Below are 57671 nucleotides of genomic sequence, written 5' to 3'. Positions count from 1 at the left end.
AAAGTCGCTTTGACAATTATCTTCAATTCCTCAGCGAAATCCAAAATCAGCGCGAAACCTATACCAAGGTAAGTAAGAAATTCAAATAGAAAGTTGGTTCTGTATGTCACATTATAAGATTGCACCGTCTATTTTGGCGGCAGATTATGCAAATTTTGAAAAAGAGCTCAAGCGTCTAGAAAAGACAGGTGTGGAGTATGTGCACATTGATGTCATGGACGGTCATTTCGTGCCAAATATCAGCTTTGGGGCGGATGTGGTTGCGGCTATGCGTCCTCATAGCAAGCTGGTTTTCGATTGCCATTTCATGGTGTCCAATCCTGAAAATCATATTGAGACCTTTGCCCGTGCGGGTGCAGATATTTTAACCATTCATGCAGAAGCAACGGTTCACCTGCATGGGACCTTGCAGAAAATCCGTGCCGCTGGTATGAAGGTGGGGGTGGTCATCAATCCAGGTACACCACTTGTAACCATTGAGCCTGTGCTCAACTTGGTGGATCAGGTTCTGCTTATGACGGTCAACCCAGGTTTTGGTGGACAAGCCTACATTCCAGAAGTGGCTGAGAAGATTGAGGCCTTGGTCAAACTTCGTGAAGCCAAGGGCTTGACCTTTGACATCGAAGTGGACGGCGGGATTGACGATAAGACCATTCATTCAGCCAAAAATGCGGGTGCCAATGTCTTTGTGGCTGGTTCCTATCTCTTCAAAGGAGACTTGGATGCCAACGTTGCCAAATTGAGAGCGGCCCTCCATGATTAAGATTGCTGTCATTGCAGGCGGTTCCTTTGACTGCCTTCCTGAGCCTGCCGACCTCTATGTGGGGGTAGATGCAGGCTCTCTTCGTCTTCTGGACCATTCCTTGCCTCTTGACTGGGCCATCGGTGATTTTGACTCGGTGACACCTGAAGAGTTGGGGCGGATAAAGGGTCAAGCAGAGCGGTTTCTGCAAGCTCCTGCTGAAAAAGATGATACAGATTTGGAGCTTGCCTTAAAGGAAATCTTCAAGGCATATCCGCAGGCCCAGGTTCGCATATACGGTGCCTTGGGAGGCCGCATGGACCACATGATGGCTAATCTCTTTCTGGCTGCAGAGCCGGACTTGGCAATTTATATGGAGCAGATTGAATTGGTGGACAGTCAGAACATCGTCCGTTTTCGACCTGCAGGTCAGCACCGTTTGTCACCGATTGCTGGTATGAAGTACATTTCCTTTATGCCGTCGGACCAGAGCCGCCTGACCATTCGTCATGCCAAGTACCCGCTGGATGCCAGCAATTATTTTTTCAAAAAATGTTATTCCTCTAACGAATTTATAGATAGAGACATAGACATTCAACTGGATAAGGGCTACGTGGTCCTTATCTACAGTAAGGATAAGGATTAGATGGATATTGTATTACTTATTTTGCTGATACTGGTCTTGATTGCCTTGGTTTTTCTTTATGGAAAATGGCAGAGCTTGGCCCTGCTTTTGCAAGATCAGGCAGAAGACACCGCAGACAACTTGTCTGATCAGCTCAGCTATCAACTAGAAAATGCAACCCTCAAACAGCAGCAAGCCATTCATCAGGAAGTGGAAAGACTCCGCACGGAGCTTTACCAACAGCTAACCGACATCCGTCAAGAGCTGAATAAGAGCCACTTGGAAACGCGAGATGCCACTGACCGTCGTTTGCAGGCCATTCAGGAGTCCAATGAAAAACGCCTGGAAGAAATGCGGCAGACGGTCGAGGAAAAGCTGGAGAAAACCCTGCAAACCCGCCTACAAGCCTCCTTTGAAACGGTGTCCAAGCAGTTGGAGTCAGTCAATCGTGGTCTGGGCGAAATGCAGACGGTGGCGCGTGATGTGGGTAGTCTTAACAAGGTGCTGTCTGGGACCAAAACCCGTGGCATCATGGGTGAATTGCAGCTGGGACAGATTATCGAGGATATTTTGACACCTAGCCAATATGAGCGAGAGTTTGCCACGGTTTCAGGCTCTAGTGAGCGCGTGGAGTATGCGGTCAAGCTACCAGGACGGACGGAAGGCGACTATATCTACTTGCCAATCGATTCCAAGTTTCCGCTGGCGGATTACTACCGCTTGGAAGATGCTTACGAAAGTGGGGACAAGGACCAGATTGACCTCCATCGGAAAAATCTCTTGGCGGCTATCAAGCGTTTTGCCAAGGGCATTCAGAGCAAGTACCTCAATCCGCCTGAAACGACTAATTTTGGTGTGCTCTTTCTGCCAACCGAAGGGCTGTATTCAGAAGTGGTTCGCAATCCCATTTTCTTTGATGACCTACGCCGGCAGGAAAATATCGTGGTAGCAGGACCGACCACCCTTTCTGCCCTGCTCAATTCTCTCTCCGTCGGCTTTAAAACCCTCAATATTCAACGGTCGGCCGATGATATTTCCAAGGTCTTGGGCAATGTCAAGCTGGAATTTGGCAAGTTTTCTGACCTCTTGCTTAAGGCTCAGAAACAACTCAATCAGGCCAGCAGCAATATTGACAAACTCCTAACCACTCGCACCAACGCTATCGAGCGTAGTCTTCGCACCATTGACCTGTACGAAGATGACCAAACCAAGGGACTGCTTGGCTTGTCCCCATTAGATGAGGAAGATAATGAAAATTAACCAAATGAAAAAAGATGAATTCTTCGAAGGATTCTATCTCATCAAGACCGCAGATGTCCGTCAAACACGGGCTGGAAAAGACTACCTAGCCCTGACCTTCCAGGATGATACTGGTGAGATTGAAGGCAAGGTATGGGATGCCCAGCCAGGGAAAATCAAGGATTTTACTGCTGGGACAGTTGTTCACATGCAGGGACGCCGCGAAGTTTACAATAATACACCCCAAGTCAATCAATTGGTCCTCCGTTTGCCAAAGGCTGGCGAACCCAATGACCCTGCTGATTTCAAGGAAAAGCCACCGGTGGATGTCAAGGACACCAAGGACTACCTAAGCCAGATGATTTTCCGCATCGAAAATGCCACTTGGCAGAGGATTGTCCGTGCTCTTTACAGCAAGTACGACAAGGAATTTTATTCCTATCCAGCTGCCAAGACCAACCACCATGCTTTCTATTCAGGCTTGTCCTTCCATACAGCGACCATGGTCCGCTTGGCTGATAAAATTGGTGACATCTATCCCCAGCTCAATAAGAGTTTGCTCTTTGCAGGGATCATGCTGCATGACCTAGCCAAGGTGATTGAACTGACAGGACCTGATAACACAGGCTACACTGTTCGTGGCAATCTGATTGGGCACATTTCCCTGATTGATGAAGAGATTACCAAGGTCTTGGTGGAATTGAGCATCGATGACAGTCTGGAGGAAGTGACTGTTCTGCGCCACGTTATCCTCAGCCACCACGGTCTCTTAGAGTATGGTAGCCCAGTCCGTCCGCAGATTATGGAGGCGGAAATCCTCCACATGATTGACAACATCGATGCGGAAATGATGATGATGCTATCGGCCTTGGACAAGGTCGGCCCAGGCGAGATGACCAACCGAATCTTTGCCATGGACAACCGAGCCTTCTATAAGCCCAATATCGACTAATGGTAGTTAAGATTTTATCTCGACAGCCCCTCACCAAAGGCTGGTCCACGGACCGAAAGTACAAGGTCCAGCTAGAAGATGGTCGCTTTGGTCTGTTGAGAATAGCAGAGCGACCAGCCTATGAGGCTAAGCGATTAGAGTTTCGATTGGTCCAAAGCTTGTTTGGGAAAGACTTGCCTGTGGCAGAGCCACTAAGTTTTTGGGCGGATGACTTGTCAGTCTACACCCTCTATGAATGGGTAGAAGGTCAGGACATGAATGAAGTGGCTTCCGATCTGTCTGATTCTGTCTTGTATGATTTGGGCTGTCAGTCAGGGCAGTTTTTGCGAACCTTGCATGCCCTACCGATTGACCAAAGTCAACGGGACTGGAGCAGTTTTTATCAGGCTAAGATTGACAGTAAAATCAAGGCCTACCAGGTAGCCAGTCATTCCTATCCAAATGGTCAAGCCATGATAGACTTTGTTCAGGCTAATCGTCACTTGCTTGAAGGGCGATCGATTGCCTACCATCATGGAGATTTTCATACAGGGAATTTTCTACTGGGAAGAGATGGAAAACTAAAAATCTTAGACTTTGATCGCTACGACATAGGAGACCCTTGGGAAGAATTCAACCGTTTGATTTTCACGGCAGATTTATCTCCAGTCTTTGCGTGTGGTCAGGTAGATGCCTATTTTGACGGAGCTATTCCAGAGGAATTTTGGAGACTTATGGCTCTTTATGTAACAGTAAATAGTCTAGGCGCTCTTTCTTGGGCAGAACAAGTAGATTCCGAACAAATTCCATTGATGAAGTTGCAAGCGCAGAAGATTTCTGAATGGTATGAATATTTTAATCATCATCTTCCAAAGTGGTATATGTAAGCGATAAACAAAATACGAAAAAGACGGACTTTTTAATCAAAAAAGTTCGCTTTTTGTAGTTTGTTGTGATATAATAGAAAAAAGTGAAAGAGGATGATTTTATGAAATTAAGAAGAAGTGAGCGTATGGTTGTCATTTCCAATTACCTCATCAACCACCCTTATGAATTAACTAGTTTGAATACCTTTGCGGAAAAGTATGAATCTGCCAAGTCATCTATCTCAGAGGATATTGCCATCATTAAAAAGGCTTTTGAGGAAAGCTCTATCGGGCATATTGAAACCATTACTGGTGCCAGTGGAGGAGTTGTTTTTACTCCATCCATCTCTAAGGCAGAGTCTGTCGAAATTGCACAGGCCCTTCGTGATCAGATGGCTGAAAGTAATCGTATCTTGCCAGGCGGTTATATCTATTCATCTGATTTGCTGTCTACACCGCATATTTTGAAAAATGTTGGTCGTATCATTGCAGATGCTTTCAAAGATGAAAAGATTGATGCGGTCATGACAGTTGCGACTAAGGGTGTCCCTTTGGCCAATGCTGTTGCCAATGTCCTTAATGTACCGTTTGTTATTGTGCGCCGTGATTTGAAAATCACAGAAGGTTCAACCGTTTCTGTCAACTATGTGTCAGGATCTAGCGACCGTATCGAAAAGATGTTTCTGTCCAAGCGTAGTTTGAAGGCAGGAAGCCGTGTCTTGATCGTCGATGACTTCTTGAAAAATGGTGGCACCATCAATGGTATGATTAGCCTTTTGTCTGAGTTTGACTCAACCTTGGTAGGCGTGGCTGTCTTTGCGGAAAACCAAAAAGGGGACCGTAGCGTAGCTAACTACAAGTCTTTGCTCGCTGTGACCGACATCAATGTCAAGGAAAACCGAGTCGATGTAGAGTTGGGAAATATTTTTGAATAACATTTACCAACCTGCGCTCAAAGAGAGCTAAACTAGTCTCTATTTAGATTATTCGTGCATAAAAAAAGCTGAATTTTCAGCTCAGATTGGAGGAAGGTTTGTTTCGGACATCTTCCTTCAATCTTTTTTTGTTCTGTAGTCAAAATAGTATAAAATTTTTACAATTATGTTTTGACCCGGCTGAATGATTACTTTTCTATAAATAAAGTTGCATATATGGTTGTATTTTTGGCTTTTTTATTATATAATGGATTAGTAATTATAAGACAAAAGGAGAAAGATATGTCACGTATTAAATTAACCCCAGATGAGCTCCGTACTTCTGCGATTCGCTATACAGAAGGTTCAGATAACATTGATGCTATTTTATCATCTTTGTCAAATGAGCAATCTGTTATTCGTGAAAACTGGGAAGGTACAGCTTTTGACAGTTTTGATGCTCAATTTGAAGCGCTTAAGCCAAAAATTGTTGAATTTTCTGAGTTGCTTCGAGATATCAATGCCCAATTGAATAAAGTTGCTGACATTATCGAGCAAACAGATGCAGACATTGCAGCGCAAATCAATGGCTAAGGGTTGACGAAGTTCAAATGCTAGGAAGGCGCCAGCCTTCCTATTTTTTATCGAAATGAAGGAGATATGAAAAATGGATAAACAGCGCATTTTGAAGTATGGGAGAAATGCTTTGCTGGTCTTACTTTTGCTTCTATCTATCATTGGATTAAATATTGCCGTTCAGAACAACACGAGTATTTCCAAGAAAGAGCAAGAAGCAGGGCGACAAAATATTAAGCTGGATGTTGCCTTGGTCAATGAAGATAATACTGTAACCCTAAATGGTACGGAATATAATCTTGGCGCTAGTTATGCAAAAAATATCGAAAAAAATACTGCCCATAACTGGTCAACTGTCAGTCGTGGTACGGCTGACAAGGGCCTAAAAGAAGGTCATTACCAATTGTTGGTGACCATCCCAAGCGATTTTTCAACAAAAATCTTGGATATCAACAATACCAATGTTGATAAAGCGACAATCACATATAAGATTAATGCAAATGGTAATTTGCAGGTAGAGAATGAAGCTGTTAAGGTGGCAAAAGGGATTATTGCAGACCTACAGAGTCAGCTGATTGATATGTATATGGCCAGCATTCTCGGGAATCTTTATCAGGCACAACGAAATGTTCAGACCTTGTCAGATACAAAGGTGAGCAATATTGCTGTTTTTAGGAACAATCTCTATCAAACAGCTGTTGATTTTAAGACACTTTTTCCGAATTTGACTTCGACGGCTGATTCAACATTGGCAGCTAATAATCTTTTGAAAGAAGCGCTTTCTGGCAATGTGACGGCATATGATAGCCTAAATACTGCTCAGACGGGACTAAAAGATAATTTAGCTACCTTGATTGAACAACGAAATCAGGGAAAACTATCACAGGAAGAATTTTCAGCTTCGCTTTTAGCAATGAATAGCTCTGTACTCAGCGCTGAAACGGATCAGTTGTTTGCAACGATTAAAACGACCCAAGAGGTGCTCTCGGGGCAGTTGGGGGCAGCAGCGATAGACGAGACGGGTGAAGCTAGTGGCTATGTTGGTTTGGTTGAAAAGTTGGATCAAGCCATTGCCGATTTACAGGTGGCAATTGAAGCTGAGAGTACGAAATTAGCAGAGCATGAGGCTGCGATTTCTGACTTTGCTGAAACACATTTAACCACTTACTATGGTGATAGTCTGAAAACAATCCACATTGGAGCGGTTTTGGGTAAGAGTACAGAGTTGCCGGTTTCTCTAGCATCCTATCAAACGAGCTTAGACCAGTTGATTTTGAATCAATTGGCAGATTTACCAAGCTTGACTCCTGCAGATCTGACTGCTGATTTAAACAAATTGGATCCAAAGGCAGCGAGTCAGATTCAATTTGACGCAGCATTTGCGCAAGCGCATTTTGGTGAACACTTTGTAGCTTCTAATGATTTGAAAGAATTACAGGCTCTTGCTAAAGAGTTAGAACCGCATCTTCAAGCTGCTGCAGATTTTAAAATTCCTACTCCAACAACTCGTGCCACTCTTTCTTTAGAAATTCCTAGCGGGTTTGATTTGGTATCTTGGGAATTGAATGGCAACCGCTATACCAATCCTAGTGAAGTTGTTGCTTTGCAAAAGGATAATACAGTAACCGTCACTCTCCAATATGAAAAGAGTCAGACGACCACGGTTTCAACAACGGTAGTAACGGATTCAACTTCAACTTCATCAACGACGGGTTCGAGCTCATCGGAAGAGAATACTGCATCGACTACGTCACCGTCCACTGGTACACCCGTCACGACAACTGAGATGGCGCAGGGGAGTGTCAAAGTAAGTGTTAATAATCTGGAAGTCACAACAGCAGGATTTGATTGGGAAAACTTCTTAAAAGAACAGGAAGCTTATCGTAAAGCAGAGGTTGCTTATGCTGCAAAAGTTAGTGAAATCATTTCCAAGTATAATCAAGCTAATCGTTTATTAGATCAATATTATCCTGTTAATACTGTAACTGGTGAACGTAGCAGTTTGACGGATAGTTTCTTCAACCAAGACGCGAAATCCCTGTTGACTTCTTTAGTCACGAGCTCCATTACAGCTAATTTACAATCCTATTCTGAAGCGCGTGCACAAGATCAAGCTTTGAAGGAAAGATTGGCTGAGTTAGAAGGACGCAAACAAGAATTAAAAGATCAACTCCAATATATCAGCACGACAAATAGTGATTTGGCTCAACAGATAGCGAATCAGCTGGCATTTTTGGAGGATGTCAAGGCACGAGCTCAGTCTATTGCAGATGGTCAAGAGCAACAAACTGCTCTTCAAGGAACGCATGATACAGAACTTGCGGCGCTCGCTACTGAATTGGATGCTTCCCTTTCTATTACAGGTGAGGTAAAATCCCTTTCAGAACAGAACGTTGAGGAGGCGACTAATGTCAATACCGTCTTCACTACATTTACTAATGATGTACAGGCTGCTCAAGAAAGCGGAGAGAATCTATCTTCTGAAGCAACTGCCCTGATGGAGAGGTTTGAATCAGAATTGGCTGAAAATGGCGACTTTGTAAAAACCTTTACTTCTGTCTTAAGCAATACCTATGACAATGGTGTTCCAAATGAAGTGATTTTGGATTTCTTGTCCGCACCATTGACAGAATCGTCTTCATCTGTAAAAGCAACAGTCAACACCTACAGACCTTTCACCTGGATTTTACTCTTGGAGATGGTGACCCTGTTTGCAGCTTATGTTTTTGGTACTCATCGTGTGATTAAGGCTGTGAAAGATAAGTTTAAAGTGAGCCGTCTCGAGGATACAGATTTAGTAACAGTGACTGTGCTCAGCGTTCTATCACTTCTGGTCGGTGGATTGATCGGGGTTGTATCAAGTCAACAGTTGCAGATTGATAGCGAGTTGATCCCGACTTGGGTGCTGATGATTACCTTGTTTAGCCTATTACTAGCACAAGGTCAGTATCTATTGATAAAAAATGCCAAAGGACTTGGCATGGGGATTAGCTTCTTCATGGTTATCAGCTTTATTTACCTATCCAATGCCATTGGTACAACTGCTAGTTTGACAGGTCTGCCTGCAACACTGAAAGCCATCAACCCTCTTTCTGTTTTAGAAAATAGTTTATCTGGTTACTTTGATGGTGAAGCTGCCAGTCTGACAGTGATTGCTACGGCGCTCGTATTGGGGCTTGGTTTTGCTGGCTTGAGTGCTTTTGTTGATGTGGAAAAATTCCTAAATAAAAAAGAGGATTAAATGAAAAAGATAGCACTTGTTCTTAGTTGCCTGGTTCTCTTTCTTCCGGTTGGGATAGAAGCGTCCGAACTTGGAGACAATAGTCTTCAAATTGATAGTTCACGCATTGAAGTAGAAAAAGAAAAGAAAATAGGTAGTCAGGATTTACTGGTCCAATCTTTGTTTTTGGCACCAGATCAAGCAGAATTGACTGCCAAAAAAGAAGCTGATCAAGTCTTATTAGAGCATCAGCTAAATAGCCTATTCCAAACTGGTGAGAAACCAAGCACGGATATTTTGCAAGTGGGGACCTTGTTTGATACTCGGACCCATAAGGTGATGACAACCAAGGTAGATAGTGGGACAGAGGGAGCTCCAGCAGGGCTTCTCTCTGGCCTGTTTTTTGCTTCTATTGTAGTTGGCATTCTATTGCTTGCAAGTTTAGCAACCTATTTGATGGGTAAGGATGAAGTAGGCCAGGAATAATCTTCTAGTGGTCTATTGGAGGAGATGAGATGGAGACGCATATCAATGTTACCTTACATGATGGAGGACGAATCAGGGACTTACGGATTCCGACTCACATTGAGGTTAGGAGATTAATCAAGGAGTTGGATAGCATCTTCGAAAAAGAGAATGCTAGAAAAAAATACCAACTCCATGTTGTTAATAAGGGGTTCATTTTGGACGAAGGGAAAGTATTAGCCGATTATCCTGTGACAACGGGAGATATTGTAGAGGTTTTGGAGGTTTAGGGTGAAAGAAGAAACATTTGTCTTTGGTGGACAGGAATTTGTCTTTTTAAAGGGTGATAAAGAGTGGCACCTTGATGTAAAACGGTCTGATGTGGCAACGCAAGAGCTATCTGACCTGCTCTTGTTGGATCTGCACCACCCTCAATTTTTACAACAGGAAATGACGGTGGATGAAGATACTGTTCATTTCACCTATCATCTGGATGCATTTGGGCAAACCTTTGAGGACATGAAGGAGAAAGAGGTCTCTGAAAAACTACGACTTTCTCTCAATGTTTTAGAATTGAAGCAGGCTTTGAAATTGCCAATCACCTTTTTCGTGCATCCGTCATCTGTCTTTATTACTAAGGATGGTCGGGTCAAACTAGCCTATCGGGCTATTCCGGAGAAGATGGTGCCTCAGACCTTGGATGCTACGGATTTGTTGAAGCAATTAAAATCTTATATCCTTGCTTTATTTACAGAGCATGATTTTATGGACCTTTACAATGGTGCGCTGGATGTGGTTCCTGTACCGGAGTTCTTAGATACCATTCGCAAGGCAGAGGATATGGATAGTTTGGAAGGACTTTTGCAGGGCTATTTTCAGGATAAGTTGGAGGAGGAGAAGGCGACTTTGACAAGGGTTTCTCGCTCCAAGCACCGTCTCTATCGCTATGCGACCATCTGGCTTTCTGCCCTGGCAGGATTATTGGTCTTGCCGCTGATTTATCTAGTTTTCATGCACAATCCTTTCAAGGAAAAAATGCTGGATGCGGATACGGCCTTCATCAAGGTGGACTATCCTGGGGTGATTAGTGAGTTGGAGCGGGTAGAGGTTTCTAATCTTCCCTACACTCAAAAATACACTCTTGCCTATGCCTACATCCAAGGGTTTGATTTGAGTAATGAACAACGTTCTGTTATCTTAAATAATGTGACGCTCAAATCAGATGAGCAATATTTGGACTACTGGATTGAAATTGGTCGTGGTAATAGCCAAGAAGCTTTGGATTTGGCCAAGCGTTTGGATGATTCGGATTTGATTTTGTATGCTCTTTACCAGCAAATGGAACAGGTTCGTGAAAATACGACTTTGTCGGGGGAAGAGCGGGAAACAACCTTGGATGAGTTGAAAGCGGAGTATCAAAAGTATTGGGATACCCGAACTACGATTTTGAATGAAGATGGGTCACAGGTGAAAACAGGTACAAGTTCGACGTCTAGTTCAACCTCTTCTACAGAATCATCATCAACGAGTCCATCGAGCTCGAGCGGGGAGTAAGCTATGGCAGAGACAGTAGTTTTTTATAAAGATGGTTTTCGCTATGTGGCGGATGTGTCTGCTGGGAAAAAGATTCTTTTTCAAGGCACAGAAAAGGCGCAGGTTTTTGTCTCCTCACTGGATGCTCCCTTGACGATTTGGTTAGATGAAGCACAAGTTTGCTATGACTATGATGGAGTGGAAGGAAAGCTTGTATCTGGTATGTCTTTGGCGGGGGGCGTGGTCTATCTTCTTCCGTCGGAACAGGTAATCCTAGACCCTCTGGATAAGCAGGAATTAACGATCGGCCAGCATGCGGGAAATAGTTTTGTCCTTGCAGGGTCAAGTTGTCATGTCTTGCTCAAACGCAGTGACCAGTCATGGATGCTTTATCGTTTGGCGGGCTCCATCTATATCAATAACCTTTTGATGGAGAAGGGGGAAATGGAGCTGGCTCTTGGAGATGAGCTTGCTTTTGAGGATACTTTCTTCAAATTTTATGCAGATGAGGTCCTGGTTGCGGGTCCTGTAGAGGCTAGTGATGAGTTGGCTCGTAAGTCTGCATCGCGCTATGCTTTTTATGAGGATTATCCAGACTACCATCGTTCTCCACGGATTATCTATCGGAGTTCAGAAGACAGGGTGGCTATCAATGCGCCTTCGAATGCACCATCAAAACCGTCTGACAGTTTGTTGAAATTAATCTTGCCTCCTCTTATGATGGTGGGGATTACATTGGTTATCATGATTTTCCAACCTCGTGGTCTCTACGTGCTTGCGACTATCGCCATGTCGATTGTGACGTTGGGGATGTCCATTGCTGGCTATATAAAGGGGAGAAAGGATTATCAGAAAGAGCTGAGAGACCGAGAGGGGCTCTATCATGACTATCTGGCTGATAAGGCCAAGGAGTTGGCTGGTCTGACCAAGTCGCAGAAAGATGGTCAGCTCTACCATTATCCTGCTATTGAGACCTTGGTGGATCTGGCAGATAGCTACCACCATCGGATCTATGAGAAGACGCCTCTTCATTTTGATTTCTTGTATTATCGCTTGGGTCTGGGTGAGGTTCCGGTGTCTTATGACTTGTCCTATGCTCAGACAGAACGGTCGGGCAAGCGGGATCCCTTGGAGTTGGAGGGTTTCCAACTCTATGAACAAAACAAGACCATTTCAGATATGCCCATTGTGGCCAATCTGTCCCATGGTCCTGTCGGCTATATTGGTCCGCGTGCCTTGGTGATTGAGCAGCTCCAACTCATGGTCAACCAAATAGCACTTTTCCATTCCTATCATGATGTGCAGTTTATTACCATCATGCCAGAGGAGGAGAAGGAGCAGTGGGATTGGATGCGGTTCTTGCCTCATGCGACCTTGCAGGACATGAATGTGCGTGGCTTCGTCTATAACCAAAGGACCCATGATCAGGTGCTCAACTCGCTCAATCAGATCTTGAAACTGCGCAGGGCTCAAAAGGAAGACAAGTCCAATCGTGAGTCAACCCTCTTCAGCCCTCACTATGTGGTCTTGGTGACGGATGAGAAGTTGATTTTGGACCATGTCATCATGGAGTTCTTCACAGAGGATCCGACGGAGCTGGGCTGTAGCCTGGTCTTTGTGCAGGATGTGCTGTCTTCTCTGTCTGAGAATATCAAGACCATCATTAACATCAAGGATCGAAACACTGGTCAGCTAGTCATGGAGGAAGGTCAGTTGCGTGAGATTGACTTTGCCTTGGACCACTTCCCAGTCGGCTATGATAAGGAGACCTTGGTGCGCCGCTTAGCTCCGCTTAACCACCTACAGAACCTCAAGTCTTCTATCCCTGAAACGGTGACCTTTATGGAGATGTACGGGGCTGAGACCTTTGAGGACTTGGGTGTTGTCAGTCGTTGGGAAAAGCATGCGCCTTATAAGAGTTTGGCGGTGCCTCTGGGTCTTCGTGGCAAGGAGGATATTGTCTATCTGAACTTACATGAAAAGGCTCACGGTCCACACGGTTTGGTGGCAGGTACCACGGGTTCTGGTAAGTCAGAGGTCATCCAGTCTTATATCTTAAGCCTTGCGGTCAATTTCCATCCGCATGATGTGGCCTTCCTCCTCATCGACTACAAGGGTGGGGGCATGGCCAACCTCTTCAAGGACCTGCCTCACTTACTTGGGACCATCACCAACTTGGATGGTGCCCAGTCTATGCGGGCCTTGGTGTCCATCAATGCGGAGCTGAAGCGCCGTCAACGTCTCTTTGCGACCCACGATGTCAACCATATCAATCAATACCAGAAGAAGTACAAGCTGGGTGAGGTAAGTGAGCCCCTGCCCCATCTCTTCTTGATCTCCGATGAGTTTGCGGAGCTCAAGACCAACCAATCTGACTTTATGAAGGAGCTGGTCTCAACTGCTCGTATCGGTCGGAGTTTGGGCATTCACTTGATTTTAGCCACTCAGAAGCCATCTGGGGTGGTGGATGACCAGATCTGGTCCAACTCTCGCTTCAAGCTGGCACTCAAGGTGGCAGATCGGAGCGACTCCATGGAGATGCTTAAGACGCCAGATGCGGCTGAGATTACCCAGGTGGGTCGTGGCTATCTGCAGGTCGGAAACAATGAAGTGTATGAACTCTTCCAGTCTGCCTGGTCTGGGGCTGATTACCAGCCAGATAAGGATGAGCAGGGGATTGAGGATCATACCATCTATGCCATCAATGACATCGGTCAATATGAGATTCTTAACGAAGACCTGTCAGGTTTGGATCAGGCTGAGTCCATCAAGGAGGTTCCGAGTGAGCTTCAAGCTATCGTAAGTAAGCTGAAAGCCTTGACAGAGCGCCTGTCCATCAAGGCCCTGCCGCAACCATGGTTGCCTCCGCTGTCTAAGGAAATCTTCCTGCAAGATCTCCGCCCACAAGGTTTCAAGGACTTGTGGGGACAGGCAAGTGGTTTGGTTGCACGCTTGGGGATGGTTGATATACCAAGTCACCAGAGCCAAGAAGTCTTGGAACATGACTTTGAAAAGGATGGACACATCGCCTTGTTCTCTAGTCCAGGTATGGGGAAATCGACCTTTGTTCAAACCCTAGTGATGGACTTGGCACGCCAACTGACACCGGAGGAGCTACACTTCTATCTATTGGACTTCGGTACCAACGGACTCTTGCCGTTGAGAGATCTGCCTCATACTGCGGATCTATTGATGGCGGAGGATACAGAGAAGTTGACCAAGTTCATGCGTCGGATTAAGGACGAGTTGGCTCAGCGCAAGGCGGCCTTTAGTCGCTATGCCGTCCCAAATCTCACCCTCTATCGACAGGCGAGTGGAGACGAGCTTCCTGTTATCTTCTTGGTTTTGGATAATTTTGATGGTTTGAAAGAGGCAAGCCTTGGAGCTGAAATGGAGACTCTCTTACAAACTCTGGCACGTGAAGGAGCCAGCCTCGGAATCTACCTGGTCCTCACAGCGGGTCGCAGTGGGGCTCTTCGCCCAGGTTTACAAGCCAGTCTGAAAACACGTTTGGCATTGAAATTGACAGATGACGTCGAATCTCGTACCATTGTCGGTCGTCACCAACATGTGATGGAAGAGGTTCCTGGTCGAGGCTTGGTTCATTTGGATGAGGTTGAGGTCTTCCAAGTAGCCCTTCCAGCCTATGCTAAGGACTCCTTTGGTTTGGTGCAGGCTGTACAGGATGAGGCGAAAACCATGGCTGCTTCTTGGACGGGTGCACTACCAGAAGGCATACCAGTCCTGCCTGAGAGCCTGAGTTTTGAAGAGTTTGCGGGACTAGCAAGCGTGCAAGAAGCTGTCGCAGGTGGTGAGCTACCAATCGGACTAGACTTTGAGAATGTGGAAAGTGTTGGTTTGAAGCTTGAAGAGATGAAGAGTCTGACCTACATGTCGGATAACAATGAAGCCTTACAAACTCTGACCATTCATTTGATGAAGGGAATGAACCGATTTGCAGGTGGCCAGTTTAGAATGTTACTGGATGTACATCAAGAGTTTGAAGAATATCAATCAACCTTCTCTACATATGTGGGGGCTGAGCATCTGATTGCTGAAATGGCTATTAAGATGATTGCGGAAATCGAAAAACGCCAAGTTAGTGGGGAACACACAGCGTGGATTATCATGATTACGGATTTTGAGCGTTTTGTCGAATTGACAAAACTGACCATTGAGCAGTGGACAGTTATCTATGAAACCGCTCATAAAGTAGGCATTTATCTGATGATAGGTGGACATTATCCATATCTTGGTACAAGTGTCAATGCCATGCCTAAACTTATCCGTACCAAGACACCTTGGACGCTATTTGCTATGAGAATCTCTGATCAAAGCTTTTTGGAGAAGACTTATAATTCACGGGAACCTTATCTCGATATAGATGAGGTTTATATCCACAACCGCAAACAGTATCAAAAACTTAAGATTAGTAGAGAGAAAGGAGAGTAGGATGGGTCTTATTGAAAGCAATCTACAGAGTGCATCTCATTATGCACAAATGATTATGGATAGTGCCAATCGTATAGAAAGTGGAGGCAAGGGTTCGAAAGATTCTATCTCTACAATCGATGGGAACCGTTTAGCAGGTCCGCTTATTGATCAAGAGCATCGATACGCCCTGCAAATAACAGGTCAGCTAAAAACCTTTGTCTCAAATGTGCAGACCATTGCCTCAAACTTTGAGGCAGTTGACACACGTTTGGCAGGAACGATAGAGGCTGAACTAGGTTCAGCTCTACAAACTCCTAGTAGCGGATTTGATCCATTTAGTCCCTCTCGTTCTTAAGGAAAAGGTGGTGTGTGATGGAAGAACAACGTACGATAGAAGCGATTCAAGCAGATGAAGGTTTAGCCTATGCACAATTGGATCGCCTTCAGGAGGATAGTCGCTTATTAGCAGGGCGTTTGGTCTCCTTCCAATCTGAGTATGAGGATGGTGTCTCTACCATCAAAATCTTAGAGCAAGAGTCCAGTGAACCTGACGTAGCCTCTTTTTATCAAGGCCTTGCGGCTGAAATGGAACGAACCAACCATGCCTTTGAGGAGGGAGTTGGTGATTTACAGGCTCAGTACAAGAAAGAGATGATGGAAACAGAGGCACGTATTGATCGACTGCATAGGGAGAAACAGAATTACTACAGTCAATCAAGAGTCAGTGAAGAAAAAGTAAAGGAGAAACCGAATGGTTAAGATGAATCTACCTAGCTCGGATAATCAGGCGACTTCCATCGGTCGAGTATCGGCTTCTCGGATGGGAGCGTATGAGTCGGCAATGCAGGCTCTGGGCTCTTTTATAGGAGCAGAGGGTCTATCTGGTCAGGCTTATGACAATGCCAAAGACTATGCGGCGAGCACTCTTTTGCCTCTGCTTAAAGCAGCGATTCTCTATGAGGAATCCTTGAGCGAGGCGGTTAAGCGTCTCCCTTCTGACTATCGGGCTACCGAATACCTGGAAGGGAAAAGTCTTGATTCGGATGTATTGGAAGCCGAGTTAGCTCGTTTAGAGTCGGTTGGCATGCGTCTGGATCGATCGATTGATCGAGCTTTGGAGATGGCTGGTGACTATCCCGATTATGAGTGGCATGCCCATTCCATGATGCGTCAGCTCAACCAGGTTATAGACCGTAAGAACAAGGTTCGACGCCAACTTCAAGCCTTGTATGCCTTTGATGGGCGGTCGAGCGGTTTCTTTTCGGGTATAGGAGACCTAGAAACACAGCTTAGTCAAGGGATTTTCCAAGTTGGCAGTGACATGAGTAACTTTTCAGGAAGTTTTCCAAGCGGTCTAAGTCCAGTGTGGGTTTCAGCTGTCAATCAGAAGTGGAACGACCGTGTGAAGCGGATGAGAGATACTTCTAGTCCTGCGGATGAGAGGGAAGCAGCCCAGACTGAAGCGTTTAATACAGTTGTCAATAAGCTTAATAGTGGGAAACAACTTTCTGAGGCTGACATTAATACTATATTAGCCTATGCTTCAACCCATAGAGAAACTGAGTTACCTGATAATGTTGTCAAACTAATCTTAGCAACAACATTATCAGCCTCTGGAGTTGAGGATAGTGACTTAGAAGCAAGTCTTCAAGAAGTTTGGAATCAGTTGAAAGAAAATGTTTCGGTTGGTAGTATTACATACGATATTATTACTTCATCTTTGGAAGAGATAGCAGATAATCCCTCTGCTTCTCTACATGCTATTAATGCTGTTTCAGGAAATCTATCACAGTCCATCGATGACCTTGCTTTACAGGCTAATAATTACTTTAGTGTTCGAACACCGTATGGAAATATACAATATGCTAGCTCGATGGTAGATGACCTTGCGTTTTCTGGTACGCAGGCTGTAACGAATAATGCCATTCGAGCAGGCTCTGTGGTAAATTTTCTATCACGAAATGCTGGGTTAATCAAAACGCTTACAATTGTGTACGATTATGAAAGTCAAGTTAGCGAAGGAACCAGTCGGACAAATGCAGCTATTAAGACAGCTGCACATGTAGGAATTAGTTTTTCTGCTGGAGAAGTTGGAGCTATCGCTGGAGCAAAAATTGGTGCAGCGATTGGTACTGTTGCAATTCCTGGTGTAGGGACTATAACTGGTGCGGTGTTAGGTACTATAGCAGGCTTCGCAATAGGTATAGGGCTATCTATTGTAGGAACAGCCGTATTTGATGCAGTATATGACACTTATATAGGAGAACATGTTGACAATGCAGTAGACAAGGCTAAAGAAATTGTTGAAGATGTCGGTGATGCCGTATCTAGCTGGTTTGGTGGATTAGGTTCTGCCTTCGGTTGATTGGAGTAAGAGGTTATATGAAAATTAATCCAAATAATTATTTTGTAATAGGGGGATTTGGTCAAAAGTCTGTTTTTATTAGTAAAGACTACACGTTGCCTTATTATGTTAGTCAAAAAGACGTAGAGGTTAGAAGTGGTGTGATGAAAGTACCAACTGGTGTGACGTTTGCAACGACGATGTTGATCCGAAGATTGGATTCAAGGAACATGACCCCAAATCCAATTTTTCTGTTAATTGGTTTTGTTTTGGTCTATTTTTCGGTTGAATGGGTTCTTCGACGCTATGCAGAGGAGACACACGATGTTGATGTGTATACTTTTTCAGATGATGAAGCTCTTCTAACATTTGTCAATGAAAATCAAAAGCGTAACAACAAGATGCTGTTGATTCTAATTGTTTTACTCATTTTCACTCTTCTATTCGGATTGCTTTACTTTAAAATAAACTCATTTCTATTCCTTTTATTCTCAGTACTGTCATTTTTTTGCTTTGCGTTATGGTCAAAAAATCAGATTTTCAAGCGTATGTTTATTTTACATAAAATTAAAAAAGAGCTTATTCGATGAAATATTTATCATCTATGACACCTATATAGGAGAGCATGTTGACAATGCAGTAGACAAAGCTAAAGAAATTGTTGAAGATGTCGGCGATGCCGTTTCTGGGTGGTTTAATAATCTCGGTTCTGCAATCGGTTAGAAGGGGTAAATATGAAAGTCAAATTAAGAGATTACCATGTTATTGGTGCAATTGGAAAACGTGCGTTACTAATCCACAAAGATTTACAGAAGCCATTCTATATTGCTACTGAAGAAGATGACACAGAATCAAATGGGTGGAAAATTCCAGCGGGTATGACTTTTGCGGTAACAGTTTTGATTCGAAAAATTTTCAAGCGAGTTTACCACTTTTATTAGTTGGTTTCTTGGTTGTCTTTTTATCAGTCGAATGGATTTATCGAAAATTCCCTCATACTATTTTGGAAGTGGAAGAATATCATTTTGAAAACATATCGCTTGAAGAAGTGTTAATAGATGCTACGAAACGGAATAATACCTTAATAAAATTTTTTATAGTATTTTTACTAGTAACATTGATTTTTGCTATTTTGTATTTAAATATGCATCTATTTATTTTCCTTTTTCTTTCGTTGGGGATGTTCGTTTGTACAGTACTTTTGGCAAAATACCAGATTTTCAAGCGCATGTTTGTTTTACATAAAATCAAAAAGGAGTATATATGATGAAATATTTACCAATTGGAACGGTTGTACAGCTAAATAATGGTCAAGTCAAATTAATGATAGTAAGCCGATTCCCCCTATATGATAATCAAGGAGAAATTGGATATTTCGATTATTCAGGATGCATTTATCCTCAAGGAACAGCTGATAACCAGTTTTATTATTTTAATGAGGAAGATATTAAAACAATTTGGTTTGAAGGCTATGTAGATGGTCAAGAAGAAGAATACCGTAAAATTGCTAGGAATGAAGTTGGTAAGATAACTTATCCTAGATTTACTTTAGAGAATATCAAAAATTAGGTAGCTTTTCAAAGGCTATTCCGATGACGAAGAAAGTCGATTTATGGAGATCTACGGACAATGGGAGTCTGATTTACAAATTCCCCGTAAACAAGTCAAATAAGACTTTGATTTGAAGTAGGACCATTTCGGTGGTTTACTCAAGTTATTTCTATCCAGACAAGATTACCTTGTCTGGATTTTTTGGTATAATGGAAAGGTAATATTCTTCCTTGACACATAAGAAACTTGGCTAGACAAAGAATTGGTCTAAAGCGGAGTCGGTGGTGTAAATTGAGTTTGAATAGCTCTGCTTTTTCTCTGGTTTGAATCAATATGAGTAGCTCTGCTATTTTTCATGTGATAAAGCAAGGAAGGGAAAAGTCTTGATTCGGATGTATTGGAAGCCGAGTTAGCTCGTTTAGAGTCGGTTGGCATGCGTCTGGATCGGTCGATTGATCGAGCTTTGGAGATGGCTGGTGACTATCCCGATTATGAGTGGCATGCCCATTCCATGATGCGTCAGCTCAACCAGGTTATAGACCGTAAGAACAAGGTTCGACGCCAACTTCAAGCCTTGTATGCCTTTGATGGGCGGTCGAGCGGTTTCTTTTCGGGTATAGGAGACCTAGAAACACAGCTTAGTCAAGGGATTACCCAAGTCGGCAGTGACATGAGTAACTTTTTAGGAAGTTTTCCAAGCGGTCTAAGTCCAATGTGGGTTTCAGAGGTCAATCAGAAGTGGAACGACCGTGTGAAGCGGATGAGAGATACTTCTAGTCCTGCAGATTTCAGGAAGTTGGAGGAGAGGGAAGCGGATTATGAATTAGTTAATGCAAAATTCCAATCGGTTTTTGAAAAAGCTCAAAAAGGATTTAGTCTAACAGATGAAGATATTCAAGCGGTTGAAAAATACCTTGAAAAATATCCACAAGCAAAAATCCCGGAACACCTGCAAGATGCAATAATTCGGTTTGAAAAACAAAAAGAAAATCAAATGACAGTCGCGGAAAAAATCGAGGATGCGACTCATGGGGCAGTAACTGATGTAAGTTTAGGTGGATTATCTTACTTGCTTACTAAGGAGAATGGATTGGCGTCAAAAATAGGTTATTCACTAGGGACAATTTTTGATGATGCGGCAGGACCGATTGCCCGTTCTGCTAATGATGCAATTCGCGCTAGTTATACAGGTGCCATTAATACTGTCGGTGATGCAATAGGATCAACAGTCTTTGGAGCAACTATTGGTTCAGTGATCGGTATGGCGCAAGGAGATAGCCCTGGACAGGCAATTGCAAGTTCAGTTATGACAACGACTGTAAGTACAATAATATCAGCTGGAATAGTTGCTGTCATAGGCTTCACTCCTGTTGGTTGGGCTGCAGTTGGTGTAGGTGTTGTAGCAGGGATTGCGAGTTCCTTGTTGTATAATTCGGATTTTATGGGAATGAAAAGCGTTGCTCAAGATTGGGGAGAGAATATGGATGAAACATTTTCTAATATAGGAACTGCATTTAAAAATGTAGAAGATTTTTTGTGGGGAGATTAATAAATACAGTTACCGTATATAAGACAAGGAAAATTAATAATCCCCGTTATCGTGAACTTCAGATAGATGAGGAATATTATTTGATTGATTTGGATGCTAATCCATTATTATGGTTTTTCCCTGGGATTGTAGGTCTTTTCCCAATGAAAGCCCAAAAAATAAATCAAAGAGTAGCTATAAAAGAAAAAAGAGCTTCTCAAGTAAAGGTGACAGTTGGGCTGGTTACTCCTATTGCCACAATGCTCATTTTTAGATTTTTTCCAAAGGATACATTTATTTTTTCGAAGCAAACACTGTTATTGATAATTTTGTTGACATAACTAATTTTGTTTTGTACTAAATTACTAATCAGTCGCATGTTAAAGCTGTCATATGGAGAGAAATATACTTTAAAAATTTACTATTCAAACTTGACATCGTTTTATAAACAGGTTCTCCCGGGGTTGATAGGTTTTTTACTTCTATACTTTTGGTTAGTCAGTGAGTTTCTTCGTACAGGTTCAATTTTGGTATTTTTTACGACTATTGGCTTTAATGCTCTACTTCTTTATTTTCACAACCTTATGCATATGCCATTAGAGGTCAGTAGTGTTGAAATTAAAGAAAATCAGTAGACTATTTATATATTCAATGACAGGCATTAATTTTGGGGCATTCGTTAGAAGTAATTTTCTGTGATTCAATAGGAAAATTGCCCGATTTTACAAATGGTGTCATTCATATTGTTTATATGTACAAAAAATATTTTTGTTACTCAAGATTGTGGAGAGAATATAGATGAAACTTTTTGATATAGAACGGTATTTAAAAATATAGGAAATTTTTTATGAGGAGGTTAGATTATTGAGTGAAAAGATTGATATTGAAAATAGTAATTATATACGATACAAGGTGCTTATTTACAAAAGCAAAAGATACTTGATTGATTTAGATGATAGTTGGTTATATTGTTTTTTTCCATCTTTAATTTGGATAAGACCGATTGTTATCTATGAAATTGATTCAGATAATGAATTTAGAAAAAAGTCAGAGTTATCCAAAAAGGGATGGTTTGGATTGACAATAATAATTGCCTCTCTCACCTCTGCTTTTTTTACAAGACTTTTACCTGAAAACTTTTATGAAGTGGTATATATTGATAATGTGATAATAACAATAGGTGTGTTTGTCTTGCTACACGTGGTTGCTTTTTCTCTAAAATATTTTCAACGGCAAAAGGATGCAAAATTAGGAAAAAATAGAAAAATCGTACAATTTCGTTACAATCAAGCAATAATTCGTTCATACTATTTGCAACGATTATTTGGATTTGTCATACTTTTTACAATTTACGGCTATTTTCTACATTGGTTTATTACAAAGGGCAACTTGTTGGTAGGAGTCTTGATTGCTCTTGGTACAATCTTCTATTATTTTTTAAATAATATAATTGTTCCGATCAAGCCGATAGATGATATTGATTTTATAAAAGAATAAAGGAAGTAGCAATTTAATTTGAGAGACCTAGAACAAAACTACATTATTACAAAAATTAGAAATCTTCGCTATCGTCAGCTTCAAATCGGGAATGAGTACTATCTCTTGGATTTAGATACACATATCTGGACTTGGCTTGTCCCTGCAAGCGTTTGGTGGTTTCCTATGAGGGCTTATCGATTACAAGGACCAAAATCTTTTGTTGGTAAAAAACAGCCGAGTATTTCTCCTTATCTAGTTTCATCGCTAGTTGCTATCATTTTTACACGTTTTCCTTTAGGACATACAATTGAAAACCAGTTTTTTGCGATTTCAATTGTGCTAGGGGGATGCTTGCTACTATTTTTAGCGAGACTGGTATGGAGTAAGCAACAAGTAGTGAATATTGCTGATGTGAAGACTGTTCGTATAGATTTTTCTAAGTCCTCAAGACTTAACTATTTAAAAAGGATGGTATTTCCAATCTTATTTTTATTCACATTACTATTTGTTGGCGCATATTATTTTTTAATGGGAGAGCTACTTGGTATCGTTGTCGTTTTTATTTTATTTTTAATGCTACTGAATACGAGCGGTGCTTCAGTGGTGCCTGATGACATTGAGAAGATAACATTTATTTATTAAGGCAAACAATTAGCAGTATTGTCTACTTGAAAGAAGGTGGGCAAAAAATGATGATATTAAACCGTGGAGCAATAGTTGATTTGGGTGAGGGACAGGTATATTTTGATTACTCTGCTTGTGCGTATCCAGTGGGGTTCAGTCCGGAGAAAATTTTTTATTTTAATGAAGAGAATATTGATAAAGTTATTTTTGAAGGATACCAAGATGAGGATGAGGAGAGATTTAGAGAGCTTTATGATAATTGGTTTAAGCAAAATGGAGGGAAGCTTGAAAAAGGGACGGTTAGAAAGCAAATCTAACAAATAATTTCTTAATTTTGAGGTAAGTAGAGGTGTGTTTCTTTATCTAATGCATAGGTAGCTTGTCCTAGCTTATTATTTTAGTCTATACATAAAATTATAAAAACATCACAATAGTAATTCTTTGGATGACTATGACTTGTTATGGTGCTATAGATAATAATCTACCTAAGATATTTCTATCCAGACAGGATTACCTTGTCTGGATTTTTGGTATAATGGAAAGGTAATATTCTTCCTTGATACATAAGAAGCAAAGATAGACTTGGTCTAAAGCGGAGCTGGAGGATGAGATGGAACTAGAATCGCTTTACTTTATTTCTATTTCGAAACGATGTAAACAGCTCTGCTTTTTTTCAAAAACCACAAGAAAGGTATGAAGCCATCTGGTGTGGTGGATGACCAGATCTGGTCCAACTCTCGCTTCAAGCTGGCACTCAAGGTGGCGGATCGGAGTGACTCTATGGAGATGCTTAAGACCCCAGATGCGGCTGAGATTACCCAGGTGGGGCGTGGCTATCTGCAGGTCGGAAACAATGAAGTCTATGAACTCTTCCAGTCTGCCTGGTCTGGGGCTGATTACCAGCCAGATAAGGATGAGCAGGGGATTGAGGACCATACCATCTATGCCATCAATGACATCGGTCAATATGAGATTCTCAACGAAGACCTGTCTGGACTGGATCAGGCTGAGTCCATCAAGGAGGTTCCGAGTGAGCTTCAGGCTATTGTTGGGAAGCTGAAAGCCTTGACAGAGCGCCTGTCCATCAAGGCCCTGCCGCAACCATGGTTGCCTCCGCTTTCTAAGGAAATCTTCCTGCAAGATCTACGACCACAAGGTTTCAAGGACTTGTGGGGACAGGCAAGTGGTCTGGTTGCACGCTTGGGGATGGTGGATATTCCAAGTCGCCAGAGCCAAGAAGTCTTGGAACATGACTTTGAAAAGGATGGACACATCGCCCTCTTCTCTAGTCCGGGTATGGGGAAATCGACCTTTGTTCAAACGGTATTGGTTGATTTGTTCCGACAAAACAATCCAGATCGTCTTCACGCTTATCTGCTCGATTTTGGGACCAATGGATTATTGGCTCTAAATGATTATCCACATGTTGCGGAGTATTTCTTGGTTGAAGAGACTGAAAAATTACAGAAGTTGATAAAACGACTGCAAGATGAAATACGAGAAAGAAGGAAATTGTTCACAAATTCCTCCGTTCATAATATCGAAATGTATCGCAAGTTAGGAGATAGGAAGTTAGCTGATATTGTTATTGCGGTGGACAGCTATGATGGTCTTAAAGGTTCGGAAGTCGAAGTGGCAATCGATACCTTGCTTCAAACTCTTGCAAGAGATGGAATGGGACTTGGGATCTATTTGATCCTAACAGCTAGTCGAACAGGGGCGCTCAAAAACAATTTATATAGTAATTTTAAACGAAGAATAGCCCTGAAAATGAATGATGATAGTGAAGCGCGAGCAATCGTTGGCAGAACTGCTTTGGTTATTGAAGATGTGCCGGGTAGAGGGCTTATTCAAGTGGATGATCCTGAGTTGATTCAGTTAGCAATGCCGGCTAAAGGTGAGAATGGTCTCGAGATGATCGAAGCATTACGTCATGAATCCCAAGAAATGGCTAAGAATTGGGATGGAGCATTACCTCAAGGCGTTGTCATTGTTCCAGAGGTTCTTGATGAACAGACATTTTTACAAATGGTGGAGACAGAGAAGGCAATCGCTTCAGATTTTATTCCGATTGGTTTAGAATTTGAAGAGGTACACACAATCTCGTTGCCGATTTCTAAGTTAAAACATCTATTGATTTTGACAGAAAAGGAACAGCATAAATTAGTAGCGGTTCGCCATCTTTTAAATATGCTTTGGCATGTTCGAAAGGGGCAGTCTGTGACGCTGTTTGATGTGACAGATGAATATGGCCGATTTGCTGGGAAAGTGAGTCAATATTATTCTTCTTCTGAACTAACTGAAAATGTAGTGGAAGAGTTGAAAATGAGAGTTTTACATGCTCGTAAACAAAAAGAACAATTGAATGAATTTGTCATCATCAGTGATTTACCAGTCTTTATGACAGTTGATGGCATGTCAGATAATGATTTTGCACTTCTGTATGAAGAGGGACAGCGTGTTGGTTTGCACTTGATTGTTGTAGCTAACAAGACTTACATGTCGCTTTCGAGTGGTATTCAACGCTTGATTAAACAAAAATTGGATACGGTACTGATCGCGATGAAGATGAGCAACCCGTCGGTGGTGGCACGAAGCGAGGTTGGACGGGAGGCAGAGTTGGCCATCGATGAGGTATACCTCCACTATCAAGACCAACAAATCAAGTTGAAAATTACCAAAGAAATAGAATAGGAGAGTAGGATGCAAAAAGAAAAAATGACAGTAGAAGAGTTTTTACAACTGAAGAAGGATGCTCAGGTATCCTTGATTCTGTTTATTGTTTTTGGGCTGGTCTTGTTTTCAAGTATGCTTTATATTACAGCGATTGGTGCAAGAACACAAATGTACAATTCTATAGGGATTACAGTGTTTTTATCTGTGGCCATGACAGCTTTTAGACCCTATTTTTTACCCAAAAATATCTTAGAGAAAAAACAACCTGAGTTGAAGCAGTATTCGACAAAGGGCTACTCAGTTTCTAGTGCCTTTCTAAAAAGGGTTTTTCTAGTTTATTCGGTTGCGATTATTGTGGTTGTTTTCGGTTTTGCCTCTGCCTACGCAACTCGGGTTGAGACCATCCTTCCCGATGATACCTTACCAAGTCTGGAACAGAAGTCTATTATCGAGCAAAAATTGGAGGGCAACAGTAATGAGTGATGAGTATTTGCTTAGTTGTATTACCAATAGTCGTGAAAAGCTTGCAAAGTATAAACGCGTAAGGAATACTATTATGAGTCATAATCTTCATACTCAACGTAGCCTATCTGGTCTCCAATCCTACATTGAGCATTGTCAGAAGGTCATTGATAGGATTGATAGTCAGGAAAGTTACGGGGATGACTTTACAGAAAAAGTTATCAATCTTACTTTCCAGTATGCCCCATCAGATAACGGTCTTGCTTTCCTTGTGCAAGTTCAAAAAGTACTACAGCCGACAGATATTCGTTTGAAGGTTGTTGTGCCAGAATAGTGTTTTAAGTCCAGACAGGGTCAACTTGTCTGGACTTTTTGGTATAATGGAAGGGTAGAAATATTCTTCATTTGTACATAAACGGTTTGGCTAGGCTTGATTTAAAGCGGAGCTGATATGGGAGTAAGTTTAGAATTTCTCCCATACTTCGCTCTAGGAAAAGATGAGCAGCTCTGCTATTTACCACTCCGCCAGACCGACCAGCTAACGGATAAACAAATCAAAGAGTTGGAGTCCAAGAGTGATGCGGAGTTGGTTCAGGAGTTCTATCCGACTCTGGAGTCAGACTATAGTCAAATAAAAAATAGTACCTGGCAGGAGGAGAACAAGGAAGCGCTGGGCTGGGTAGATACTGGTCTCAAATTTCTAGCAATAGCGGCACTTACAGCTGGAACTCTTATGACAGGAGGAGCCGCCCTTCCGCTTGCGCTAGCAGGTGGAGCTTACCTCGTTGCGGATGGGGCTCACTCTGCGATTACCGGCAACACCTTGATTACTGGGACTCAGTTGAACACGGAAGAGCGTATCTGGGCTGGAGCTGAGGCTGTTGTGACATTGGCTACTCTCGGTAGCTTTGCGGCAGGTCAGAGTGCCTTGCGAGCGGGTAAACAAATCCCGACCACCGTTCAGACTATTGGTAAGTTGGCTGGCTATGCGGATGAGGGTGTGGAACTTGGACAATTGGCATCTGGTATCCTTAGTGGAGACGGTACGAATGCGACCTTGAATTACATTGGAGGTAAAGCATTTGAAGGCATTGTAGAGGGCTCTGTTAAGGGACTCCAAAGCCAACTTTCTCACATTGAAGTCTCAAGCCCAAGCCAAATTCAGTTCAACGCTCGTCAGGGTCAGGACTTTGTGGACTTACAAACGGTTGAGTTTGGTAAAATCGCCAGCAAGGTCGAGAACAACATCACGATCAAGATGACGGTTGATGGCGTGGAGCAGAAAATCCGAGTTGATGCGATTGGCTTTGATGAGGCAGGTAATATCCGCATTCAGGAATACACAACTGCTCAGAATGGTTTGAAAATCAGTCGCCAGAACCTCTTGGAAGACCTGTCCAAGTACGGCGGCACCATTGTCGGATCAGGCAAGGGCGACTTTGTGGGTGGTGTTGAGATACCTAAGGGCACACGGATTGATGTCGTGTCGCAGAAGACGGGGAATGTGACGATTGGAGGAGACGGCTTCTCGCCAGAGTAGGAGAAGGTTCGCCAGAGTTTTCCGAATCCTAATTTAGAGCAGTCAATAATAGACGACATCGTCACCATTAAGGTAGATTCTGAGAACGGTGAATTTAGGCCAAATCCCGAGAATTATCTTGGTTCTGAATATATTGAAAGTCATAATGCCAGATTTGAGAATGGTGTTGCTGCGTTTGCCAGAGATACCTCTAATTTAGAACGCTTTGGCCAATTCGGGCGTGATGATGGAGCTTTTGTTTTTCCTAAAGATGTAGCAGAGGCTATGGTTAGGGAAGCAGATGGGAATCCGCGTGTTCTTGAAAAATTATTGGGGCTAGATGAAGGAAGTCTTGGTGAATACCCCATTATGATAGAACCGAGGGAGGTCTCTAATTTGAGAATTCCAAGTGGTAATGAGGGAGGCTCAAAAGATAATATACAATGGCATCCAGGTGGCTTAACCTATCCTGGAGGAGTTCCAGAAGCTGTAATAGACCCTGTGCCGACAGACGCACTAAATATAACTAAATTGTGGTGATAAGGAGGAATTATGGAACTAGTTCATATTAGTAAGAAAGATATCTTGGAAATTTACAAAGATGAAGATAAGTATATCTTAAAATATCCTACATTTAATATCACTATGCCGGAGGTTGTTAAAGAGGTTTCTAAGGAAGCGGTAGATAGTTATCTAGCCGGTGAGCATACTGGTGAAGAGTTGATGACTTATGCTAATTATGGTTTTTGGAAACCCAAAAATCATCTTACTCAAGAAGAATCAAATCGTAATTTTTTGAGGAACCATCCACAGTTGATTTTCAAAAATATTGAAAACAATCGCAGGCTTTTTTCCAAAGAGGAATTTGAAGGACTTTTGGCTAAAGCTCATGAGTTATCAAGACCAAAAGTATTATTGGAGGTAACCACCATTGATTCTCTCGGTATTGTGGATGGTCATCTTGAATTATTACTAGCAGATGGAAACGCATGGCTTCCTGATACTGAACAAGACCACTTGCTCAAACTCCAAGAAAAGCTGAACAACTACATCCACTTTATCGAAAGTAAGCAGTATGTGGACAGCTACGGGGATGACTTTACAGAAAAAGTTATCAATCTGACTTTTCAGTATGCCCCATCAGACAATGGCCTTGCTTTCCTTGTACAAGTTCAAAAAGTACTACAGCCGACAGATATTTGTTTGAAGGTTGTTGTGCCAGAGTAGAGTTTTAATTCCAGACAAGATTACCTTGTCTGGATTTTTTGGTTAGTGGAAGCATAAAAAAATTCACTGGATTAGTCCAGTGAAATAGGGATATAGAACTCTAAGGGTACAGCTATTTATTTCATGTTTTTCAAGACTTTCTCAAAACTCTCCGACCGTGCTTCTACGCTGATTTCTTCGAGTGTCAGCGGGTGCGTTAAGCTGAGTTTTTGGGCATGGAGCATGAGGCGAGGTGCTGCGACTCGACTGTAAAGAGGGTCACCGATTAGGGCGTGGCCATGATGGGACAAATGTACCCGAATCTGATGTGTCCGCCCTGTCTGAAGGCGACAGGAAACGAGACTGTTTTTGCCAAGGCTCTTCAAGAGATGGACCTGGGTCAAAGCGGCCTGTCCCTTGCGGTTGTCGACCACCCGCTTTCTGCGGTCGTGTCGGTCCCGTCCGATTTTATCAGTGATAGTCCAGTCTGTCTTTCTTAGCTGCCCTTGGCAGAGGGCCAGATAGTCACGGTAGATGACCTTGTCCTCCAAAAGCCGATTGAGAATGGGCAGGATAAAGGGATTTTTAGCAAAGAGAATGGCTCCGCTGGTTTCCATATCCAGCCTGTGGACCACATAGCAGGTCTGACCGACATAGGCAGATACATGGTTGAGCAGGGCGATTTCCGTAGGATCATTGCCGTGGGTTTTCATGCCTTCGAGCTTGTTGACGATAATCAAATGTTCATCTTGATAGAGTTCCTCCACCAAGTCTGCCTGTCCCAGAGGAATACTTTTTTCAGGATAGTCTTCCTGGTCAAAGGTCAGCTCGAGCAGGTCGCCTGCAGCAATCGGACTCTGCCAGTTTATCAGCTCACCGTTGACACGGACATGCTTCTTGGTACGGAGGAAGTGGCGGATTTTTCTAGGAATGAGAAAATAATCTTCCAAGACTTCCTTGACAGTCAGCTGGGGAAAGGCTTGGGGAATGCGAATGTTAATTTTCATCTTATAGGCTGGTTGAGTGCTTGGGTTGCACTTTTTCATTTGGATTGAGGTAGTTCATAGCATTGTTAACAGCGGTTGGGGCTTCGCCCAGTCCAGTCGCAATCAGGTCAACCTTGCCCTCGTAGAAGCAACAGTCACCGATAGCATAGATACCAGGAACAGAGGTTTCTTGCTTGCTGTTGACCACGATGCGGTGGCGATTGAGTTCCAATCCCCATTCTTTCAGCGTGCCGACAGATGATTTGAAACCGTAGTTGACAAAGAGGTGATCGAAAGACAGGCTGAGCTTGTCCTCGCTCTTAACCTTGTCAAAATGAATCTCAGAAGCTCTGCTATTTTTCCCAGAAAGCCCTTTAGGAACAAAAGGTGTGTGGATGCTGACGCTGGACTGCTTGAGCTCCTCCACGCTGTGCTCAAGGGCTCGGAAGTTGTCGCGACGGTGGACGATGTGAGTGGTCTTGGCGATTTTTTCAAAGGCCAGGGACCAATCGACCGCAGAGTCACCGCCACCCAAGACGACGATGTCCTTGTCGGCATACTGCTGGATATTGGATACGTGGTAGTGGACGTTGTCAAAGCTGTCAGCACCGTCAATCTCCAGTGGACGTGGCTTGAAGGCACCGCCACCCATAGCGATAATCAGGGTCTTGGTCTGGTGGCTACCTTTGTTAGTCGTCAGGGAAATGACCTCTCCTGGCTCAATAGCAATCAGGGTTTCATTGAGGCAGATCGTAGTGTCAAATGGAGCCAGTTGAGCGAGGAGGTTGTCGGTCAACTCCTGTCCTGTCAGGCTTGGAAAGGCGGGAATGTCTAAAATAGCCTTCTCAGGATAGAGAATGGCAGGCTGGCCACCCAGTTGGGGAAGGGAGTCAATGATTTTGACCTTAGCTTGACGGAGGTGGGCGTAGAAGGCAGCGAAGAGACCGACTGGTCCGCCACCGATGATGGTAATGTCATATACTTGTGTCATGGGAATCCTCTTCTTTGTTCAGAATGACCCTATTTTATCATATTTTTGGAAAAAATTCCCTGTCTGTTGTCACAAGTTATCGCAGGCTTTTTTCTGCTAGTTTTTACGAAATGGTGTATAATGGTACAAAATTCACTAGAAAGAGGTAAAGTATGGACGATTTGCAACATCAGCCGATTGAAGTTCCAGAAGATTTCCAAATTAATCATGAAGACCGACCTAGCCGTCGCCGCAGGGGAAATCGTGGCTCTGTTGATAAACCAAAGAAAAAATCACGTATTCCGGAGCCGATTCGTAAATTTTGGCGCCGTTACCAACTGACTAAAATTTTAATCATTTTAATGGTCCTGACAGTTCTTACAGTAGGTGGCTATCTATTTTTCCTTGCAAAGACAGCTAATGTTGGTGATTTACAGCAGGCGCTAAAAGCTACAACGATTATTTACGATAAAGATGGTGCGGAAGCTGGGACATTGTCAGGTCAGAAGGGGACCTATGTAGAGCTGGATGCTGTCTCCGATAATTTAGAGAATGCTGTCATCGCTACAGAAGATCGGAGCTTCTACGAAAATTCAGGTATTAATTACCAGCGGACCATTTTAGCGGTCTTGACCCTTGGGAAATCAGGTGGTGGCTCGACCATTACGCAGCAATTGGCAAAAAATGCCTTTCTAACTCAGGATCAGACCATCAGTCGAAAGGCTCGAGAATTCTTTTTGGCTCTGGAAATCAATAAAAAGTACAGCAAGCAAGAAATTTTGACTATGTATCTCAATAACGCCTATTTTGGGAATGGTGTTTGGGGAGTGGAAGATGCAAGCCAAAAGTACTTCGGTATTCCAGCCAGCGATCTTACTCTTGAGCAAGCGGCCGTCATTGCAGGTATGCTCAAGGGACCTGAGATTTATAATCCTTATTATTCTCTAGAAAATGCAGTTAATCGTCGGGATACAGTCCTGCAAAACATGGTCAATGCTGGTTATATTGATCAAGCGACTGCAGATGCAGGTTTCCAAGTAGACCTAGCCAGTCAGCTTTCAGATACCTATACAGGGAAACAAAGCAATTATTCCTATCCATCCTATTTTGATGCTGTGATTGCTGAGGCAATTGAGCGATACGGACTGAAAGAATCAGACATTATTAATAACGGCTATAGGATTTACACAGAGATGGATCAAAATTCTCAAGCCAGCATGCAGGTGATTTTTAATGATGAGACCATGTTCCCGACATCAAGTTTTGATGGTACCCACGCTCAGGCTGCCAGCGTAGCTCTTGATCCTACGACTGGTGGAGTCCGCGCCTTGGTTGGCCGAGTCAATAGTTCAGAGGATGCGGTCTTTCGGACCTTCAACTTTGCGACACAAGCCAAGCGCAGTCCTGGTTCAACAATCAAGCCTCTTGTTGCCTATGCTCCAGCAGTAGCGGCGGGCTGGTCGATTGATATGGCTCTGGATAACCATACAGAAACCTACGGCGATTACACCTTGCACAACTATGATTATTCGACTTCTGATACCATTCCAATGTATCAAGCTTTGGCTCTCTCTTACAATTTACCAGTAGCTTATATAGTGAACACCTTGGGGATTGACAAAGCCTTCGAGTATGGACAAAAGTTTGGGCTTGATATGGAAAATGTCGAGAAAGTTTTGGGTGTTTCAATTGGTTCTGGAGTGGAGACTAATCCTCTGCAAATGGCCCAGGCTTACGCTGCTTTTGCGAATAAGGGTGTGATGAAGGATGCCCACCTTATCACTCGTATTGAAACGGCTAGTGGAAAGGTTTTAGCAGAGCATCGAGAAACAAGTACCAAGGTGATTGACCGTTCTGTCGCAGATAAGATGACGGCAATGATGCTTGGAACCTATACCAATGGTACGGGAGTGACAGCAGATGCAGCCAATTATCATATCGCTGGGAAAACAGGAACAACCGAAACGAGTTTTGATGTCAACCTCGTCAATGACCAGTGGCATATTGCCTACACACCTGATTTGGTCATCAGTCAGTGGGTTGGTTTTGAGCAGACAGATGAAAATCATTATATAGATAGCAGTAGCTACTGGAAGGCTCCGTCGGTCTTCCAGACTGTGGCCAATTCAATCTTGCCATATACTGCAGGAACTAAGTTCGAAGTAGAAAACGCCTATGCACAAAATGGTATTGTAGAAGTAGCTCCAGATGAAGCTACGCAAACTGAATCAAGCCTTGGTCAAGAACAGGTACAAGAAATTTCAGATCAGGCGAAAAACTTGATTGAGCAAACTAAACAAAATCTAATCGATGCCAAGTTGCCAGAACGAGCAAAAACCTTGTGGGATAACATTACGTCTTGGTTTGGAGAGTTGTCAAATCCATAAAAACATGGTAGAATGAAAAGGATGGAGGGCTTTATGGCACTAAAAAAAGCAAGCCTAGCCTGTACTGTTTGTGGTTCTCGAAACTATTCAATCAGCCTTTCGAGCAATCCCAAGCCAACACGGTTAGAAGTAAATAAATTTTGTAAACACTGTGGACAATACACTGTTCACAAGGAAACCAGATAGGAGTCACGCATGAAATTTATCAAAGACATTATCCGCATTTTAAAAGATACGTCTTGGCCAACTCGTAAGCAGAGCTGGACGGATTTCGTGTCTGTAGTGGAATATACTGCCTTTTTCGTAGCGGTGGTTTACCTCTTTGACTTGATTTTGTCACGAGGAATCATGAGCTTAATCAATCTTTTCTAGAAAATACTTGCCATTTGTAAAATGGAAGTGATATAATAAGGAAAAGCGAAAGCCTTCGGGCTTTTTTTAGCGTCTAAAAATTCCGTGTTTCCAAAGAAAGGAAGTAACAATGTACGATAGTTTTGATAAAGGCTGGTTTGTTTTACAGACCTACTCAGGATATGAAAATAAAGTGAAGGAAAACTTGCTCCAACGTGCCCACACTTATAACATGTTGGAAAACATCCTTCGTGTAGAAATTCCAACTCAGACTGTTCAGGTTGAAAAGAACGGTGAGGTCAAGGAAGTAGAAGAAAACCGTTTCCCTGGTTATGTTTTGGTTGAAATGGTTATGACCGATGAAGCTTGGTTTGTGGTTCGTAACACGCCAAACGTTACAGGTTTCGTGGGTTCACACGGTAACCGTTCAAAACCAACTCCACTTTTGGAAGAAGAAATCCGTCAAATCTTGGTGTCTATGGGACAAACCGTTCAAGAATTTGATATTGATGTCAAAGTTGGCGATACTGTTCGTATCATCGATGGTGCCTTCACAGACTATACAGGTAAAATTACAGAAATCGACAACAACAAGGTTAAGATGGTTATCTCTATGTTTGGTAATGATACCATTGCAGAGGTTAACTTGAGCCAGATTGCTGAGTTGTAATAAGTTGTTAAAGCGCAGGGAAACCTGTGCTTTTTCTTGATTTTGAGGCTGACTCAAAAAAAACTTGCCAAAGATTTAAAAATTTTATAGAATTAGGTATACCTAACTTATAAATTAATCAATATTAAAAAACGGAGGTTTTATGAAACAGAAGTGGTCTCAAATTGAGAATAAACAACGCTTTAGTATCAAGAAGTTAAGTGTCGGTGTGGCATCGGTATCAATAGGATTTTTTATCACGGGTGTTCCGATGGCTCATGCAGATACTAGTGGAGAAGGATTGGAGTCTACGGTTGCGGTCACAACGGATATGGACAGCAAGCAAGATTCTGCGGTAGAGAAAAAAGAAGATGGGTCATTATCAGATGAGTCAGTTAAAACGGAGCCGGTGGATGAACCAGTTGCTGAAGAGGGAGCTGTCGAAGAAGTGGTAGATACAGAGGCGGGTGAAGAATCAGGTCTTCTCACAGATCGAGTTGCGACCGAGATAAAAACTACAGCTGGTAAGACAACAGAAGAGTCAAGGGAAAAAGAAGACATTAGCGTAAAAGAAGCTAGTGCTCCTCAAACAATCCCGCAAGAATCACAGCTTGAGTCAGAAGAGGTGACAACAGGGCGCTATATTTTACAATTTTCCGAAGAGAACCGAAATCTTGTATTGGATAAATTAAAGAAAATTGATGGCGTTAAAATTGTTCATGAGTATAAGGAGGTTTTAACGGGAGCATCTGTAGAGGTAGGGAAAGAAAGTTTGTCTGATGTGAAGGCAATTACCGAATTAACCTCTTTAGAAGAGAGTCGCCGTATCCGACCGACTCTTCATACTGCTAAACAGCTGGTTGGTGCCTTAAAAGCAAGTTCTAAATATCAGACAGATGGTCGCGGAATGGTGATTGCAGTCATTGACTCCGGTTTGGATATTAAGCACAAAGACATGAGGTTGGATGATGGTGTCATTCCTAAAATCAAGGACATTACTCCATCTACGACAGGAACATACACACTGAAAGTTCCCCATGGCTATAATTATGTATCTGGTAACGATAATCTTTACGATGATACCCACGAACCACATGGTATGCACATAGCAGGAACTCTGGCTGGAAATGCAACAGATGAAGAAGTTGCGTCTAAAAAGGGAGTTGATGGGATTGCTCCTAACGCACAACTGCTAGTCTACAAGATTTTTTCAAATGACCCTAAAAATTATAAAGCTGAGACGGAGGATGCTGCCTATGCTGCCATTGAAGATGCTATCAAACACGGGGCAGATGTCATCAGCTTGAGTGTTGGTTATTATGATAGTGGGCTGCCAGGGAACGCTTACTACACGATTGCTAAGAGGGCAGCAGAAAAGGGGATTATCATTACAGCGGCTATTGGTAATGCTGGAGCTTCTTCCTCAGACACATCTTTTGACTTGCATACAAATAATGCCTTGGGAGCTGTGGATACGGCAACAACAGTTGGCGTAGCAGCGACTCCCGCAGTTATCGCGGTTGGATCGGCGAGAAATACCCATCTTGTTCAACGCGAATTTATGCTGAATGGGCAGTCTTTTGGCTACTATCCTATTGGCTATACAACGCTTACAGAGGGAAAATATGAATTTGTAGATGCTGGAAATGGTCATTGGGAAGAAGTGCAGAGGCTTGATTTGGCTGGTAAAGTCGCGGTTATCAAAAAAGATAAGTTTGACTTGAAAGATGCTGTTCGTAATTTGAAATTCAAGGATGTTGCTGGAATTATTGTGATAAACACAGATCAGGGATGGAATAAGGATTATTATAGGACCCATCAGTTATTGGTAGATGATAAGACTTTGCTTTCCTACTCCTCTATCTGGGGAATTAGTCTTAGCGGGGAAGATGGAAGGCGATTATTAGAAGTTGCCAACCAATCGCAAGGCAACACTGGTTTGGTCCTCAGGCCTATAATTGGAATGAAGAAGTTGATTGAAGTACCGACGGTATCAGGCTTTTCTAGTTGGGGGCCTACGGTCAACTTAGAATTGAAGCCAGAGATTGTGGCACCAGGAGAGGATGTTTATGCAACCTTGAATGACAATCGTTATGGCTCCATGTCGGGGACTTCGATGGCTTCGCCAATTGTGGCGGGTGCCAGTGCACTTTTATTGCCGCGGATTCGCCAAATGACACCACCAGAAGGCATGACTAGGATGGATTTGCTGAGAATCATTTTGATGAATACTGCTACCCCTTTGGTTGATGTTCTAGATTCATCTGGGCATGCTTTGGAAAATTCTCCGAGACAACAAGGCGCTGGTCTGTTGCAGATTGATAGAGCCTTTGAAACAGATGTGATTCTTCACCACCGTCTAAAAGGAGGGGTGGAATTAAAAGAAATAGGGCGTGAGACAGAATTTGAGGTAACCTTGGAAAATCTGGGAAACCAACAAAGAAGCTTTGCTATTTCAGCTGGGAAAGTATTGACTAGTCAAGATGTTCCTGTTGATAGAATAGGACGTTCTGGAAAAGTAGTTAAAGAGATTCATGCGGCAGAAATCAGGGGTTCGAGTATTCATCTTTCTGAGCAATCCATTCAACTGGGTCCGAAAGAGAAGAAAACTATTCGTCTGAGATTGGATGCAGGAGAAGCGAAAGACCAGTTTGCAGAAGGGTATATTTACTTCAAGTCATTGACGGAAGGGCAGTCGGACATCAGTATTCCTTATTTTGGCTTTGTGGGTGACTGGTCAAAAGAAAGGATTGTTGATGCACCGGCTTGGGAAACCAGTTCTAAATTGAAACTGACCTCGGTTTTATCTAGCTATAAACACAATAAGTCTGGGCGTTATATTGAACTTGGGCGTGAAAAGATTCAAGATAATCAATCGCCTCTAAATCCAGACAATATCGCGATTCAAAACCAGCATTCGGATAGTCAGATTGGGAATGCCTTTGTTCGATTTGCGCTATTGAGGGATATTACCAACTATGATTTGGATATTGTAAAAGAAGCTACAGAAGATGCTCCTGTTTTGAGGCGGATTGATACAGGAACCATGCTGTCTCGTGTTCGCTATGTAGATTATTTTGAAAGTCTTTCGGAGTATTCCAAACTTCGTACTCCGATAGAATTGCACCGTTGGGATGGGAAAGTGTACGATGCAAGCAAGGATGAAAATATACCAGCGCCGGAAGGACAATATTTCTTTAGATTGCGGGTAAAAAATAAAGAAAATGGGGCCTATCAGTATACCTATCTGCCAGTCAAAATTGATAATCAAAAGCCAGAAATTGTCGCGATTGATACCAATCGTCTAACCAGCCATAGAGAACTGGTCGTCACAGCCAAGGATAATAATAAAGTTTGGGAGGTTCGAGCTAATCTAAATGGAGAAGATCTTCTTGTTGAAAAGGTTGTAGATGATGCAGGTCAACTACATTACCATCTCAAAGAAGTGGAACTGCCACTCGATGCTAAAAATCATCTCCGTGTTGAGGTGATGGATATAGCGGGTAATGTGGTTGCTGTTGAAAAAGACTTAGTGGTGCCTGTAATCCAGTTTAAAAATTTGGAAGATTTGACGGCAATTCGCAGTAAGAAAACTGTAGAAATTAAAGCGAACGTCTCAACGCAAGTTTCCGATGTGCAGGCTAACTTGGATGCTCAGGCTGTGAATTACTCTCTTGAGAATGGTCAACTATCTCTCCAGATTCCAGAGCAATCAGATGGACGCCATAGTTTTGAATTAATCTTGAAAGATAAGGATGGCAAGCTTATTTACACTAAAGCCTTGAATTATTTGGTAGATAATGAAAAGCCGACGATTGATCTTGATATTGATATTGAAAAAGATGAAGAGGCTGAAGAGGTTATCCATATTGGTAAAAACGGACGCTTTACATTGAAGGGGAAAGTGAGTGATAATGTTAGTCTTCCTAAGGACATCAAACTTTACTATTCCAATCTAGACATTGGTAAGGGAGAGCTGAAAATCATAGATGTAAAAGAAGACGGCAGTTTTGAGCAAGACTTCTTTAAATCTGATTTTCCTAGAGCCATCATGTTAACTGCGGTAGATGAGAAGGGCAATAAATTAAAGGACCTTCGTATCAATACAAGTCCAGAGAGTCTGGATGAGGAGGAGGAAACAGAAGTTCCGATTACTGTCAATAACTGGTTGATTGACCCGATTCGTTTCAATAAAGAAAGTCTTGGTCGTGAGCTAGATAGCGGGTTGGTCGACTTCAAAAAGCAAGAAGATGGAACTTATCTATTTACATTTGAAATAGAAGCAGAAACGAATCAAGCTCATTCTGTACGCATCAATGGTGGCGAAAAACGCTATTTTGAGGATGGTAAGTTGACCTATCCAGTTACCCTGATTGAAGAGGGAAATGTTGTGGATATAAGTGTGTACAATGAGGCAGATGAGTTGACTTACACGAAGAAATATCAGATGTTGGTTGATACAGAAAACCCTGTTTTACAGCTGGAAAATGAGGTGCTACCATTGGAAAGACAGGTAGTGGATAGTGAAGAAGATGAAGACGAGGAAAATCAGTATGCAGGAGTTCTCCTAGCAGATGCTGATGGGCACTTGACACTTACCGGAAGCGCCAAGGATAATGGAATTTATTGGTCCTTGAAGATCAACGAAGATTTTGTGGCTCGAGGAGGCTTCTGGAGGCAGTATGGAAATAATGAAAAAGCCTTTCGCTATGAGCTACATAGTCTGAAAGACGGGGATACAGTCAAACTTGATTTGAGTGACAGTTTTGGAAATGCTGTTGTGAAGAAATATAAGGTACGGTTAAATGACAAGGAGGTATCTGAGCAGGTTCCTGAAAAAGACCTTCGTGTGGAGCAATCAGATAAGGATCAAACCCCTAGCATTCCTATTCCGAAATCGGAAGTGCAGGTACCAATGCCAAAAGAAGAGGACACACTTGCTCCGCAAACAGAATCCACTGAAATCGCGCTGTTAACTGGCGATACAAGAGAAGATGGTGTGGAGCATTTGGGGAGACTTACAAAACATGAGGAGGCATTAGGAATTTCTGATGAGAGAATAGATGTGTCCGTACCTCACAGAGAACTCTTTGAAAGAAGCGGAAGAGGAGAGACAGGTGCACTAGCGGCGGATACTAGTGGGAAATTGCCTCAAACTGGGGATAGCCTTGGAAGTGTCTTTATAAGTGCCTTGTTAGGTCTATTTGGTGGAGCTATGGCCCTCGGAAATCTGAAACGAAAAGAATAGCAAAAAACCTAGGGAGATTCCTAGGTTTTTTAGAATATTAAAAGGCGGTAGACGGATTTGAACCGACGATCAAGCTTTTGCAGAGCCGTGCCTTACCACTTGGCTATACCGCCATAACAAAGAATATTGTACCTTAAATAGTGAAATTGGTCAAGTGGAAATTTCCGAATCAGCCCAATTTCCAGATTTTACGGTAGACTAGAACTTACTTTGGGAATTTACTGAATTTTGGGATGGCAGATTTTTATGAATTTCTCGGTTGTTTTACTTGAAAATAGGCAGGTATTCTGATATACTGATAAAGTTGCTGTGCAACAAATACTCATCTCGGACCAATTGTGGTCTTGTTGCCGAAAGGTTGGGCTGCAAGTCGAAGTTCGGGAGAGGAGAAAAAACAAAAAGGAGAAATACTCATGGCAGTAATTTCAATGAAACAACTTCTTGAGGCTGGTGTACACTTCGGTCACCAAACTCGTCGCTGGAATCCTAAGATGGCTAAATACATCTTCACAGAGCGTAACGGTATCCACGTTATCGATTTGCAACAAACTGTAAAATTGGCTGACCAAGCTTACGAATTTATCCGTGACGCTGCAGCAAACGACGCAGTTATCTTGTTCGTAGGTACTAAAAAACAAGCTGCTGAAGCTGTTAAAGACGAAGCTATCCGCGCTGGTCAATACTTCATCAACCACCGTTGGTTGGGTGGAACTCTTACAAACTGGGGTACAATCCAAAAACGTATCGCTCGTTTGAAAGAAATCAACCGAATGGAAGAAGATGGAACTTTCGAAGTGCTTCCTAAGAAAGAAGTAGCATTGTTGAACAAACAACGTGCTCGTCTTGAAAAATTCTTGGGCGGTATTGCTGACATGCCACGCATTCCAGACGTAATGTTCGTAGTTGACCCACACAAAGAGCAAATCGCTGTTAAAGAAGCTAAAAAATTGGGTATCCCAGTTGTAGCGATGGTTGACACAAACACAGATCCAGATGATATCGATGTTATCATCCCAGCTAACGATGACGCTATCCGCGCTGTTAAATTGATCACAGCTAAAATGGCTGACGCTATCATCGAAGGCAACCAAGGTGAAGACAGCGTAGCAGCAGTTGAAGCTGAATTGGCAGCTGAGGCAGCATCTACAGAATCAATCGAAGAATTGGTTGAAGTTGTAGAAGGAAAATAATAAGTAACGAAGGCGTTAAGAAATCTGTATGAAAATAGGAAACTGACGCAGTATGCTTGCATACAAGGAAGTTTATCTTTTTCACTAAGATTTTAGCCTGAGTACAATTGAATAAGTAATGAAGGCGTTAAGAGAAGCGTTAGATTTATCTAAATTCTAGCTTTTTAGTCCGAGTACATTCTACATTATTTATCAAATTATCAAACATAAAAACAATCCTAGAGGGGCAGGGCTGAGCCCGCTCCTCTATTTTATAAATACAAACAAGGAGAATAGACATGGCAGAAATTACAGCAGCTCTCGTTAAAGAATTGCGTGAAAAATCAGGTGCAGGCGTTATGGACGCGAAAAAAGCATTGGTTGAAACTGAAGGTGATATCGAAAAAGCGATTGAATTGCTTCGCGAAAAAGGTATGGCTAAGGCAGCTAAGAAAGCTGACCGTGTAGCAGCTGAAGGTTTGACTGGTGTTTACGTTGATGGTAACGTAGCAGCAGTTGTTGAAGTGAACGCTGAAACAGACTTCGTTGCGAAAAACGCTCAATTCGTTGAATTGGTAAACACTACTGCTAAAGTAATTGCAGAAGGCAAACCAGCTGACAACGAAGCAGCTCTTAAATTGGCTATGCCTTCAGGTGAAACCCTTGAAGAAGCATACGTAAACGCAACTGCAACAATCGGTGAGAAAATCTCATTCCGTCGCTTTGCTTTAGTTGAAAAAACAGATGCTCAAGCATTTGGTGCATACCAACACAATGGCGGTCGTATCGGTGTTATCTCAGTTGTTGAAGGTGGCGACGAAACTCTTGCAAAACAAATCTCAATGCACATCGCTGCGATGAAACCAACTGTTCTTTCTTACACTGAATTGGATGAGCAATTCGTTAAAGATGAGTTGGCACAAATCAACCACAAAATCGAACAAGACAACGAAAGCCGTGCAATGGTTGACAAACCAGCATTACCATTGTTGAAATACGGTTCAAAAGCTCAATTGACTGACGAAGTGATTGCAGCAGCTGAAGAAGCTATCAAAGCGGAATTGGCAGCAGAAGGCAAACCAGAAAAAATCTGGGACAAAATCATCCCAGGTAAAATGGATCGCTTCTTGCTTGACAACACTCAAGTTGACCAAGCTTACACACTTCTTGCACAAGTTTACATCATGGACGACAGCAAAACAGTTGAAGCTTACTTGAACTCAGTGAACGCTTCAGTTGTAGAATTTGCTCGTTTCGAAGTGGGTGAAGGTATCGAGAAAGCTTCAAACGACTTTGAAGCAGAAGTTGCAGCTACAATGGCAGCAGCTCTTGGTAAATAACCTCCAATTGTTTGAATAAGATTTTAAACTAGTACTTCCTTCCTATAGCTCCAAATAAATAGTGCTAGAGGAAGGAAGTATTAGCGTTATAAAAAAACACGGAGGATATATGAAAAATATTCATAAATTTAGTCTACTCTTTGTGTTCATTTTGTTTTGTTCTGTATTTGGTTGGAAGCAAAATAAGGTGATAGCAGAAGAAGTAGGAACTCAGGTTATTATCCGAAAGTATGCGGAAGGCGACTACTCTAAACTGTTAGAGGGGGCAACTTTAAAATTAACTCAAACAGCAGGCAGTGGCTTCGAAGAAAGAACTTTTGTAAGTAATGCCACAGGAGAGCAAGTAAAGTTACCGGATGGTACTTATGTGCTGACTGAGGTGAGTCCGCCTCAAGGTTATGGAATAGCAGAACCTATAACTTTTAAAGTACAGAACGGCAAGGTTCAAGTTCAGAAAAATGGTCAATTTGTCGATAACCCTTATAAAGAGAATGGGACTCCTTTTTCGGCTATTGCGTACAATGACTATTATTTTGAAGAAAATTTAGATACAAAAAATTATGCAAAATTTTATTATGCCAAAAACGCGGATGGAACTCCTCAGGTTGTTTACTGTTTTAATGCAGATTTGCATTCGCCTCCGGATTCTTATGATAATGGGGATACTATCGAACCTGATGTAGCAACACTTAGTGAAGTTAAGTTCACGCATATTAAAGGGAATGATTTATTAAAATATGCAGTTTCTCCACGAACTACTGATCCTAATGTATTTTTGACATGGATAAAAAAAGTTATTCACAAAGGCTACAAAGGGACAAACGATAATCTTCCTCAAGACCTGACAGCAACACAATTCCGTGCAGCAACACAGTTAGCAATCTACCATTTTACAGACAGTGCAGATGTAGATAAATGGAAGAGCGAAGATACTCATGGATTTGGTGATATGAATGATGCTACATTGAAAGTAACAAAAGCGTTGATTGAGTATGCTAAAAATAATGAGAGTGCAGATGGGTTGCCGGATTTAGATTTTTTTGTTCCAAGTAATAACGGCTATCAGTCGCTCATCGGTACGCAGTATCATCCAGATGCATTGGTTGATGTGATTCGAATGGAAGACAAAAAAGGAGTTGTTGTACCTACGACGCACAAGTTGCAAATTTCTAAAAAGGTTACAGGGACAGCTTCGGATAAGTCAAAAGACTTCTATTTTGAAGTAGAGTTGAAAGATGCAGACGGTAAACCATTATCAGGAGAATTTAAAGTCAAAATAAAAGGAAGTGAAGGAGATGCCGAAAAATCATTGGAAAATGGTCGAGTCTCCTTCCCGTTGAGAGATAATGATACTGCTGAGATTTTAAATATTCCAACAAATTACACATATACTATAAAAGAATCTGCATATGATGATTACAAAACAACAATCAGTGTTGATTCAGAGTCAGAACAACTTGTTGGAACAAAAGAGATTACAAGGAACACTGTTTCCACAGATGTTGCTGTGATGTTTGAAAATAATAAAGAAATTGTTGTACCGACAGGAATTTCTGATAATTCCAATATATATCAAATGATGCTTAGTCTGGCTGTGGTAGCCATTGTATCGACCATATTTGTCAGCTTTAAAAGAAAATAAAAACGTATGGGTAAAAGAAGGAATAATCCTATTCAAAAAGATGATAAAAATCAGTCGCGAGAAGGTAGACAAGGATTGAAAAAATTTATTACTAAGTGTGCTGTAATAGCAGGGATAGGATACATTTTTCTAAACTTTGTCGTAGGAGTGATTTTTGTAAAAAATATTCACATGTTTCCAAATTTAAAAGTTGGTGATTTGGCAATATATTCAAGAATTTATGACAATATAAAAATTAATGATGTTGTTGTTTATCAAGAAGAAGATTACGAACGTGTAGGACGTGTAGTCGCACAGTCAGGTGATATTGTTGATATTACAGATAAGGGAGAATTGATGGTGAATGGTCATATTCGCGAAGAAGAGCTTCCCTATCAAACTTCAGCCCATTCAAGTGGTGTTAGCTATCCCTATGAAATTCCTGCGGGAAGCTACTTTGTTCTGTATGATTTTAGAAAAGAACAAACGGATAGTCGATTTATTGGAGCAATTCCTATAAACAAAATAAAAGGAGTTGTGACTACACTCATCAGAGTGAGAGATATTTAAAAATAGAAGGAGAATATAAAATGAAGAAGTATAGTTTTTTAGTATCAGGTTTGGCATTGATGATGCTTGCTACAGGAACGGTTAAGGCGGAGGAGACTCCAGTAGTGAATGGTTCGTCATTACGGGTGACTAAGTCATTTGAGTTGACAGAGGGTGTTTTGTCACCAGCTACAGATTTTACTTTTTCTATCACTCCACAGAATGTAGCTGATTCAACTGAAACAAAAGATGGCTTAACGGTGTATTCAGGTATTGTAAATGATATGGTAACTCAGAAAACTATTTTATACTCTAATACTGATACTATGGAAACTAAAGATAAAACTACAGATTTTGATTTTTCTGGCGTGAATTATCCAAAACCAGGGGTGTATCGTTATTTAGTGACAGAAACTTCTGGAAATACTCCAGGTGTAACTTACTCTACTAAGAAATATGTAGTTGATGTTTATGCCTTGGATGAAGCTGGTACAATCAAGCCGAAATATATTGTGTCACGTCAAGAAGGCGGTGAAGCTAAGGAACCAATTAAGTTTGATAACGCTTTGAAAACAACGTCATTAACAGTAAAAAAATCTGTTACAGGTAATGCTGGTGATAAGAATAAAGAGTTTGGATTCACTATTACTTTGAAAGCAGATGACCACTATAAAAATGGCTCTAAAATTTTTGCTAAGGTCAATGATAAAACTGGTACAAGTACAGATAAAGAACTTTCAATGGGAGCGAATCAATTTACATTGAAAGATGGTGAGTCGTTGAGTATTGATAAGTTGCCAATTGGTATCACATATAAGGTTGAAGAAAATAAGTTGGAAGATTATAAAGTAAGTGCAGAACTTACAGAAAATAATCAAGCTAAGACTTATAACTTTACTGAACAAATTTCAGATGAAACTCCGGATACAATCGTTGTAACAAATAATAAAAACATTAATACACCGACAGGTGTTGCGATGGCAATTGCTCCATATGCTGTTATGACACTAGTTGGTATCGGTGGAGTTCTATACTTTGTTAAAAATAAAAAAGCTTAATCAATGCTAATGTTATATGTATGCCTTAATTAAGTGGTTAAACTGGATAATTGATAGATGTTTGTTACTGTTCTGTTTTCTAATTTTGGGACTCGCTTTGTTAGGTTTGTATAGTAATTATTTTCTATATCATAATGCAAGCGCAGCTAATTACCAAAGTTATAAAGAGAATGAAATTGATTTTGAAAAGCTTCTACACTTAAATTCTGAAGTAATAGGATGGTTAGAAGTAAAGGGAACAAATATTGATTATCCTCTTGTTCAAGGAAAAACAAACTTAGACTATATTAATAAGTCAGTAGAGGGAGAATATTCCCTCTCTGGCAGTGTTTTCCTTGATCATCGTAATCAATCTAGCTTTAATGATGTTTATTCCATTATCTATGCCCACCATATGGCAGGAGATGTCATGTTTGGGGAATTGCCAAAGTTTTGTAACGCAGATTATTTTAAAGATCATAAAACTGCGACACTTTTTCTCCCAGATGGTTCTTCTAAAACAATATCATTTTTTGCATGTGTGAAGACAGATGCTTTTGATGAAATGATGTTTAATCCGACTGGAATTGATGAACAGAGGTTTGAGAATTTACTAGCTCATATAAAAACGAAATCAGTTCAATATCGAGATTTAAAGATGACGAAACAAAATAGATTAGTTGCGTTGTCGACTTGTGAAGATACAGAAACAGATGGTAGAATATTGGTTTTAGGGATAATTTAAAGCATTTGATATTAGTATAGAATAATGGAGCTATATATGAAGAAAATATTCACTCTGTTACTTGTTTTTTTAGGGATAGTTTTAGGAACAAGTCATGTGGTCAATGCAGTTTCTGCTGAACAATCCGTTGTTACTGAAATTGTTTTCAAAAACCAGTTAGTGACTCAGAATGGAAAACCCCTCCCTAATGGAAAGTTTACTTTTATTTTGACTCCAGAAGATCCTAGCTTTCCCCTGCCTAAAGAAGGGACAAAAGTAACAGTTGACGGAGAAAAAGAGGGACGTTTTTCAAATTTAACCTATACAACACCTGGTAAGTACACATATATACTTTCTCAGGAAGATAATGGTTTAGAAGGTTATATTTTTGACCAGACAAAATATCGAGTTACTGTTCTTGTTTCAGTGGATGAAGTGACAGCTCAATTACGTACATCAATAGTTGCTTCAGAAATGAATCAAGATAAGAAAACTGAACTTCTCTTTAAAACTATTTATACCTCTGAAGAAAATAAAGTTGCTGACAACAAAAAAGTTGCTAACAACATAAAAGTCTTGCCTCAAACAGGAGAAAAAACTACTAAAGAGATTTTCTTATTGGGTGTAATGCTTATTGTTTTATCTATTGGTTTAATAGTATATAAGAGAGCATTTTAAGTTATATTGTGATGTAATCAAGTTGTAATAAAGATGGTAAAAGTTTTGGCTTTTTGGTCGATGCTTCAAACCAAAATAAAGTCGTTAGAATTGTACTTCTAATGACTTTTTCTTTTTTGTAAAATCGGTCTTAGGGCGGATGTCGGATATATTTGGTTAGGTTATACTAGTATCAATCCTAAATATTTTTCATAATCTCCTTAAAAAGCACCGGTCTTGTGGTCGGTGCTTTTTTGTCTGTTATGTATTAGTCCTCAATAAAAGCCACAATTTCTTCTTCCGTCATGCTGGAATCGCAGCGGACTTGGACGCCGTTTGCTTTTGCGACGAGGAGGCCTGGTACGGTAGGAACTCGGTAGTGGTCGCGGAGGGCCTGGAGTTCAGGGCTGACTTGGCTGGAGTCGAGGAAGTGGACGGTCACTTGCTTGTCTTGGGCGACCTTGTGGAGTTTTGGCGCAAAGCGGTTGCAGTAAGGGCAGGTTGCTCGTCCGATGAAGAGAACAGCCCCCTCTTTTGCAGCTAGAAGGTTCTGTGCCTGCTCCACAGTCACACTTGTAAAGTCTTGAATGTAATCTTGAAAGTTCATGGTATAAGATCTAAAGGGCCTTAAGCGGACACGGAAAAAATAGGAAACAGAACGACGACTAGTTCTCGTTTATCTTTTTGGCCTAGTCCGTAGCCCGTATTCAGTTCAACTAAATACGGAAGCCCTAGTCCTTTCTGTTTTTTTCTTTTATTATAGGATAAAGCAGAGCAGATTTCAAAATTCTGCTACGCTAGTTGCTAGGCTTTTGCTTTCAAAATTCGTCATTTTAAGGTATAATGGTCAAAGATAGTCAAAGAAAGAGGCGATACTATGGCGATGAAAAATACATCGGATTATATAGAAGAGCATATCAAAGCCATCTTGGACCAAGTCAGTGTAGCTGAGTTGCGTCGAAGTGAATTGGCCAGTCGGTTTGAAGTGGTGCCAAGTCAGATTAACTACGTCATTAAAACCCGTTTTACAGCCAGCCGTGGCTATATTGTTGAGAGTAAGCGTGGTGGTGGTGGTTATATCCGAATTGGGCGGATTACCTTTTCGGATAAGCACGAACTGGTCCATGATTTGTTAAACAATATGGGTGAGCAGTTGTCTGCGACGGTTTATGCGGATATTTTACAGCTCCTTTTTGATGAAGGATTGATGACAGAACGAGAAGGCAATCTCTTTTTGTCCACAGGAACTGATGAAATATTAGGGAAAGATGCAAGTGCTATTCGAGCACGCATGATGCGTCAAATACTACGACGTTTAGATAGGAAAGAGGATTAATTTATGAAAATTTCAACTGGTTTACAAAGTGTTTTTGAAGATGCCCAGTTGGTCGCACAACGTTATGCTTGTGAATACTTGGAAACATGGCATGTTCTCTTGTCTTTCGTTATCAACCATGATACAGTCGCCGGCGCTGTTTTGGCAGAATATCCTATTTCAATTTCTGACTATGAACATGCAACTTTTGTTGTGACCGACAAGGTCTATCGTGAAGAGTTGGATAGTTTTCGTATTTTACCATCTTCTAAACGTTTGGATGAAACGGCTAGTTTTGCCAAGAAAATTGCAGAAGTCGTCAAGGCTAAGGAGCTGGGAACGGAACATTTGTTTATGGCTATGTTGTTGGACAAGCGGTCAACAGCTAGTCAGATTTTGGACAAGGTAGGTTTTTATTTTGAAGACTCAGATGATAAGTTTCGTTTCTTGGACTTGCGTAAAAACTTGGAGGCACGTGCGGGGTTTACCAAAGAGGACCTTAAAGCTATCCGCAGTGTGATGAAGGGTGGCAAAGCCAAACCTACTAATATGGGACAGATGATGGGAATGCCCCCAGCACCTCAAAGTGGTGGATTAGAAGACTACACTCGTGATTTGACAGCTTTGGCGCGTGAAGGGAAGATTGAACCTGTCATCGGTCGAGACGCTGAGATTGCACGGATGATCCAAATTCTATCACGTAAAACCAAGAACAACCCAGTTCTAGTTGGTGATGCAGGTGTCGGAAAAACTGCGCTTGCTTTGGGTCTTGCTCAACGTGTTGCTGCAGGTGATGTCCCTGTCAGCTTGGCTAAGATGCGGGTTTTGGAACTTGACTTGATGAATGTTATCGCTGGAACTCGTTTCCGTGGTGATTTCGAAGAGCGGATGAATAATATTATCAACGACATCGAGGAAGATGGTCAGGTCATCCTCTTCATTGATGAGTTGCATACCATTATGGGTTCTGGCTCGGGGATTGATTCGACCTTGGATGCAGCCAATATCCTCAAACCAGCTCTTGCTCGTGGCACCCTCCGTACAGTCGGAGCGACGACTCAGACAGAGTACCAAAAGCATATTGAGAAAGACGCAGCCCTGGTTCGTCGTTTTGCCAAAGTGACCATTGAAGAGCCGACAGTGGAAGATAGCATTGCCATTTTGACTGGTTTAAAAGGTACTTTTGAGAAATACCACAGGGTCCGTATTGGAAATACGGCTGTAGAGACTGCTGTGACCTACGCTAAGCGGTATTTGACTAGTAAAAACCTGCCAGATTCTGCCATTGATTTGATGGATGAAGCCAGTGCAACGGTACAAAATCGAGTGAAAGGGCAGGCTGAGGAAACAGGACTGACGAGTATTGACAAGGCCTTGATGGATAAAAAATATAAGACTGTCAGCAAGCTTTTGATTAAAACGAAAGAAGATGCCGAGGCTAGTCAAAACTATGACCTTGAAGTAACAGAAGAAGATGTTTTAGAAACACTTAGCCGCTTATCAGGTATCCCAGTAGCCAAGCTTAGCCAATCAGATACTAAGAAGTATCTGAATCTGGAAGCAGAATTGCACAAGCGTGTGATTGGGCAGGAAGAAGCTATTTCTGCAGTTAGCAGAGCTATTCGCCGTAATCAGTCAGGGATTCGTACAGGTCGCAGACCGATTGGTTCCTTTATGTTCTTGGGACCAACTGGTGTCGGTAAGACAGAACTTGCTAAAGCCTTGGCAGAAGTTCTCTTTGATGACGAATCTGCTCTTATCCGTTTTGATATGTCTGAATACATGGAGAAATTCGCAGCCAGCCGTTTAAACGGTGCCCCTCCGGGCTATGTGGGCTATGAGGAAGGTGGCGAATTGACGGAAAAAGTTCGTAACAAACCTTATTCTGTTCTTCTTTTTGATGAGGTTGAAAAGGCTCATCCAGATATTTTCAATGTTCTTTTGCAGGTCTTGGATGATGGTGTTCTGACAGACAGTAAGGGACGTAAGGTTGATTTCTCAAATACCATTATTATCATGACGTCAAACCTTGGAGCAACAGCCCTTCGTGATGATAAGACAGTTGGTTTTGGTGCCCTTGATTTATCTAAGGACCACAAGGAAGTGGAGAAACGCATTTTTGAGGAATTGAAAAAAGCCTATCGTCCAGAATTTATCAACCGTATTGACGAGAAAGTTGTCTTCCATAGCTTGACTGAGTCCCATATGCAGGATGTTGTTAAAGTCATGGTTAAACCATTGTTGGCTGTAACAGCTGAGAAAGGAATTGCCCTTAAACTTCAACCATCAGCCCTTAAGTTATTGGCTAAACAAGGTTATGACCCAGAAATGGGAGCTCGTCCTCTTCGTAGACTCTTACAAACCAAATTGGAAGATCCGTTGGCAGAAATGTTACTCCGTGGTGACTTGGCTACTGGTTCGACCTTGAAGGTTGGGGTCAAGGGCGAAGAACTCAAGTTTGGTGTGGTAAAGGGATAAGGAGTGCTTGTTGTTGCTATCCTTTCCAGATGCAGAATTGTTCTTCCGTTTTGAAAAAAGGATAAAATAGGGAGTGAGAAAGAACTCGACTAGTCTAAAAAAGAGTTCCCCTCACCTCCAAACAGTAGGTTCGGGCTAAAATGGGAGTGGGAAAGAACTCAACCATTCATAGAAGAGTTCGTTTTCCCACCCCCGCACAGTTGATTAGGTTAGATTTGGAGTGTAAAACACGAACAAATCTGCCAATCAACCACTGCGCTGAGATGTTGACACTAACTTTGAGAAGCGGTGCTGGGCTTTTTGCCCAGCCTCAATTTACTCCCACCCCCGCACAGCTCACAAGGTTCAGTGAACCTTGTGAGGTTGGAAATGAAGCGAACTCTGTTCGCATCAGTCGTAGTGGTCAGATTTGGAGTGTAAAACACGAATTGATGAGATTTGCTTTGCAAATCTTATCTCCAACCTTTAACAGTCCACTGGACTGTTAAACCCAATCAACCACTGCGCTAAGATGTTGACACGAACTCTGAGAAGAGGTGCTGGGCTTCTTGCTCGCCTCTTTAGCAAGTAGAAAGGAAATCTATGAATCAAACCATAGCTGTTGTTTTCGGAACCTTTGCTCCCATGCACAAGGGACATTTGGATTTGATCGAGCGAGCAAAGTTGGCCTGTGGTCAGGTTTATATTGTGGTGTCAGGGTATGACAAGGACCGTGGGGATTTGATTGGTTTAGATTTGACCAAACGATTTCAATTTGCTCAAGAGCAGTTTAAGGGAGATGATTTGGTCAGAGTTTGTGCCTTGGATGAAACAGACTTACCTCCCTATCCAAATGGCTGGGACCTTTGGTTAGACCGCTTGCTTGGTTTATTGGATTTGTCTGAACATCAGGTGCCAGTCTTCTATGTGTCTGAGGAAGAATACGCTCAGGAACTGCAAAGTCGAGGCTATCAAGCTCATTATAGTCCTAGAAAATTTGGTATTTCAGGGACCCTCATTCGCGAGAGTCCAGAGAAGTATCGAGACTACATTGCCCCTGCCTTTGTTGACTTTTTTTGCTGAGCAGGAATAATGTAATCATACAGAAAAAACGCATAAAATCGGGTTATAACCCTGGGTTTATGCGTTTTTGTATCGGATTAATGTTAGTGAATGCCACTCTATTCAGATTTTCATTGAGTATTACTTAGTGATCCGTTCTTGATAGGCTTCTCTGGCTTGGTCAAAGAGTTCTTGGACCTGCTCAATGGTTTCTGCCTTGGCAACGGCACCACGGATCTTAGCAGCACCTGCTGAACCACGGAGGTAGTGAGGGGCAAGACCACGGAATTCACGTACGGCAATGGATTCGCCTTTGAGATTGGTCAATCGGGTTAGGTGGTCGAAGGCGACATTGAGTTTGTCATCGAAGGAGAGGTCGGGCAGGACTTCTCCTGTTTCAAGATAGTGGTTGATTTGGTTGAAGATGTAAGGATTTCCCATAGCAGTTCGTCCGACCATGACGGCATCAGCTCCGACTTCCTCGATTCGCTGGCGGGCATCTTCTACAGTACGGATGTCACCATTTGCGATGAAGGGAATCTTGGTTAGGCTGCCAGCCACCTTAGTCAAGGTTTCCAGGTCAACGGTTCCTGTGTACATCTGCTCGCGGGTCCGTCCGTGCATGGCTAGGGCAGCCACACCGGCACTTTCTGCGGCCAGGGCATTTTCGACCGCTAGGTCGGTATTGTTCCAACCGGTCCGCATTTTAACAGTCAAGGGAATATCAAGTACCGAGGTCACTTCCTTGATGATGTGGTAAATCTTGTCGGGGTCCTTGAGCCACTTGGCACCAGCTTCGTTTTTAACGACCTTGTTGACAGGGCAGCCCATGTTAATATCTACGATATTAGCTTTGGTGTGGGTTTGGATGAAGTCGGCAGCCCGTTTTAGTCCTTCGGCATCGCCGCCGAAAAGCTGGATGGACATAGGGTATTCGTTGTCGTCGATATGGAGCATGTGGAGGGTCTTCTCGTTGTTGTAGAGAAGGCCTTTTTCAGAAATCATTTCCATAACGACCAGACCAGCGCCCATTTCCTTGGCAATGGTGCGGAAGGCCGAGTTGGTCACGCCAGCCATTGGGGCCAGCACGCAGCGATTGGGGATTTCCACATCACCAATCATGAAAGGGGTGTTGAGATTAGCCATTGATGAGTTCCTCCAAATCGTTTTCGTCAAAGTGGTAATGGGTCTGGCAGAATTGACAGGTGATGTCCACGCCCTTGTCCTCGTCTTTCATCTCTTGCAGGTCCGTTTTTGGCAGGCTGGCCAGAGCATCGAGGAAGCGGTCTTTAGAGCAGTCGCAGACAAAGCCGATTTCCTCTTCTGACAGGCGTTTGAAGTCGTCGTCGCCATAAATGGCGGATAGCAGAGCTTCTATGTGGTTTTCAGAAGCCAGCAAGCTCGAAATGGCAGGCATTTCTTGGATGCGTTTCTCGAAACGGGCAATTTCAGCCTCGGTTGCACCTGGTAAAACTTGGAGCAAGAATCCGCCAGCCACCTTGACCTTATCTTCTTCGTCTAATAACACGTTCAATCCCACTGCAGAAGGCGTTTGCTGGCTGTCTGTTAGGAAGTAGGCAAAGTCTTCACCGATCTCACCAGAAATCAAGGGTGTCATGGAATTGTAGGGGTGACCTGTTCCGTAGTCTGTGATAACCAGGAATTGACCATTGCCCACAAGAGGCCCAACGATGACTTCGCCAGTTGAGGTTCGTTTGTAGTCCAAGTCTGGATTTTGAATGTAGCCCTTGATCTGACCTTTGGTATTGGCAACGGAGATGATAGCCCCAACAGCACCGCTAGCCAAGATTTTCAGGGTGATTTTTGCATCGCCTTTTTCATTGGCAGCCAAAATTTGATTGGCAATGAGAGTGCGGCCCAGAGCAACGGTGGATGACGCCATAGTATCGTGTTTTTCTTGGGCTGTTTTTACGGTTTCTGTGCTATCTAGCACAAAGGCACGGAAATGCCCGCTTTTTGATAGTGTTTTAATAATTTTATCCATAACTTTAATTATAGCACAAGTGGAGGTGGAGCAGTGGAAAAATGAGCCTGAAAGTCATGCTTTCAAGCTCAAAAAATGATTAGGATTCTTTTTGTTTTTTGACAAGGCAGGCGCTCAAGATTACGAGACCGATTGTGATAAGTACAAAGCTTGTTTCTTCTCCTGTTTTTGGAAGAATTTTCTTTTGACTGTTTTTGGCAGTAGGGATGGCTGTTGGTTGTCCCTTGTCTGTAGCGCCAGAACGGTCATCAGCATTTACAGTTGTTTGAACAGAGGTTGAAGGATTTGTTGGCTTGTTATTGTTGGGCGTACCATTGTCATCACTATTGTTGACTGTTCCTGAGTCATCTGTCTGCTTGTCGCTTGGTTCTGGTTGAGTTGGTTCTTGCGCCTTTGTCACATCCAGTTGTACCAATAGCGGATCGTGGTCAGAAGCTCTGCCATGTTCTTCCATAAAGGCTGAATTGACATGGACCATATCAAAGGCATAGCGCTCCAACAAGTTAGTTGATACTAGCATATTGTCAAGAGACTGATTGTTTCCGTTATAGAAGTAAGAGAAGCGATCGGATGCATCGTGACGACTAACGAGGTTAGCCATTCCTCCTGTTTCTAAAATTTCTATGGTTTTAGTAAATTCATAGTCATTGAAGTCGCCTAGCATAACGATATTAGCATTTGGATTTTGAGTTAAACCTGCTTTTGTAAAGTCAGCGATAATTTGTGCCAGTATGTGGCGTTTTTCTTCGGACTTGAAGCTGACAGGTTGGATTTTTCCGTAGAGACCATTGTCACCGCGTTTTGAGTTGAGATGGTTGGCAAGGACAACGACTTTCTCGCCTTTGAAGACGAATTCAGCTGCAAGTGTTTTGCGGACAGCTGCCCAAGCAGGGTTGGTTGGGTCGATTCGGCCCAGGCTGAGATTGAGTTCGCCGTTTTCCCAAGCTACTGCCTGTGTTGCGGTACCGATTGGTTTGTCAGATAGGCTGACACGTTTTGAGTTGTAGAGGAAGCCGACGCGAATATTGCCTCCCTCTTGTCCGCCGTCTTTGTTGTTTTCGGGAGCAATATCCACATAGGTATAGGTTGGTCCGCCGGCTGCTTGAATGGCTGCAATTAGGCGCTCAGCACTCTTACTAGCATCAGTTGTGCCGTCGTTTGTAGCACCGTTGTTGTCCTGCACTTCAATCAATCCGATAATGTCTGGAGAATGTAGGTCTGAAACAAAGGATTTGGCAATGCGTTGGACTTTAGCGTCTGATGTTGACTTACTATTAGCAGAGAAGTTTTCAATATTATAAGAAGCAATGGTTAGCTTGTCATCATTTGGGATAATGGTTGTTGTTTCTGGTTTTGTAGTTCCTTCGTGCAAGGTTGGAAGTGTGCTATCATCTACATAGACCTTATAATTGGTGTAAGAGTAGGTAACTGGTCCAGCAATACGACCGGTGAAATAGTCTCCTGATTTGACGATCTGTTTTCCATTTTTCAAAAGTAGAGGAATGATATTGGTATTATTCCCTTCAGGGCGAAGGTTGACGCCTCCAACATTGTTTAAAGGAAGTTGACTAGTGGCAGGAGTGACATAGATTTCCTTATTTTTTAGTGGGCCGAGGATTTTTGCATCATCAACGGCAACCACCATGCCTTCAACGGATTCCCAGAAATCGAGCGCATCTTGTTCTGGATCAAATTGAGCCAAACCGTCGTTGTCAATAATATCTGCTGGGATGGTTCGGTCAAGACCAAGGACTATAGGAGAGGGTACAGGTGCAGTCCCATCCACAGTTACTTCAGTAGCTCGAATTTGTGTGATGGTTAAGTCTGTTTTGTCACGTTCAGCATACCCTCTGCCCTGGTATTCTTCTACTCGTCCTGCGATAGTGACAAGATCTCCTACTTTGACATTTGTTTTTAATTTGTCAGTAAAGATGTTAATACCGTCAGATGTTTTGACGTCTCCATCTGGTGTGACATCTTGCACGTAGAAGTTATTGGCAGAGGTAACGTAGGTTACTACGACATTTTTAAGCATAACAGATTGATTCACCAGAGGTGATTGGTGACTTGCACCTTGAATGCGACCGACTGTTACAGCTTCGGTCTTTCTTGGTCCTGCTTCCGTCGTTGCCTTTTCAATGACTTCAAAATGAGAGAGGTCAAATGGTTTTAATTGTATTTTTCCGTTATAGGTGGATAAAATAGCGGTTAGATTAATCTTATCTCCCTTGTTGATACGGTTCAAAAGATCCGCCGTTTTGATGCCTGTTCGACTGTCTAAACGCACATCCACAGTTTGTCCTTCAGAGTCAGTTACGGTAAAGGTAGAATTTTGATAGCTATCACTTTGAATATCTCCGACAGTCAAGTTTTTTAGAGAAACTAGTGTTGCCTGTGCTTGCGTCGTTAACTGAGCAATGTTTGTTTCTGTAATAGGAGTGTTGAAATTCTCAGAGATAGCCTTGTGGTTGCTAACTGTGGTTAGTTGGAGTTCGCCTTTATACTCACCCAATGTTCCTGTTAATTGAACGGTATCACCACGCTGATAGCCCAAGGCAGCCCCAGGGTAGATATAGATACCAGCACCGTCAGAACCTTGGAGGTAAAAACCATTTCCTCCCCAACCGTTTACTAGGCTAATAATTTTACCAGAGACTGTGTACTCTGTTCCTTGTGCACCAGAACGAACAGTAGCAATCGGTGTAGAAACAAGGTCACTTGGTTTGGTAGCTGTATTTTCACTTGTTGGTGGCTGAACATTAGTAGAAGATGAATCTACGATTTCAATCGCTGTAGCTGGTTTGATCCCAGCTCGCTTCATGTATGTATCGCTAGTTCCTGTGATGCGAACTAATTTTCCGACTAGTTCGGGATGATCAACGAGGTTGAATTGGCTACGAAGAGGTTCTTTTAGTTGAATAGGGATAGTGTCGGCGGCCACAGTATCCATGCTTGCACCAAGGGCTAGATTTGTTTTGTTAGTAGCGTCAAAAGCAGTTCCGCTACTATTAAGTGGTGCAATAAGATAGCCTTGTATCGTGACTTCCGACTTGGTTATTGCAAGTGACGGATAATTCTCTATCGCCACTTCAGTAGCGTGCACAGATGGTATGGGCGAAGTAGCAAGACTAAACAAGAGTCCGGCTGTTACCGCTACAGAACCTACGGTATAGAAGAGAGAACGGTTTCTAATCTTCATATAAAACTCCTTTTTGTTATATATGGACGTCATAAAAACGTCTGCAGTTGTTATATACATATAGTTTAACAGAAAATGAGTCGTTTGGAATACTTTTTTTAGATATAATACGGATATTTTTAAAATTTCAAATGAAATAGTAAAAATAAATTGGAAAAAGAAACAAAAGACGAACAAAACGATTAAGTGATGGGAATTAGTTCACAAAAAAAGTACCGAGATATAAATGATTATCTCGGTATCTTATTCGTTTTGTTTAACATTAGTTGGGAGTTTTCGTGAAGGAACAAAGGGGCAAAGCAGATATATAGTCCTTTAGTTGACTTTTTTTACTTCGACGCAAGAGGAACTCCGTTTCTGGCCTTCCAGCTTCAAACAATCCACTGGTTTGTTTGAACTCGCTTTGCCATACTTTACAGAAGTGACTTGCGAGGCAAGTCTTATTTTCAACCTAGAATGTTCTAGCAACCTGCCGCTATTGAGGCGAATGTACTTTGCCCTATCTCCAGCCTTCAAAAGTTCCACGAATCTTTGAAGTAAGTACTAACAAAGTAAGGAAAATGGAAAACTATAGCTCTGGAAACAATTTTTTCAAAATCTTCGGTGTAATGCTCTGTCCAGGTCCTGCGTAAGTATAGGTGTGCAGGTACATGGCAGGGTTGAAGTTGAGTTCGATGCAGGTGCAGTTGGGCTTGTCTTTGCTGGCTGGCTTGGTGCGGTCGGGGATAATCAAGTCCACACCACAGGTCCAAGCTCCCATAGCAGTCGCCATATCGGCAGCCAGTTGCTTGTAGGACTCGTCCATCTGGTCGGTCATGTCAATGGAATCGCCACCGGTTGAGATATTGGAATTGCCACGCAGAAAGGCTTGAACGCCCTCTGGCAAAACTGTATCGGGCGTGTAGCCTTGTTGCTCCAACATAAGCAGTTCGATGTCGCCCAAGTTAATGATTTCCAGCGGTGAACGGTGGTCACGCCCACGCAGTGGATCTTGGTTTTTTTGGTCCACTA

The 57671-nt window shown here is 42.3% G+C and carries 52 protein-coding genes and 1 tRNA gene (2 of these 53 cut by a window edge); 45 read left to right on the top strand and 8 right to left on the bottom strand.

Translation table 11 applies throughout. The features are described from left to right. The 30 genes from rsgA to ODU45_RS01570 all read left to right on the top strand — a co-directional run. Window positions 1-89, top strand: partial view of a ribosome small subunit-dependent GTPase A gene (gene rsgA, locus ODU45_RS01715; protein WP_398580638.1) — the end only. The gene continues 787 nt to the left of window position 1, outside the view; only the last 89 of its 876 coding nucleotides appear in the window; the start codon falls outside the window, past its left edge; its stop codon occupies window positions 87-89. Between the two features lie 14 nt (window positions 90-103). Beyond that, the gene (gene rpe, locus ODU45_RS01710) at window positions 104-763 is read left to right on the top strand and encodes a ribulose-phosphate 3-epimerase (RefSeq protein WP_136671326.1); all 660 of its coding nucleotides are present in this window, start codon (window positions 104-106) and stop codon (window positions 761-763) included. Continuing rightward, window positions 756-1388 carry a thiamine diphosphokinase gene (locus ODU45_RS01705; protein WP_136671325.1) on the top strand — a complete coding sequence of 211 codons (633 nt, stop codon included), beginning with the start codon at window positions 756-758 and terminating at the stop codon, window positions 1386-1388. The genes rpe and ODU45_RS01705 overlap by 8 nt, the downstream gene beginning before the upstream one ends. Beyond that, on the top strand, window positions 1389-2627 hold the full coding sequence (locus tag ODU45_RS01700) for a DNA recombination protein RmuC (RefSeq protein WP_136671324.1): 1239 nt from the start codon (window positions 1389-1391) through the stop codon (window positions 2625-2627). Next, window positions 2617-3558, top strand: coding sequence for a 3'-5' exoribonuclease YhaM family protein (locus ODU45_RS01695; protein ID WP_136671323.1), 942 nt, complete (start codon window positions 2617-2619; stop codon window positions 3556-3558). Before ODU45_RS01700 ends, ODU45_RS01695 begins: the two co-directional genes overlap by 11 nt. Beyond that, window positions 3558-4424, top strand: a complete 867-nt coding sequence (locus tag ODU45_RS01690; RefSeq protein WP_398580637.1) for an aminoglycoside phosphotransferase family protein — start codon at window positions 3558-3560, stop codon at window positions 4422-4424. Before ODU45_RS01695 ends, ODU45_RS01690 begins: the two co-directional genes overlap by 1 nt. Before the next feature lie 101 nt (window positions 4425-4525). Further along, the gene (gene purR, locus ODU45_RS01685; protein ID WP_002938438.1) at window positions 4526-5338 is read left to right on the top strand and encodes a pur operon repressor; all 813 of its coding nucleotides are present in this window, start codon (window positions 4526-4528) and stop codon (window positions 5336-5338) included. 282 nt (window positions 5339-5620) lie between these two features. Further along, a complete protein-coding gene (locus tag ODU45_RS01680; protein ID WP_013730614.1) occupies window positions 5621-5911 on the top strand; it encodes a WXG100 family type VII secretion target in 291 nt (96 codons plus the stop codon). A 73-nt stretch (window positions 5912-5984) separates the two neighbouring features. Continuing rightward, window positions 5985-9134 carry a type VII secretion protein EsaA gene (esaA, locus tag ODU45_RS01675; RefSeq protein WP_398580636.1) on the top strand — a complete coding sequence of 1050 codons (3150 nt, stop codon included), beginning with the start codon at window positions 5985-5987 and terminating at the stop codon, window positions 9132-9134. Next, window positions 9135-9599: a type VII secretion protein EssA gene (essA, locus tag ODU45_RS01670; RefSeq protein ID WP_013730613.1), complete on the top strand. Its 465-nt coding sequence runs from the start codon at window positions 9135-9137 to the stop codon at window positions 9597-9599. 29 nt (window positions 9600-9628) lie between these two features. Next, window positions 9629-9868, top strand: coding sequence for an EsaB/YukD family protein (locus ODU45_RS01665; RefSeq protein ID WP_013730612.1), 240 nt, complete (start codon window positions 9629-9631; stop codon window positions 9866-9868). A gap of 1 nt (window position 9869) precedes the next feature. Continuing rightward, window positions 9870-11132, top strand: coding sequence for a type VII secretion protein EssB (essB, locus tag ODU45_RS01660; RefSeq protein ID WP_105142422.1), 1263 nt, complete (start codon window positions 9870-9872; stop codon window positions 11130-11132). A 3-nt stretch (window positions 11133-11135) separates the two neighbouring features. Next, a complete protein-coding gene (essC, locus tag ODU45_RS01655; protein WP_398580635.1) occupies window positions 11136-15563 on the top strand; it encodes a type VII secretion protein EssC in 4428 nt (1475 codons plus the stop codon). Window position 15564: 1 nt separating this feature from the next. Beyond that, window positions 15565-15900 carry a TIGR04197 family type VII secretion effector gene (locus ODU45_RS01650; protein ID WP_024400255.1) on the top strand — a complete coding sequence of 112 codons (336 nt, stop codon included), beginning with the start codon at window positions 15565-15567 and terminating at the stop codon, window positions 15898-15900. A 17-nt stretch (window positions 15901-15917) separates the two neighbouring features. Beyond that, a complete protein-coding gene (locus tag ODU45_RS01645; RefSeq protein ID WP_024400254.1) occupies window positions 15918-16304 on the top strand; it encodes a hypothetical protein in 387 nt (128 codons plus the stop codon). Then, entirely contained in the window at window positions 16297-17910 is a 1614-nt protein-coding gene (locus ODU45_RS01640) for a T7SS effector LXG polymorphic toxin (RefSeq protein WP_136671317.1), read from the top strand. Before ODU45_RS01645 ends, ODU45_RS01640 begins: the two co-directional genes overlap by 8 nt. A gap of 17 nt (window positions 17911-17927) precedes the next feature. Next, window positions 17928-18479: a hypothetical protein gene (locus tag ODU45_RS01635; protein WP_024411718.1), complete on the top strand. Its 552-nt coding sequence runs from the start codon at window positions 17928-17930 to the stop codon at window positions 18477-18479. A gap of 144 nt (window positions 18480-18623) precedes the next feature. Beyond that, window positions 18624-18830 carry a hypothetical protein gene (locus ODU45_RS01630; protein WP_024411719.1) on the top strand — a complete coding sequence of 69 codons (207 nt, stop codon included), beginning with the start codon at window positions 18624-18626 and terminating at the stop codon, window positions 18828-18830. A 322-nt stretch (window positions 18831-19152) separates the two neighbouring features. Continuing rightward, the gene (locus ODU45_RS01625) at window positions 19153-19458 is read left to right on the top strand and encodes a DUF4176 domain-containing protein (protein WP_024383283.1); all 306 of its coding nucleotides are present in this window, start codon (window positions 19153-19155) and stop codon (window positions 19456-19458) included. A 379-nt stretch (window positions 19459-19837) separates the two neighbouring features. Next, window positions 19838-20989 (top strand): hypothetical protein, encoded by a 1152-nt coding sequence (locus ODU45_RS01620; RefSeq protein WP_136671316.1) that lies wholly within the window; start codon window positions 19838-19840, stop codon window positions 20987-20989. Further along, window positions 20977-21309 carry a DUF443 family protein gene (locus ODU45_RS01615; RefSeq protein ID WP_136671315.1) on the top strand — a complete coding sequence of 111 codons (333 nt, stop codon included), beginning with the start codon at window positions 20977-20979 and terminating at the stop codon, window positions 21307-21309. The genes ODU45_RS01620 and ODU45_RS01615 overlap by 13 nt, the downstream gene beginning before the upstream one ends. 523 nt (window positions 21310-21832) lie before the next feature. Beyond that, window positions 21833-22465, top strand: coding sequence for a DUF443 family protein (locus ODU45_RS01610; RefSeq protein WP_169051067.1), 633 nt, complete (start codon window positions 21833-21835; stop codon window positions 22463-22465). Window positions 22466-22483: 18 nt separating this feature from the next. After that, window positions 22484-23089, top strand: coding sequence for a DUF443 family protein (locus ODU45_RS01605; RefSeq protein ID WP_136671313.1), 606 nt, complete (start codon window positions 22484-22486; stop codon window positions 23087-23089). Then, window positions 23077-23388 carry a DUF4176 domain-containing protein gene (locus ODU45_RS01600; RefSeq protein WP_211195092.1) on the top strand — a complete coding sequence of 104 codons (312 nt, stop codon included), beginning with the start codon at window positions 23077-23079 and terminating at the stop codon, window positions 23386-23388. The genes ODU45_RS01605 and ODU45_RS01600 overlap by 13 nt, the downstream gene beginning before the upstream one ends. A 376-nt stretch (window positions 23389-23764) precedes the next feature. Then, entirely contained in the window at window positions 23765-25765 is a 2001-nt protein-coding gene (locus ODU45_RS01595) for an FtsK/SpoIIIE domain-containing protein (protein WP_398580634.1), read from the top strand. 9 nt (window positions 25766-25774) lie between these two features. Next, a complete protein-coding gene (locus ODU45_RS01590) occupies window positions 25775-26230 on the top strand; it encodes a hypothetical protein (RefSeq protein ID WP_136670567.1) in 456 nt (151 codons plus the stop codon). Between the two features lie 73 nt (window positions 26231-26303). Further along, the gene (locus tag ODU45_RS01585; RefSeq protein ID WP_136671311.1) at window positions 26304-26543 is read left to right on the top strand and encodes a DUF6572 domain-containing protein; all 240 of its coding nucleotides are present in this window, start codon (window positions 26304-26306) and stop codon (window positions 26541-26543) included. A 117-nt stretch (window positions 26544-26660) separates the two neighbouring features. Continuing rightward, window positions 26661-27749 carry a hypothetical protein gene (locus ODU45_RS01580; RefSeq protein ID WP_398580633.1) on the top strand — a complete coding sequence of 363 codons (1089 nt, stop codon included), beginning with the start codon at window positions 26661-26663 and terminating at the stop codon, window positions 27747-27749. Window positions 27750-28013: 264 nt separating this feature from the next. Beyond that, window positions 28014-28268, top strand: coding sequence for a hypothetical protein (locus ODU45_RS01575; RefSeq protein ID WP_398580632.1), 255 nt, complete (start codon window positions 28014-28016; stop codon window positions 28266-28268). Between the two features lie 12 nt (window positions 28269-28280). After that, window positions 28281-28955 carry a DUF6572 domain-containing protein gene (locus ODU45_RS01570; RefSeq protein WP_398580631.1) on the top strand — a complete coding sequence of 225 codons (675 nt, stop codon included), beginning with the start codon at window positions 28281-28283 and terminating at the stop codon, window positions 28953-28955. A 116-nt stretch (window positions 28956-29071) separates the two neighbouring features. Here ODU45_RS01570 and ODU45_RS01565 read toward each other — a convergent pair whose 3' ends face one another. Next, window positions 29072-29941 (bottom strand): RluA family pseudouridine synthase, encoded by an 870-nt coding sequence (locus ODU45_RS01565; RefSeq protein ID WP_136671348.1) that lies wholly within the window; start codon window positions 29939-29941, stop codon window positions 29072-29074. A gap of 1 nt (window position 29942) precedes the next feature. Next, window positions 29943-30911 (bottom strand): NAD(P)/FAD-dependent oxidoreductase, encoded by a 969-nt coding sequence (locus tag ODU45_RS01560; RefSeq protein ID WP_398580630.1) that lies wholly within the window; start codon window positions 30909-30911, stop codon window positions 29943-29945. Window positions 30912-31063: 152 nt separating this feature from the next. Between ODU45_RS01560 and pbp2a the strand changes: the two genes are divergently transcribed. The 5 genes from pbp2a to ODU45_RS01535 all read left to right on the top strand — a co-directional run bounded on the left by pbp2a (window position 31064) and on the right by ODU45_RS01535 (window position 39525). Then, window positions 31064-33277 carry a penicillin-binding protein PBP2A gene (gene pbp2a, locus ODU45_RS01555; protein WP_398580629.1) on the top strand — a complete coding sequence of 738 codons (2214 nt, stop codon included), beginning with the start codon at window positions 31064-31066 and terminating at the stop codon, window positions 33275-33277. 33 nt (window positions 33278-33310) lie between these two features. Further along, a complete protein-coding gene (rpmG, locus tag ODU45_RS01550) occupies window positions 33311-33463 on the top strand; it encodes a 50S ribosomal protein L33 (RefSeq protein WP_002940258.1) in 153 nt (50 codons plus the stop codon). Window positions 33464-33472: 9 nt separating this feature from the next. Next, window positions 33473-33649, top strand: a complete 177-nt coding sequence (gene secE / locus ODU45_RS01545) for a preprotein translocase subunit SecE (protein ID WP_002940255.1) — start codon at window positions 33473-33475, stop codon at window positions 33647-33649. A 109-nt stretch (window positions 33650-33758) separates the two neighbouring features. Then, window positions 33759-34298 carry a transcription termination/antitermination protein NusG gene (gene nusG / locus ODU45_RS01540; protein WP_002940254.1) on the top strand — a complete coding sequence of 180 codons (540 nt, stop codon included), beginning with the start codon at window positions 33759-33761 and terminating at the stop codon, window positions 34296-34298. Window positions 34299-34440: 142 nt separating this feature from the next. Further along, complete coding sequence (locus ODU45_RS01535; protein ID WP_398580628.1) at window positions 34441-39525, top strand: S8 family serine peptidase; 5085 nt, start codon at window positions 34441-34443, stop codon at window positions 39523-39525. 42 nt (window positions 39526-39567) lie between these two features. Here the strand turns inward: ODU45_RS01535 and ODU45_RS01530 are convergent. Then, window positions 39568-39638 (bottom strand) — tRNA-Cys (locus tag ODU45_RS01530). A 300-nt stretch (window positions 39639-39938) separates the two neighbouring features. On the opposite strand from ODU45_RS01530, the gene rpsB reads away from it, so the two are divergent. The 7 genes from rpsB to ODU45_RS01495 all read left to right on the top strand — a co-directional run bounded on the left by rpsB (window position 39939) and on the right by ODU45_RS01495 (window position 46643). After that, the gene (gene rpsB, locus ODU45_RS01525) at window positions 39939-40715 is read left to right on the top strand and encodes a 30S ribosomal protein S2 (protein WP_174853583.1); all 777 of its coding nucleotides are present in this window, start codon (window positions 39939-39941) and stop codon (window positions 40713-40715) included. Between the two features lie 278 nt (window positions 40716-40993). Continuing rightward, complete coding sequence (tsf, locus tag ODU45_RS01520; protein ID WP_002937816.1) at window positions 40994-42034, top strand: translation elongation factor Ts; 1041 nt, start codon at window positions 40994-40996, stop codon at window positions 42032-42034. Between the two features lie 109 nt (window positions 42035-42143). Further along, the gene (locus tag ODU45_RS01515; RefSeq protein WP_398580627.1) at window positions 42144-43676 is read left to right on the top strand and encodes a Cys-Gln thioester bond-forming surface protein; all 1533 of its coding nucleotides are present in this window, start codon (window positions 42144-42146) and stop codon (window positions 43674-43676) included. 6 nt (window positions 43677-43682) lie between these two features. Further along, a complete protein-coding gene (gene lepB / locus ODU45_RS01510; protein ID WP_079739264.1) occupies window positions 43683-44225 on the top strand; it encodes a signal peptidase I in 543 nt (180 codons plus the stop codon). A gap of 20 nt (window positions 44226-44245) precedes the next feature. After that, a complete protein-coding gene (locus tag ODU45_RS01505; RefSeq protein WP_398580626.1) occupies window positions 44246-45262 on the top strand; it encodes a QVPTGV class sortase B protein-sorting domain-containing protein in 1017 nt (338 codons plus the stop codon). 16 nt (window positions 45263-45278) lie between these two features. Next, entirely contained in the window at window positions 45279-45986 is a 708-nt protein-coding gene (gene srtB / locus ODU45_RS01500; RefSeq protein WP_029752678.1) for a class B sortase, read from the top strand. 36 nt (window positions 45987-46022) lie between these two features. Then, the gene (locus ODU45_RS01495; protein WP_398580625.1) at window positions 46023-46643 is read left to right on the top strand and encodes a Spy0128 family protein; all 621 of its coding nucleotides are present in this window, start codon (window positions 46023-46025) and stop codon (window positions 46641-46643) included. Window positions 46644-46890: 247 nt separating this feature from the next. On the opposite strand, the gene ODU45_RS01490 is transcribed toward ODU45_RS01495, so the two are convergent. Continuing rightward, complete coding sequence (locus ODU45_RS01490; RefSeq protein ID WP_105139881.1) at window positions 46891-47229, bottom strand: thioredoxin domain-containing protein; 339 nt, start codon at window positions 47227-47229, stop codon at window positions 46891-46893. A gap of 270 nt (window positions 47230-47499) precedes the next feature. Here ODU45_RS01490 and ODU45_RS01485 point away from each other — a divergent pair, with 270 nt between their 5' ends. From ODU45_RS01485 to ODU45_RS01475, 3 genes are all read left to right on the top strand, one after another. After that, the gene (locus ODU45_RS01485; protein ID WP_136647325.1) at window positions 47500-47958 is read left to right on the top strand and encodes a CtsR family transcriptional regulator; all 459 of its coding nucleotides are present in this window, start codon (window positions 47500-47502) and stop codon (window positions 47956-47958) included. Window positions 47959-47961: 3 nt separating this feature from the next. Beyond that, window positions 47962-50415 carry an ATP-dependent Clp protease ATP-binding subunit gene (locus ODU45_RS01480; RefSeq protein ID WP_398580624.1) on the top strand — a complete coding sequence of 818 codons (2454 nt, stop codon included), beginning with the start codon at window positions 47962-47964 and terminating at the stop codon, window positions 50413-50415. Window positions 50416-50997: 582 nt separating this feature from the next. Further along, entirely contained in the window at window positions 50998-51477 is a 480-nt protein-coding gene (locus tag ODU45_RS01475) for an adenylyltransferase/cytidyltransferase family protein (protein ID WP_398580623.1), read from the top strand. A 120-nt stretch (window positions 51478-51597) separates the two neighbouring features. On the opposite strand, the gene dusB is transcribed toward ODU45_RS01475, so the two are convergent. The 4 genes from dusB to gshAB all read right to left on the bottom strand — a co-directional run. Next, entirely contained in the window at window positions 51598-52602 is a 1005-nt protein-coding gene (gene dusB, locus ODU45_RS01470) for a tRNA dihydrouridine synthase DusB (protein ID WP_398580622.1), read from the bottom strand. Then, window positions 52595-53461, bottom strand: coding sequence for an Hsp33 family molecular chaperone HslO (hslO, locus tag ODU45_RS01465; RefSeq protein ID WP_398580621.1), 867 nt, complete (start codon window positions 53459-53461; stop codon window positions 52595-52597). The genes dusB and hslO overlap by 8 nt, the downstream gene beginning before the upstream one ends. A 79-nt stretch (window positions 53462-53540) precedes the next feature. Next, the gene (locus ODU45_RS01460; protein ID WP_398580620.1) at window positions 53541-56660 is read right to left on the bottom strand and encodes a DUF6359 domain-containing protein; all 3120 of its coding nucleotides are present in this window, start codon (window positions 56658-56660) and stop codon (window positions 53541-53543) included. A gap of 568 nt (window positions 56661-57228) precedes the next feature. Next, on the bottom strand, window positions 57229-57671 hold the end of the coding sequence (gene gshAB, locus ODU45_RS01455; protein ID WP_398580619.1) for a bifunctional glutamate--cysteine ligase GshA/glutathione synthetase GshB. It continues 1789 nt past the right edge of the window; the window shows 443 of its 2232 coding nt (coding positions 1790-2232); its start codon lies off the right edge, out of view — the gene reads right to left on this strand; it ends in the stop codon at window positions 57229-57231.

The organism is Streptococcus sp. 2022WUSS135 (genome assembly GCF_044427045.1).
Classification (GTDB): Bacteria; Bacillota; Bacilli; order Lactobacillales; family Streptococcaceae; genus Streptococcus; species Streptococcus hashimotonensis.
Note: the sequence above shows the minus strand (reverse complement) of the source record. Positions and strands in the feature narration are given on the sequence as shown.

Bases quoted from the DNA above. Each gene is read 5' to 3' on its own strand.
- rpe (WP_136671326.1), top strand. From the start codon at position 104: ATGTCACATTATAAGATTGCACCGTCTATTTTGGCGGCAGATTATGCA.
- ODU45_RS01705 (WP_136671325.1), top strand. From the start codon at position 756: ATGATTAAGATTGCTGTCATTGCAGGCGGTTCCTTTGACTGCCTTCCT.
- ODU45_RS01700 (WP_136671324.1), top strand. From the start codon at position 1,389: ATGGATATTGTATTACTTATTTTGCTGATACTGGTCTTGATTGCCTTG.
- ODU45_RS01695 (WP_136671323.1), top strand. From the start codon at position 2,617: ATGAAAATTAACCAAATGAAAAAAGATGAATTCTTCGAAGGATTCTAT.
- ODU45_RS01690 (WP_398580637.1), top strand. From the start codon at position 3,558: ATGGTAGTTAAGATTTTATCTCGACAGCCCCTCACCAAAGGCTGGTCC.
- purR (WP_002938438.1), top strand. From the start codon at position 4,526: ATGAAATTAAGAAGAAGTGAGCGTATGGTTGTCATTTCCAATTACCTC.
- ODU45_RS01680 (WP_013730614.1), top strand. From the start codon at position 5,621: ATGTCACGTATTAAATTAACCCCAGATGAGCTCCGTACTTCTGCGATT.
- esaA (WP_398580636.1), top strand. From the start codon at position 5,985: ATGGATAAACAGCGCATTTTGAAGTATGGGAGAAATGCTTTGCTGGTC.
- essA (WP_013730613.1), top strand. From the start codon at position 9,135: ATGAAAAAGATAGCACTTGTTCTTAGTTGCCTGGTTCTCTTTCTTCCG.
- ODU45_RS01665 (WP_013730612.1), top strand. From the start codon at position 9,629: ATGGAGACGCATATCAATGTTACCTTACATGATGGAGGACGAATCAGG.
- essC (WP_398580635.1), top strand. From the start codon at position 11,136: ATGGCAGAGACAGTAGTTTTTTATAAAGATGGTTTTCGCTATGTGGCG.
- ODU45_RS01650 (WP_024400255.1), top strand. From the start codon at position 15,565: ATGGGTCTTATTGAAAGCAATCTACAGAGTGCATCTCATTATGCACAA.
- ODU45_RS01645 (WP_024400254.1), top strand. From the start codon at position 15,918: ATGGAAGAACAACGTACGATAGAAGCGATTCAAGCAGATGAAGGTTTA.
- ODU45_RS01640 (WP_136671317.1), top strand. From the start codon at position 16,297: ATGGTTAAGATGAATCTACCTAGCTCGGATAATCAGGCGACTTCCATC.
- ODU45_RS01635 (WP_024411718.1), top strand. From the start codon at position 17,928: ATGAAAATTAATCCAAATAATTATTTTGTAATAGGGGGATTTGGTCAA.
- ODU45_RS01630 (WP_024411719.1), top strand. From the start codon at position 18,624: ATGAAAGTCAAATTAAGAGATTACCATGTTATTGGTGCAATTGGAAAA.
- ODU45_RS01625 (WP_024383283.1), top strand. From the start codon at position 19,153: ATGATGAAATATTTACCAATTGGAACGGTTGTACAGCTAAATAATGGT.
- ODU45_RS01595 (WP_398580634.1), top strand. From the start codon at position 23,765: ATGAAGCCATCTGGTGTGGTGGATGACCAGATCTGGTCCAACTCTCGC.
- ODU45_RS01590 (WP_136670567.1), top strand. From the start codon at position 25,775: ATGCAAAAAGAAAAAATGACAGTAGAAGAGTTTTTACAACTGAAGAAG.
- ODU45_RS01585 (WP_136671311.1), top strand. From the start codon at position 26,304: ATGAGTCATAATCTTCATACTCAACGTAGCCTATCTGGTCTCCAATCC.
- ODU45_RS01580 (WP_398580633.1), top strand. From the start codon at position 26,661: ATGGGAGTAAGTTTAGAATTTCTCCCATACTTCGCTCTAGGAAAAGAT.
- ODU45_RS01575 (WP_398580632.1), top strand. From the start codon at position 28,014: ATGGTTAGGGAAGCAGATGGGAATCCGCGTGTTCTTGAAAAATTATTG.
- ODU45_RS01570 (WP_398580631.1), top strand. From the start codon at position 28,281: ATGGAACTAGTTCATATTAGTAAGAAAGATATCTTGGAAATTTACAAA.
- ODU45_RS01565 (WP_136671348.1), bottom strand. From the start codon at position 29,941: ATGAAAATTAACATTCGCATTCCCCAAGCCTTTCCCCAGCTGACTGTC.
- ODU45_RS01560 (WP_398580630.1), bottom strand. From the start codon at position 30,911: ATGACACAAGTATATGACATTACCATCATCGGTGGCGGACCAGTCGGT.
- pbp2a (WP_398580629.1), top strand. From the start codon at position 31,064: ATGGACGATTTGCAACATCAGCCGATTGAAGTTCCAGAAGATTTCCAA.
- rpmG (WP_002940258.1), top strand. From the start codon at position 33,311: ATGGCACTAAAAAAAGCAAGCCTAGCCTGTACTGTTTGTGGTTCTCGA.
- secE (WP_002940255.1), top strand. From the start codon at position 33,473: ATGAAATTTATCAAAGACATTATCCGCATTTTAAAAGATACGTCTTGG.
- nusG (WP_002940254.1), top strand. From the start codon at position 33,759: ATGTACGATAGTTTTGATAAAGGCTGGTTTGTTTTACAGACCTACTCA.
- ODU45_RS01535 (WP_398580628.1), top strand. From the start codon at position 34,441: ATGAAACAGAAGTGGTCTCAAATTGAGAATAAACAACGCTTTAGTATC.
- rpsB (WP_174853583.1), top strand. From the start codon at position 39,939: ATGGCAGTAATTTCAATGAAACAACTTCTTGAGGCTGGTGTACACTTC.
- tsf (WP_002937816.1), top strand. From the start codon at position 40,994: ATGGCAGAAATTACAGCAGCTCTCGTTAAAGAATTGCGTGAAAAATCA.
- ODU45_RS01515 (WP_398580627.1), top strand. From the start codon at position 42,144: ATGAAAAATATTCATAAATTTAGTCTACTCTTTGTGTTCATTTTGTTT.
- lepB (WP_079739264.1), top strand. From the start codon at position 43,683: ATGGGTAAAAGAAGGAATAATCCTATTCAAAAAGATGATAAAAATCAG.
- ODU45_RS01505 (WP_398580626.1), top strand. From the start codon at position 44,246: ATGAAGAAGTATAGTTTTTTAGTATCAGGTTTGGCATTGATGATGCTT.
- srtB (WP_029752678.1), top strand. From the start codon at position 45,279: ATGTATGCCTTAATTAAGTGGTTAAACTGGATAATTGATAGATGTTTG.
- ODU45_RS01495 (WP_398580625.1), top strand. From the start codon at position 46,023: ATGAAGAAAATATTCACTCTGTTACTTGTTTTTTTAGGGATAGTTTTA.
- ODU45_RS01490 (WP_105139881.1), bottom strand. From the start codon at position 47,229: ATGAACTTTCAAGATTACATTCAAGACTTTACAAGTGTGACTGTGGAG.
- ODU45_RS01485 (WP_136647325.1), top strand. From the start codon at position 47,500: ATGGCGATGAAAAATACATCGGATTATATAGAAGAGCATATCAAAGCC.
- ODU45_RS01480 (WP_398580624.1), top strand. From the start codon at position 47,962: ATGAAAATTTCAACTGGTTTACAAAGTGTTTTTGAAGATGCCCAGTTG.
- ODU45_RS01475 (WP_398580623.1), top strand. From the start codon at position 50,998: ATGAATCAAACCATAGCTGTTGTTTTCGGAACCTTTGCTCCCATGCAC.
- dusB (WP_398580622.1), bottom strand. From the start codon at position 52,602: ATGGCTAATCTCAACACCCCTTTCATGATTGGTGATGTGGAAATCCCC.
- hslO (WP_398580621.1), bottom strand. From the start codon at position 53,461: ATGGATAAAATTATTAAAACACTATCAAAAAGCGGGCATTTCCGTGCC.
- ODU45_RS01460 (WP_398580620.1), bottom strand. From the start codon at position 56,660: ATGAAGATTAGAAACCGTTCTCTCTTCTATACCGTAGGTTCTGTAGCG.